The sequence below is a fragment of the Kitasatospora sp. NPDC005856 genome (assembly GCF_040629945.1).
Lineage (GTDB): Bacteria > Actinomycetota > Actinomycetes > Streptomycetales > Streptomycetaceae > Kitasatospora.
Genome location: NZ_JBEXWT010000076.1, coordinates 1 through 44060 on the forward strand (window position 1 = coordinate 1; position 44060 = coordinate 44060).

The window sequence follows — 44060 nt, forward strand, 5'->3', positions numbered from 1 at the left end:
CCCCGAGCAGCAGCAGGCCGCTGTCCGCGTCCCAGCGGATCACCTGCGGCCGGTTCTGTTCCTGGGGCAGCGCGGCCTCCTTGACCGGCGCCGGGTCGACGCCCGGCCGGTGGCGCCAGATGCCCTGCGAGGAGTACACGCCCAGGTAGAGGGTGCCGTCGTCGAGGACCACGGTGTCCTTGGCCTCGCCCGGGACGGGGAGCTTGCGGACGGTTCCGGCGGCCAGGTCGTGCAGGGCGATCGAGCCGTTGCCACCGACGTACACCCGCCCGGCGCGGGCCGCCACCGACATGCCCAGCTGGGCGGCGGCGGGCGCACCGGCCTCGACCAGGTCCCGGGTGGTGACGGCCCCCGTACCGAGGTCCAGCGTCCACACGGTGCCGCCCTCGGTGACCCCGGCCAGGGTGTCGCCGAGCCGGCCGAGGCCCCAGGAGTTGCCGTCCGGCACGGGCACCGCGAGCCGGTCGAGGGCGCCGGTGGCGAGGTCGTGGCGCCACAGCACGCCGTGCTCGGTGGAGGTGAACCAGAGGGTGTCCCCCCGCCGCTGGAAGTTGGTGACGCTCTTGGTGCCGGGGACGGCGAAGGAGCGCAGCACCCGGTGGCCGGCCGGGTCGAGGAGCGCCACGTGGGCGGGTGCGCCCTCGGTGGAGACGGCCAGCAGGTCGTCGCCGAGGACGGTGATCCGGCGGATGATCGTGTCGCCGCGCAGCTCGGGCGGGGTGATGTCGGTGACGGCGCGGGTGGCCCGCTCGACGGCGTACAGGCTCGCCCGGGTCGCTCCGCCGCCGCCCGCCAGGTTGCTGCCGACGCCGAGGTAGGCGTGGGTCGCGGTGGCGGCGACGGCGCGGCCCTGGGTGGCGTTCGGCGCCGGGGAGGCGATCTCGGTGACGGCGCCGGTGGCCGGGTCCCAGGCGTAGAGGCCGGGGCCGGCGGCCCGGCCCTTCTGCCGTCCGGTCGCGTAGACCGTTCCGTCGGGTGCGACGGCCACGTCCCGGACGTCGGCGCCGGGGACGTTGCCGAGCGCGGTGAGCGTGCCGTCGTAGCGGTACAGGTTGGCCGCGCCCGGGGCGTCGGTGACGCCGAGGTGGAGCACGCCGCCGCGGGCGGCCGAGCCCTGGACGAAGTTGCCGGTGGGCAGGTCGACGGTGGTGGTGACCCGGCCGGTCGGCAGGTGGTAGCCGATCACCCGGGCGGGGGCGAGGTTGCGCGAGCCGATCCACAGGGTGTCGCCGATCAGCGTCGCGCTCATCAGGGGGAAGTCGGCGTTCCCGGGGCCGAGTGCGGTCACGTCCGGCGCCCCGGCCGGGGCGCCGGTCGCGGCGGCCGTGGCGGTCGCGGCCGGGCCGAGCACCGAGAGCGCGGCCACCGCGCCGGTGCCGAGCAGGAGTTGGCGGCGGGAGGGTTCGACGGCGGGCATGGGGCTCCAGAGTCCGGTCACGGGCGGGGCAGGTCCGGGGCGCCGGCGGCGGCCAGCAGCTCCCGCGTGTACGGGTGGGCGGGGTCGGCGAACAGCTCGGCGGCGGGCGCCCGTTCGACCACCCGGCCGTGCCGCAGCACCAGCACGTCGTCGCACAGGTGGCGGACCAGCGCGAGGTCGTGCGAGATGAACACCAGTCCGACGCCGGTCCGTTCGCGCAGTTCGGCGAAGAGGTTGAGGATCTGCGCCTGGACCGAGACGTCCAGCGCGGAGGTCGGCTCGTCGGCGACCAGCACCTGCGGGCCGACGGCCAGGGCCCGCGCGATGGCGACCCGCTGGCGCTGGCCTCCGGAGAGGCGGTGCGGCCGGGCGTCGAGCACCGCCTCCGGCAGGCCGACCAGTTCGCAGAGCCCGCGTGGATCGCGGTCCCGCAGCCCGTGGGTCGTCAGCGGTTCGGCGAGCGCCTCGCGCACGGTCATCCGGGGGCTGAGCGAGGCGTACGGGTCCTGGAAGACCATCTGCACCCGGCGCCGCAGCTCGCGCTCCTCGACGCGGTCGGCCTCGGCCCAGGAGCGGCCGTCCACCCGGACCGTCCCGGCCTGCGGCCGCACCAGTCCGAGCAGGGCGCGGGCCAGGGTGGACTTGCCGGAGCCGGACTCGCCGATCACCCCGACCGCCCGGCCGGGCGCGGCGCTCAGGCTCACGCCCTCCAGGGCCGGGGGCCGGCGGCGGCCGTAGCGGACGGTGAGGTCCTCGGCGACCAGGACGGGCTCGGCGGCCCGCTCCACGCTCCGCTCCACGACCGGGATCTGACGTTCCGTCACCACGGCGCCGGAAACCGGAAGATGACAGGCGAAGCCGGACTCGCCGCTGCCCGACCACTGCGGCGCCGAGCTCGTGCAGCGCTCGACGGCGGCCGCGCAGCGCGGGGCGAAGGCACAGCCGGCCGGCGCCTCGCCGGCCGCCGGCGGGCGCCCCCCGATCACGGTGAGCGGTACGCCGGGCGGGCCGTCCAGCCGGGGCACCCCGGCCAGCAGCCCCGCGGTGTACCGGTGCCGGGGGCCGCCCAACAGGTCACGTGCCGGGGCCCGTTCGACGATCCTCCCGGCGTACATCACCTGGACGGTGTCACAGCTGCGGGCCACCACGCCGAGGTCGTGGGTGATCAGCAGGACGGCCGTGCCGGTCTCGTCGCGCAGCCGGACCAGCAGGTCCAGGATCTCCACCCGGGTGCTCGGGTCCAGCGCCGTGGTCGGCTCGTCGGCGATCAGCAGCTCCGGGCGGTTGGCCATCGCCATGGCGATCAGCACCCGCTGGCGCATGCCACCGGAGAACTCGTGCGGCCGGTCGCGGTAGCGGCGGGCGGGCCCGTCGATGCCGACCAGGTCGAGCAGTTCGAGCGCCCGGGCCCGGGCCTCGCGGCGGCTCGCGCCGTGCACCAGGGCGGCCTCGGCGAGCTGGCGGCCGACCGGCGTCCGGGGGTTGAGGTGGGCCAGCGGATCCTGGAAGACCATGCCGATCCGCCGGCCGCGCACCGCCCGTACGGCGGGTTCAGGCAGGGCGAGCAGGTCGGTCCCGTCGAACCGGACGGTGCCGCCGGTGGTGCGGCAGCCCGGCGGCAGCATCCGGTTGACGGCCAGCGCGGTGAGGGTCTTGCCCGAGCCGGACTCGCCGACCAGGCCGAGGATCTCGCCCGGCCGCACGGTGAAGTCCACCCCGCGCACCGCCTCGCCGCCGCCCACCGTGACGTGCAGGCCGCGCACCTCCAGCAGCGGCGGGCCCGGCGCCGCGGCGGTGGTCGTGGTCTCGACGGTGGTCGAGGGCGCGGCGGTTCCGGTGTTGGTCACCGCATCGGTCGTGGTCACCGCAGTCTCTCCCGGTTGAACGAGTCGGCGAGCAGGGTCAGGCCGAACACCAGCAGCCCAAGCAGGACGACCGGCGTCAGGGCGTAACCCGGGTGGAGGAAGAGGTACTTGGAGCCGGTGTTGATCATCGTGCCGAGCGAGGGCGCGGGCGGCTGGATGCCGAGACCGAGCACGCTCAGGCCGCCCTCGATCTTGACGGCGTGCGCCATCGCCACCGCCAGCAGCGCGGTGGTGGCGTCGACGACGTTCGGCAGCACGTGGCGGCGCAGGATCCGGCCGCGCGGCACGCCGAGCACCCGGGCGGCCACCACGTGGTCGCGGGCGAGCTGGGCGAGCAGCGCCGCCCGCGCCTGGCGCCCGAAGGAGGGCAGCGCGCCGAGCACGATGGTGGCCGCCACGCTGCCCGGCCCCGGGCGCACCAGCAGGGCGAGCGTGAGTCCGAGCAGCAGTCCGTGCAGGCCGAGCAGCAGGTCGAACAGCCGCTGGACGGCCTCGCCCAGCAGCCGGTTCAGCCCGCCGAGCAGGCCCAGCGCGGTGCCGAGCACGGCGGCCGCCGGTACCGCCAGCAGGCAGACCAGCAGGTCGGTGCGGATCCCGGCCAGCGCCCGGGCGAGCAGGTCGCGCCCGACCTCGTCGGTGCCCAGCAGGTGGGCCGCCGACGGGCCGGCCAGGGCGGCCGGGCCCTGCCGGTAGGGGTCCGCGGCCAGCGGGCCGAGCAGCCCCAGCAGCACCACCAGGAGGACGAGCAGCGCGCCGGTGCGCCCGCGCCGGGTGCGCAGCGCGGCCGGGAGCGGGGGCAGGACGGGCCGCGGGCGGCGCACGGGGGTGGTGGTCGCGGTCACCGGTCCTCACCGGTGCCGGCGCGGGCGATCCGCGGGTCGAGCCGGCCGACGAGCAGCTCCGAGGCGAGCTGGACGAGTACGGCGACGGCGACGGCGAGCATGATCAGGGTCTGGGCGACCGGGTAGTCCCGCTGGTTGACGGCGTCCAGCAGCAGCTGGCCGAGGCCGTGCCGGGCGAAGAGCTGCTCGGCCACCACCGCGCCGCCGAGCAACTCACCCAGGTGCAGGCCGAATTCGACGCAGAACGGCGCCAGGCTGTTGGGCAGCACATGGCGCGCCAGGACCCGCCGGGGCGAGGCCCCCTTGGCGACGGCGGTCAGCACGAACTCCTCCTGGCGGGTGCGGCGCAGCTCGGTGGCGAGCAGCCGGGCCAGCACCGCCGAGCCCGGCAGCGCGAGCGCCACGGCGGGCAGGGCGAGGTACTGGACGGCGAGGTCCGGCGCGGTGAACAGGTCCCGCTCGCCGCCGGCGGGCAGCAGGCGCAGCAGGACGGCGAAGACGAAGACGAACAGCACGGCGGTGACGTACACCGGCAGGGCCAGCAGGGCGGTGGCCACGGGGTCGAGCACCCGGGCCAGCCGGCCGCGCCGCTCGGAGGCCAGCGCGACGCCCAGGACCAGGCCGAGCACCAGCATCAGCAGGCCGGCGGCGAGGGCGAGCTGGACGGTGCTGCCGAGGCTCTGGCCGATCAGGCGGGTCACCGGCTCCCGGTAGTGGAAGGAGCTGCCGGGATCGCCGGTGAGCAGCCCGTGCAGCCAGCCCAGGTACTGGACGGGCATCGGCCGGTCGACGCCGAGGCTGTCGGCGAGCCGGTCGCGCTGCTCCTGGTCGGCCTCGGCGCCGAGCGCGGCGGACACCGGGTCGCCGGGGGCGAGGCGGAGCAGCAGGAAGACGGCGACGGAGGCGAGCCAGAGCGTGGCCAGCGCGCCGGCCGCCTTTCTGGTCCAGTAGGGCACGGGGGTACTCCAAGTGGGTGGAAAGCCGCCCCAGGACGGTGGGGGGCGCCCTGGGACGGCCGTCAGGCGGTGCGCCGGGTGTCGTCGAGCCGCAGGTAGCCGAGCGCGCTGGTGGCCACGCCGTGCACCGAGGAGGCGAAGGCGTAGGTCTCCCAGGCGTGCGCGAGGGTGATGTGGAAGGACTCGGCCAGCAGGTACTCGGACAGTTCGTGGTTGACGTCGGCCCTGGCCTGCTCGTCGGCGGCGGCGAAGGCGCGGGACTGGAGTTCGGCGTAGGCGGGGTCGGTGACGTGCGAGGTGTTCCGGCCGACCTGGAGCGGGCCGGAGACGGTGATCCCGCTCAGCGGGGAGACGCTGACCATGCCGTGGTTGGCGATGGACAGTCCCTCCAGCGTGCCCTGCTGGATCTTCGGCTGGAGCGCGGCGTTGTCCAGCAGCTGGACGTCGACGCCGAACCCGGCCTGCTCCAGGTCGTACTTGACCAGTTCCACGAGGGAGGCGAAGACCGGCGAGTTGGCGGCGGTGAGCGGCACCCGCGCGCCTTCGGCGCCGGCCTCCCGGAGCAGCCCGCGGGCCTTCTGCGGGTCGTGCGGGTAGCGGGTGACCTGGTCGGGGGTGACGCCGGGGGTGTTGGAGGGCCAGGGCAGGCTGCTCGCCTCGGCGTGGCCGCCGTACACCTGGGCGACGATGCGCTCGCGGTCCACCGCGTACTGCAGGGCCTGGCGCACCCGGCGGTCGTCGAAGGGCCTGCTGGTGACGTTCGCGCCGAGGAACGCCTGCTGGTAGGAGGACTTGGCGGACTGCACGGCGAAGGCCGGGTTCCCGCCCAGCACCTTGAGGTCGCGCCCGGGCACCGCGCCGATCAGGTGGGACTGCCCCGACTGGAGGGCGGACAGTGCGGCCTGGCTGCTGGTCACCGACCGGACGGTGATCCGCTCGAAGCGGGGCCGCCCGCTCTGCCAGTAGTGGTCGTGGCGGGCCAGGTCGAGCTGGTTGCCGCCCTTGAACGCCTGCCAGGTGAAGGGCCCGGTGCCGTTGACCTTCTCGGCTGCCCTGCCGTCGACGTAGCTGCGGGCGTCCACCACGGGGTTGAACGCGAGGGCGTCGAACAGGTTGCTGGTGGGCCTGGCCAGGGTGAGGGTGACCTCGTGCGGGGCGCTCGCCCTGATGTCGGCGAGCCGTTCCAGCAGCGGCTTGACCTGGGAGGACTTGGCGGCGCCGGTGAGCGAGAAGACGACGTCGTCGGGGCTGAGCGGCCGGCCGTCGTGGAAGGTGACGTCCTCGCGCAGCTTGAGCACCAGCCTGGTGCGGTCGGTGCTCCACTCCCAGGAGGTGGCGAGCCAGGGCACGGGCTGGAGGGTCTGGGGGTCGAGGTCGACCAGCCGGTCCAGCACCAGGTTGACGAACACCGGGGTGTCCGGGCCGCGGTGGAGCAGCTGGGTGGGGTCGGGGGCGGCGCCGTAGACGATCTGGAGGTCCGGCGCGGTGGTGGTCGCGGCGGGCGCGGCCCCGCCGGCGGCGTCCTCGGTGGCGGAGCGGCAGCCCGCCGCCAGCAGGACCGCTCCGGCGCTCAGGCCGAGGAAGCCTCTTCGGGGCAGGCCGCGGTGACGGGCTGCGTCGCTCATGGTGGTGCTACCTCTTCGGTTCTCGGGTTCTCGGGTTCTCGGGGATCGGGTGCTCGGGGATCGGGTGCTCGGGGATCGGTCAGGGGGGTCCGCGACGGGTCCGCGCTCAGTACCTGGTCACGACGACGCCGTCGCTCCAGGCCACCACCTCGGGGCCGCCGGTCGGGTAGGGGATGTTCTTGGCCGGGTTCCAGTTGGCCCGGTAGATGCCGGTCTTGAAGTACGGCGACTGGTTCTGGTGGTAGTTGTTGAGGCCGCTGTAGGCGCCGACCTGCGCGCCGTCCCGGAACACGGTGATGGAGCCGGGGGTGGTGTCGGTGGACCAGGTGATGTCGAAGGCCCACTGGTTCCAGTGGCCGAACTGCACGTCGCCGAGCGGGATCACCGCCTCCTGGACGGTGCTCGGGTCGGTCAGCCAGTGCACCTTGAGCCGCCAGCTGCCGTCCTTGACGGTCAGGGCGATCGGCGGCTTGGTGTCGCTGCCGTCCGCGAGCGGGTAGCCGTGCCACTGGGCGAGGATCGTCTCGGTGGAGGTCCGCACCCAGTCGGCGGGCAGGTAGTCGGCGAGGGCGAAGCGGTAGCCGCCCCAGCCGAGGGAGTTGACGGCGATCTCGGAGCGGTAGGAGACGCCGTCGTTCGGCACGCCGAAGCGGGCGGCCCGGCCGCTGCCTCCGGGGGGTGCGGGGGCCACGGTGATGCTGCCGTTGCCGTCGATGCGCTGGCGGGTCCAGGCGGAGACGGTGCCGGATTCGAAGTCGTCGGCGAAGACGTCGGTGCCGGACACCACGGCGGAAGCCACGGACGCGGCGGACGCGGCGGAAGCGGCGTTGGCCGGGGCAGCGGCGGTCACGGCCAGGGCGGCGGTGAGCACGGCCGCGGCGAGGCGGCCGGGGAGGCGGGACATGGTTCTGCTCCTTCTCGGGTTCGGGGCTGATCGATCGGCGGCCGCGGCCGGTTGACCGGTGACGGGGTCAACCGGCCCGGCGACAGGAGCCGGTCGGTCCGACCCAGGTCGGGCTGGACCAGGCCCACTGGTCGTTCAGCTGCCGGACCCGTACGTGGTAGAAGTCCCCGTCGCCGCCGGGGCGTTCGTCGGTCAGCTCGAACTCGGCGGTGGTCTCCCGGTCGGGCACGGCCCGGTCGAAGCGGTAGGCGCCGGAGACGAACCCGCCGGTGAAGCCGGTCCGCGCGCCCGCGAGGAGCTCGCCGACGGCGTGGGCGCTCTCGACGCCGTTCACGACGGCGACCAGCCGGGTGCGCGCGTCGCCCTCGACCCTCAGGGAGAAGCCCTGGGTGCTGTCGGTGGCGGTGTTGGGGTTGCCGTCGGTGACCGTCCGCAGCCGGACCTCGCCCGGCCCGGTGCGCTCCCACCGGGACGGCCGGTAGGTGTCCGGCTCGGCCTCGGCCGGCGCGACGGTCTCCGGGCCGCGCAACCGGGGCTGGACGTCCAGCAGCCGCCCGGCCTCGACCCGCAGCACGACGTCCCAGTGCACCGGTTCGCCGCGCCGGCCCCAGCCGACGGCGAAGCCCAGGGTGCCGGAGAAGGTGTCCGTGCCGTCGGCGCGGGCGAGGAGTTCGGGCCGGCTGACCCGGTGGACCGGCACGCCGTTGCGCAGCAGTTCGACGTGGTCGAGCGCGTCCCGGCCCTGGACCGTGACGTGGATCCGGCGCCGGTCGGCGGAGGCGGCCTCGGCGCCCATCGGGGCACCGTTGACGGAGGTGGCGAGCAGGATGCGGTCCCCGGTGATCGCGTAGGTGCGGCGCTGCTGGACGGCGTTCCAGATCCCGTCCCGGGTCAGTTCCGGGGCCCAGACCGCCACCCGGCCGTGCCCGTGGCTGCCGGGGAAGGCACTGTGGTGGTCGGTGGAGCCGATCAGCCCGAAGCGGTGGCCCAGGCGCAGGCCGTGGACGGCCGTGGCGGTGGCGGCGCGCGGGCCCATGGTGTGCAGGTAGGTGCGGGGCGCCTCGTCGGACTCGGCGCAGCCGTGCATCGAGACCATCTCCACCACCGGGGCGAACTCCTCGGTGTAGGAGGCCCAGTCGATGCCGCGGCGGGCCGGCCCGTAGCCGATGTGGTGCGGCAGCGCCCAGGTCCGCACGCCCTGGGCGGCGAGCACGCGCAGCCGGGCGCGCAGTTCGTCCAGGTCCGCCGCCCGGATGATCTCGCCGCGCGGGCCGTCGAAGTACACGCAGTGGTCGCCGTGGGCGAGGCTGTGCCACTCGAAGGACTGGAAGGTGACGAAGCGGCCGTCCTCGTGGGCGGCGGCGGTGACGTCCTGGACGTGGTCCCAGAGCCGGGCCAGCCGGGCGAAGCCCTCGGTGTGGTAGTCGACCAGGCTCGCCAGCTCGGGGGTGCGCTCGGGCAGGTCGGGCCACCAGCCGTGGCCGGTGACGCTGGCGAAGTCGAGCTGGAGCCGGGCGTTGGCGTAGGCGTCCTCGATGCTCCCGTGGCCGTAGCTGATGCCGCAGTGGTTGTGGAGGTCGCCGACGTACAGGCCCAGGCCGGCGTAGCCGGGCGCGTCGGTGGTGGGGGCGGTCATCGGGCGGGGCTTCCTCGGGTCGTGTTCGGCCGGATGTGATCGACCATGTTTGATTGACTCTGAGAAGAAGCTAGCCGTGATCTCCGGGGAGGGGTCAAGACCAGTTCGACCGGTGTCGCGCGATCGCCATCGGGCGAAACATCGCCTTCACATGAAGATCTGCTGGTGAAGCTGGCTACCTCGCCGGACGGCCGGGCAGTGACGACTCACCACACCCCTGCCGATACTTTTGATCGATCTGATAGAAACTTCCGCAACACCTCTCCCCCGAAGGACGGTTCCGTGCCGCACCCCGCCCTGCCCCCCGCGCCCGACCTCGGCGCCTCCCACCTCGTCCGCGCCCCCGAGCGCCCCGAACCCGGCTACTGGGCCGGCTGCCCGGGCGTCCGGTACGAGCCGGGCCTCGACCGCTTCCTGCTCACCTACCGCGAGCGCCGCCCGCGCGGCGCGGCGCACGGGCCCGACCGGGGCTGGCGCTGCGCCGTCGCCGAGAGCACCGACGGCATCGCCTTCCACGACCTGTGGTCCGTCCGGCGCGACGAACTGGGCTCCCCCTCGATGGAACGCCTCGCCCTGCTGCGCCGCGACGACGGCTACCTGCTCCACCTCAGCTACGTCGACCCCGCCGACAACCGCTGGCGCGTCGACGCCCTGCGCGCCGACACCCCCGAGTCCTTCGACCTCGGCACCCGCACCCCCGTCCTCACCGCCGCGACCACCGGCACCGAGGGCGTCAAGGACCCGTACCTGCTCGAAACCGACGCCGGCGTCCACCTGTTCGCCACCGTCTCCCGCGCCCGGCCGTTCACCCCCGAGGAGCGGGCCCGCGCCCACGCCGACGCCGACATCCACACCACCGGCCTCACCGTCCAGCCCACCGCGCTCGCGGTGTCCCCGGACGGGCTGCGCTTCACCACCCCGCCGGGCCGCGCCGCCGAGGCCCTGGACGTCGGCCCGGCCGGGGCCTGGGACGGCTACGAGTCCCGGATCACCACCGTCCTGCCCGACGGCCGGGGCGGCTGGCTCGCCCTCTACGACGGCTCGGCGGACGCCTCCGGCAACTACGAGGAGCGCTGCGGCCTGGCCGCCTCCGCCGACCTGCGCGGCTGGCACCGCCTCACCCCGGACGGCCCCTGGCTGGACGTCCGGTACGCCGACCTCGTCCCGGCCCGCGGCCGCTGGTACCTCTACTACGAGCAGACCCGCGCGGACGGCGCCCACGAGCTGCGGGTGGCCGTCCTGGACGAGTTCGCCGGCGTCCGCCCCGACGGCGGCCCGGCAGCTCCGGGCCGCGCCTGAGCCGAGGCCGGTGCCTGAGCCGGGGCCGATGCCGATGCCCGAGCCGGGGCCGGGGAAGCGGCCGATACGGCGGCCGCCCGGGGGCGCGTCAGGCGGCCAGCAGGGCCTCGGCGATGCCCCGGGCCCGCCAGGCGGCGTCCGGGGTGCCCTCGCGCAGGGCGGTGACGATGGCGCCGTCCATCAGGAGGACGAACTGCCGTGCCCGCTCGCCGGGTTCGGGGACGTCGGCGTCCCGCAGGAGCTGCTCGACCAGGTCGATGACGCGGGTCTTGTGCAGGGCCGCCATCCGGCAGGCCGGGCTGGCGGGGTCGGCGATCTCGGTCATCGTGTTGATCGCGACGCAGCCGCGGAAGTCCTGTGTGGCGAACCGCTCGGCCAACGCGTCGAAGAGGTGCAGCGGGTGGCCGCCGTGGGCCGCGACCCGCTCGGAGAGCCACGCCCGCCACCGGACGTCGCGGCCCTCCAGGACCGCGGTCACCAGCGCCTCCTTGCCGGCGAAGTGCCGGTAGAAGGAGGCCCGGCCCACACCGGACTCGGAGAGGATGCGCTCCACGCCGACCGCGCGGATCCCGTGGGCGTAGAAGAGGGTTTCGGCCGTGCTCAGCAGGCGCGCCCGTGCGTTGACTGCCATGCGGGCGATCCTATCCACATTCGAACAAAACGGAACCGATCAGTACGGTTTCACGGCCCGCCCCGCGCACGGCCGGCTCAGGCGCCCGCGGCGGCCGCCTCGGCGAGGGAGTCCAGCACCGGCCGGACCAGCGGGTGCCCGTCGGCGCCGGCCCGGACGGCGGCGAAGACCCGGCGGGTGGCGAGCTCGCTGTCCACCGGGCGCACCGCGACCTCGCCGAGGTCGACGCCGCGCAGCGCCGAGCGCGGCACCAGCGCCACCCCGAGGCCCGCCGAGGCGAGCGCCACCACGGCCCGGAAGTCGTCGGAGGAGTGCAGCAGCCGGGGCTGGAACCCGGCGTGCTCGCAGGCCAGCAGCACCACGTCGTGGCAGGGGTTGCCCGGGTACGGCCCGATCCACGGCTCGTCGGCGAGCGCGGCCACGGCCAGCGGGCCGGACTCATCGGCCAGCCGGTGGCCGAGCGGCAGGACGGCCTCGAAGGGCTCGGCGTACAGCGGCACCCTGGTCAGCCGGGCGTCGTCGGCGCGCGGGGCGCCCCGGTACTCGACGGCCACCGCGAGGTCGGCCCGGCCGTCCAGCACCATCGGCAGGCTGGCGTCGCCCTCGGCGTCCAGCACCTTGAGCCGCACCCCGGGCGCGCGCTCGGCGAGCAGGCCGACGGCGGGGGCGAGCACGGAGGCGATGGCGGTCGCGAAGGAGGCGACGGTGACCTCCCCGGAGACGCCCGCGCTGTACGCGGCGAGGTCGGCCTCGGCGCGCTCCAGCTGGGCGAGCACCACGTCGGCGTGGCCGAGCAGGATCTCCCCCGCGGCGGTCAGCCGCACGCCCCGGCCCTCCCGGGCGAGCAGGTCGTGGCCGGTCTCCTGCTCCAGGGCGGCCAGCTGCTGGGAGACCGCGGAGGGGGTCAGGTAGAGGGCGGCCGCCGCGGCGGTCACGGTGCGGTGGTCCGCCACGGCCCGCAGGGTCCGCAGCCGTCGTGCGTCGATCACGGATCAATTCTGCCAGCGTGGCGCGGCGTGCCGGACCGGCCGTCGGAGCGGCCGGAGCGACGGGGCCGCAGGGCGTGGCGGCGGCTCGGACGGAGCGGGCCCCGCCGGGGTACCACCGGTGACGTATTTCCGGACGAGATCGCTCCCGTCCGTTGACCGGACACCCCGGACGGCGTTTGGCTCGTGACCGAACCGGGCCGCGGGGGCCGTGGGCCCGGCACCGTCATCCGGGGAGGACGATCGATGACCACCGCACGCACCCGCCGCCGGGCGGCCCGTACCGCCGCCGTCCTGGTGGCCGCCGCCCTGGCCGCCGGCGCCGCGACGCCCGCCGCCGAGGCCCGGCCGCCCAAGGGCGACACCGCCCGGGTCAGCGAGGGCCCCAGGGGCGAGGCGCTGGACCGCGAGTCCTTCGCCCTCGGGCTGAGCGGCGACGGCCGCCTGGCGCTGTTCTCCACCGGGGCGGGCCATGTGCTTCCCGGCGGCAGCGGGGCGGGCGACATCTACGTCCGCGACCTGCGCAACGGCCACACCCAGCGGGCCAGCGTCGCCGACGACGGCTCCGCGCTGGACGACGGCTCCGGCGATGCGGCGATCAGCGGCGACGGCCGGTACGTGGCGTTCTCCAGCTACGCGACCAACGTGGTGCCCGGCCAGCCGAAGCACCGCACCGACGTCTTCGTCCGCGACCTCTGGACCGGCCGCACCGAACTGGTCACCGCCGCCGCCTCACCGAGCACCGACGACCAGACCGTCCGCAGCGCCTGGGACCCGGCGATCAGCTGGGACGGCCGCTACGTGGCCTACTCCTCCGACCGCACCGACCTCGCCCCCGGCGTGCACCGCGGCAAGTTCAACATCTTCCTCACCGACCGCTGGACCGGCACCACCCGGCTGGTCACCGTCGGCGCCGACGGCACCGAGGCCGACAACAGCTCCTACCGTCCGACGATCAGCGCGGACGGCACCGTCGTCGCCTTCAACTCCCGGGCCGGCAACCTGCTCCCGGCCGACCCGACCCCGCCCGCCACCGCCGAAGCCGCCGGGACCGCCGGGACCGCCGCGGCCGCCGGGACCCGCGCCTACCCCTCCTACGTGTGGGACGCCCGCACCGGCCGGACCGTCGGCGCCAGCCTCGACGAGGCAGGAGCGCTGCGCGGCAGCGGCACCGACGCGTCGATCAGCCCCTCCGGCCGCTACGCGGTCTACAGCCTCTTCCAGGACGGCGGACGGCCCGGCTCGCACGGCGCCCACAAGGACGTCTTCCTCCACGAACTGGCCACCGGCAAGATCACCAAGGTCAGCACCCCGCTGCCGGGCACCACCAACATCGACTCCTCCTACGACTCCGTGATGACCCTGGACGACCGCTGGGTGTACTTCGCCTCCGACGCCGCCGACCTGGTGCCCGGCGACACCAACGGGCAGAGCGACATCTTCCGCACCGACCTGTGGACCGGGCGCACCGAACGGGTCTCCCTCACCGAGGAGGGCGCCCAGAGCACCGCCGCCTCCTACCGCCCGCAGGTCGACGCCTTCGGCACCACGCTGCTCTTCAGCGCCGACGACGGGAACCTGGTACCGGGCGACACCAACACCGTCGCGGACGTCTTCCGGCGCCGCCTGTGACCCCCGGCTCCCTGCGGGATACGTCCGTTGACGTATTTCCCGCCGGGATCACCCCCGGCCGTTGACCACCGGCCCTCCCGACGGTTGGCTCGGCGCAGGCCCGCCGCCGGGAGGGAGCGCGGCCGGGCGATCCCAGGGGAGGACGCACCATGACCGCCGCACGCACCCGCAGACGCCTGGCCCGTACCGCCGCCGTCCTGGTGGCCGCCGCCCTGGCCGCCGGCGCCGCGACGCCCGCCGCCGAGGCCCGCCCGCCCAAGGGCGACACCGCCCGGGTCAGCGAAGGCGCCAAGGGCGAGCAGCTCGACGCCTACTCGACCCCGCTCGGGCTGAGCGAGGACGGCCGCTCCGCGCTGTTCACCTCCGCCGCGACCAACCTGCTGCCCGAGGCCGGCACCCCGAACCCGGACGAGATCTACGTGCGGAACCTGCGCAACGGCCACATCGAGAAGGTCAGCGGCGCCGACGACGGCTCCGCGCTCAACGCCCCCACCACCGACGCCTCGATCAGCGCCGACGGCCGCTACGTCGCCTTCAGCACCACCGCCACCAACGTCGTCCCCGGCCAACCGGCCCACCCCAGCGACGTCTTCGTCCGCGACCGCTGGACCGGCCGCACCGAACTGGTCACCGCCGCCGCCGTGCCGAGCACCGACGACCAGAGCGGCTACGGGGCCGTCAACCCCAGCATCAGCCGCGACGGCCGCTACGTCGCCTACGTCTCCAACCGCGGCGACCTCGCCACGGGCGTCCTGCGGCGCGGCAAGAACAACGTCTACATCACCGACCGCTGGACCCACACCAGCCGGCTGGTCACCGTCGGCGCGGACGGCGAGGCCGCGGACAACAACTCCTTCTTCCCGACGATCAGCGCGGACGGCGCCACGGTCGGCTTCACCTCCCGCGCCGGGAACCTGCTGCCGGAGCCCCCGACCGCCGACCCCGGCGCCAAGGCCGACCCCGGCACCGACGCCGACTCGTCCCAGCTGACCGGCCCCCACTACTACCGGTACTACGTCTGGAACGCCGCCACCGGCATCGTCGGCGCCAGCCTGGACGACACCGGCGAGCTGACCGGCGCCGCCTACGACGCCCGGATCAGCCCGGACGGCCGCTACGCGATCTACAGCCTCCCCGTGTTCATCGGCGGCTTCCCCGGCCCGGCCCACGGCATCCGGATGGACGTGTACGTCCACGAGCTGGTCACCGGCAAGGTCACCAAGGTCAACACCGACCTGCCGGGCACCACCACGAAGTGGTCCTCCTCCGCCGGCGTCATGACGTCCGACGACCGCTGGGTCTACTTCGACTCCAACGCCGAGAACCTCGTCCCCGGCGACACCAACGGCCTCAGCGACGTCTTCCGCCGCGACCTGCGGACGGGGCTGATCGAACGGGTCAGCCTCACCCGCGACGGCCGCCAGGCCACCGGCGCCTCCTCCTTCCGCCCGTTCGTGGACGCCACCGGCGACACGGTGATCTTCAGCGCCGACGACGGCGACCTGGTGCCGGGCGACACCAACCAGGTGCTGGACGTCTTCCTGCGCCGCGCCCGATGACCCGACCACCCGTCCGCATACGTCTGTTGACGTATTTTCGACCGACATCACCCGGGGCCGTTGACCCCCTCGCCCTCCCGACGATTGGCTCTGCGGAAAGCCCGTCGCCGGGAGGGAGCCCGGCCGGGCGATCGCTGGGGAGGAAGAACCTCATGACACGTACCACCCGGACGACCCGCAACCGGTGGCTGTCGGGCGGCGGCGGCGTCCTGGCCGCGGCCACCCTGCTCGCCGTCGCCGCCGCGCCGGCCCAGGCCGCCCCGGTGCCGCAGGGCACCACCCAGGTCAGCGTCGGCCTGAACGGCGCCGCGCCCGACGACTCGTCCTTCGGCGCGGGCGTCAGCGCGAACGGCCGCTACGCGCTGTTCACCTCCTGGGCCAGGAACCTGGTGTCCCAGCCCACGGCGAGCGCGCGCAACGCCTACGTGAAGGACCTGCGCAACGGCCGCACCGAGCTGGTCAGCCTGTCCGACTCTGGCGAGCCGGTGAACGGCTGGGTCGAGCAGGCCTCGATCAGCGGCACCGGCCGCTACGTCGCCTTCGAGACCGACGCCGACAACGTGGTGCCCGGCATGCAGGTCAAGGGCCGCAACGAGGTGTACGTCCGGGACCGCAAGACCGGCCGCACCGAGCTGGTCAGCGGCGGGCTCACCAGCACCGACCCCGACAGGTTCCACTACTCGTACGCGCCCTCGATCAGCGCCGACGGCCGGTACGTGGCCTTCGTGTCCTCCCGGACGGACCTGGACCCGACCGTCGTGGACCCCGAGCCCGAGCCCACCTCCGCGCCCTCGCTCACCCGGCCCTACACCTGGAAGCTCAACATCTACCTCACCGACCGCCGGACCCACACCACCCGGCTGATCTCCCACGACGTGAACGGCAGGCCGGGCGAGAGCACGTCCTTCCGCCCGACGATCAGCGCGGACGGCCGCACCATCGGCTTCGGTTCCCTCTCCGACCTGCTGCCGGCCGAGCAGACCCCCGGCCTCGCCGCCGCGACCGCGACCGCGACCGCGGCCGCCGCCTCCGCCGACGTGGAGCTCACCCCGAGTGCCGCCGAGGCCGCGCGCCGCAGCGTCCCGCAGAACGTGGCGCAGAATGCCGCGCAGAACGTGGCGCAGCCGGGCCTGGCCCGCCCGACCTCCGCCGTCTACTACACCTACGACGTGCGCTCCAGGACGCTCACGCCGGTGAGCGTGGGCCTGGACGGCCAGGTCGGCAACTCCAGCTTCGAGGCGACGATCAGCCCCGACGGGCGACGCGCGATCTACACCCTGACCGAGCCCGGCGGCTCCACCAGCGGCCACCGGTACCACACGGTGCTCTACGTCCGGGACCTGAAGAAGGGCACCGTGACGAAGGTCAGCGGCGGTCTGCCCGGCACCAGCTCGGTCGGCTCCTCCGACCACGGCTCGATCACCGCCGACAACCGCTGGCTCTACTTCGAGTCCGCCGCCGACAACCTGGTGGCGGGCCCGCAGCACCCGGGCTGGGACGTCTACCGCCAGGACCTGCGCACCGGCCGCACCGAGCGGGTCTCGACCGCGCCGGACGGCTCGCTCGGCAACGGCTGGTCGAACCAGCCGTTCGTGGCGGCCTCCGGCAGGGCCGTGGTGTTCGGGTCGACCAGCGGCAACCTGGTCGCCGGCACCAGCGGCCCGGCGGCGGAGGAGAAGTCCCAGGTCTTCGCCAAGCCCGCCGGAGTCCACCACCGCGACGACCTGGGTGACGACCAGGGCGACGACGACCAGGGCTGGAACGAGGAGGACTGATCGGTGCCCGCCCTCCGGGAACCACGACGGGGGCGGGACGTCGGCCGGGCCGGCGTCCCGCCCCCGGGGTGGGAGGGTGGGGCAGGTGGTCTTTGGTCCGCACGGCGGGGGCGAAACGATTCGCCTCCGCCGCACGGCAGTTGTGAGCCCGTGGGCCGGTCCGGTTCCGAGCGGTCCGGCCCACGGGCAGTCTCGGGAGCCGGGAGGGCTCAGCCCTCCAGCGCGGCGCGCGCGTCCACGAAGGCCGCGACGGCGCGCTCGACGTCCTCGGTGGAGTGCGCCGCGGACAGCTGCACCCGGATCCGGGCCTGGCCGTGCGGCACCACCGGGTAGGAGAAGCCGATCACGTACACGCCGCGCTCCAGCAGCAGCTCGGCGAGCCGGCCGGCCTTGGCCGCGTCGCCGATCATCACCGGGGCGATCGGGTGGTCGCCGGGCAGGATCTCGAACCCGGCCTCGGTCATCTTCGTGCGGAACAGCGCGGTGTTGGCCGCGAGCCGCTCGCGCAGCTCGTTGGACTCCTCGACCAGGTCGAGCACCTTGAGCGAGGCGGCCGCGATCACCGGGGCCAGCGAGTTGGAGAACAGGTACGGGCGGGAGCGCTGGCGCAGCAGGGCGACGATCTCCCGGCGGGCGGCGACGTAGCCGCCGGAGGCGCCGCCGAGCGCCTTGCCGAGGGTGCCGGTGATGATGTCCACGCGGTCCATCACGCCGTGCAGCTCGGGGGTGCCGCGGCCGCCCGGGCCGACGAAGCCGACGGCGTGCGAGTCGTCCACCATGACCATGGCGTCGTAGCGGTCGGCCAGGTCACAGATCTCGCGCAGCGGGGCGACGTAGCCGTCCATCGAGAACACGCCGTCGGTGACGATCAGTCGGCGGCGGGCGTCCTGGGTGTCCTGGAGCTGCTTCTCCAGGTCGGCCAGGTCACGGTTGGCGTAGCGGTGGCGGCGGGCCTTGCTGAGCCGGATGCCGTCGATGATGCTGGCGTGGTTCAGCGCGTCGGAGATGACGGCGTCGCGGTCGTCCAGCAGGGTCTCGAAGACACCGCCGTTGGCGTCGAAGCAGGAGGAGTAGAGGATCGTGTCCTCCTGGCCGAGGAAGGCCGAGAGGCGGTCCTCCAGCTCCTTGTGGACGTCCTGGGTGCCGCAGATGAAGCGGACCGAGGCCATCCCGTAGCCCCAGCGGTCCAGGGCGTCCTTGGCCGCGGCGAGCACCTCGGGGTGGTCGGCCAGGCCGAGGTAGTTGTTGGCGCAGAAGTTCAGCACCTCGCCCGGGCGGCCGCCGGCGGTCACGGTGACCGCGGCGCTCTGCGGGGAGCCGATCACCCGCTCGGGCTTGAACAGGCCGGCCTCACGGATCTCGTCGAGGGTGGTGGCGACATCGGCGCGCACGTTGTCGAACACGAGCAGACTCCTATCGGATCGGCGGGGTGGCTCAGGCGGTCCAGTCGAGGATGATCTTGCCGCAGTTGCCGGCGGCGGCGTCGTCGAAGGCGGCCTCGAAGTCGTCGGCGGCGTAGCGGCCGGTGATCACCGGGCTGAGGTCCAGGCCGCCCTCCAGCAGCACGGACATCGCGTACCAGGTCTCGAACATCTCGCGGCCGTAGATGCCCTTGATGGTGATCATCGAGGTGACGATCGAGGCCCAGTCCACCGGGAACTGCTCGGCGGGCAGGCCGAGCATGGCGATCTTCCCGCCGTGGGTCATGTTGGCGATCATCGACTGCATCGCCTCGGGGCGGCCGGACATCTCCAGGCCGACGTCGAAGCCCTCGCGCAGGCCGAGCTTCTGCTGGCCCTCCTCGATGGTGTGCTCGGAGACGTCGAGCGCCAGCGAGACGCCGACCTGGCGAGCCAGTTCGAGGCGGTACGGGGAGACGTCGGTGATCATCACGTTGCGGGCGCCGGCGTGCTTGGCGACGGCGGCGGCCATGATGCCGATCGGGCCGGCGCCGGTGACCAGCACGTCCTCACCGACCAGCGGGAAGGACAGCGCGGTGTGCACGGCGTTGCCGAACGGGTCGAAGATCGCGGCCACGTCCAGGTCGACCGGCACCCGGTGCACCCAGACGTTGGAGGCGGGCAGGGCCACGTACTCGGCGAAGGCGCCGTCGCGGTTGACGCCCAGGCCGACGGTGTTGCGGCACAGGTGGCGGCGGCCGGCCAGGCAGTTGCGGCACTTGCCGCAGACCAGGTGGCCCTCGCCGCTGACCAGGTCGCCGACCGCGATGTCCGCGACGCCGGCGCCGAGCTCGGCGACCTCGCCGACGAACTCGTGGCCGAGCACCAGCGGGGTCCTGATGGTCTGCTGGGCCCAGCCGTCCCACTTGCGGATGTGCAGGTCGGTGCCGCAGATGCCGGTCCGCAGGACCTTGATCAGCACCTCGCCGGGGCCGATCTCGGGCTTCGGGACATCGATCATCCAGAGGCCGGGCTCGGCCTGCTGCTTGACGAGTGCCTTCACGGCAACGGCTCCTGACGTGCGCGGGGACGGCCTTCGGGGGTCGGGCAGGCCGAGGGGGCCCGGTACGGCCGCTCCTGACGGACGCGCTCCGGGCAGGCAGAAATCTGCCTGGTCGGAGGGGGTGCGGTCCATCGAGGAATTCTTAAGGGCGGCCACAGCTGGGCTGAACGATCGTGCCCGAGCAGCGGCCGACGGCGGGTGCGGCGTGCCGGTGCTCACCCGTCCGGCCGAGCGCGGAGCGGCCGCCACGACACCAACCGACGGGCCGGCCGGGGTACTTGACAGCGCGGCGCCAGTCGGACGGGGGCACTCGGCTGACGGCGGGCCCGTTCGGACCAGCCGGGAGGCGACCCGCGCGCGGGCGGGCGGCGGCGGTGCTTACGGTGGCGCCGCTCCCATCGGCCCCGTGGAGCAGCGCTCCGGGGCCCTTCGCCCCAGAGAGGCGCCTCCCCACATGACCAGGATCCGCCGGCCCCGTCCGGGCACCCCCCGCTCCGTCCGGGCCGTCCCCCGTTCCGTACGGGCCGTCCCCCGTTCCGTACAGGTGGCCTCCGCCGCCCTCGCACTGACCGGCATGCTCGCCGGCCCCGCCTGCGCCGCGGACGCGGACCCCGCGCGGCGGGCCGGTCCGGCCGTCACCGCCGGACCGGCCGCGCTCGGCCTGTCCGTCACACCGGGCGCCGGCCCCACCGACGGCGTGGTGCCGCTCACCCCGGACGTCACGAGCCGCCTGGACGCCGCGATCAGGCAGCTGATGAACGAGGCCTCCATCCCGGGCGTGATCGTCGGCTACACCGCCCCCGGCGGCGGCTACCAGCGCACCTTCGGCGTCGCCGACCAGACCACCGGCGCACCGATGTCCCCCGACATGTACGTGCGCCTCGGCAGCGTGACCAAGACCTTCACCACCACCGCCGTCCTGCGGCTCGCGGACCAGGGCAGGCTGGACCTCGACGACCCGGTCTCCACGTACGTCCCGGACGTGCCCGGCGGCGACGGCATCACCCTGCGCCAGCTCGGCGAGATGCGCAGCGGCCTGTCCGACTACGCCCAGGACGCCGACTTCCGGCAGGCCGTCGTCGACGACCCGAACCGCCCCTACACCCCGGAGGAGCTGCTCGCGTACGCCTTCAGGCACCCGGCCGACTTCCCGCCGGGCACCCGGTTCGGGTACTCCAACACCAACACGATCCTGCTCGGCCTGGTGGTCGAGAAGGTCAGCGGCCGACCGGTGGGCGACTTCCTGAAGGCGCAGGTGTTCACCCCGGCCGGGCTGCACAGGACGGTCTTCCCGACCGACGCGACCTTCCCGGACCCGCACCCGCGCGGCTACACCCGCGACCCCCGCGACGGCTCGGTCGTGGACGCCACCGACTTCAACCCGTCCTGGGGGTGGGCGTCCGACGCCGCGATCTCGAACCTCGCCGATCTTCGGACCTGGTCGAAGGCGCTGGCCACCGGCGAGCCACTGCTCGAGCCCGCCACCCAGGCGGAGCGGCTGAAGGGGAAGCCCACCGGTGTCCCCGGGATCGACTACGGCTTCGGAGTGCTCGACGTCCACGGGTGGGTCGGCCATCCCGGCACGACTCCCGGGTACGGGAGCCTGGTTGTCTACCTGCCGAAGGCGCACGCCAGTCTGGTGATCCTGCTCAACACCGATGTCCCGTACCAGGATTCGGACCTCTCGACGCTGCTCGCGGAGGCCATCACGAAGATCGTCACGCCGAACGACGTCTACACGCTCCCGCCCCGACCGACCGGGTCGGCCCCGGCGTCCTCGCCGACCCTGGCGTCCTCGCCGTCCTCGCCGTCCTCGCCGACCTCGCCGTCCTCCGACGCGATCGGTTGAGCTGCCCGGCGGTCGGCCGCCAGCCGGGCGGAGCACTCGGCTGACCCGCACTCCCGTTCGGTCCAGTCGGACCGCGACCCGCGCGCGGCCGTCCGGCGGCGGTGCTTACGGTGGCGACGCTCCCCCGCGCCCCGTGGAGCAGCGCTCCGGCCCGGCCGAGCCGCACTCCGGGGCCCTTCGACACGGGGCCGTCCGCCCCAGAGAGGCCGCCTGCGCCGATGACCGACACCCGACGGCCCCGACCGGCCGTTCCCCGCTCCGTGAGCGTCCCCCACTCCGTACGGGTGGCCTCCGCGGCCCTCGCGCTGAGCGGCCTGCTCGCCGTCTCCGCCTGCTCCGGGGACGCCGAGCCCGTGCGGCAGGCCGGTCCGGCCGTCACCGCCGAACCGGCCGCGCTGAGCCCGACCGCCACGCCGACCGGCAGCCCCACCGGCGGCGTGGTGCCGCTCACCCCGGACGTCACGAGCCGCCTGGACGCAGCGATCAAGCAGGTGATGAGCGAGGTCTCCATCCCCGGGGTGATCGTCGGCTACACCGCCCCGGACGGCACCTACCAGCGCACCTTCGGCGTCGCCGACAAGAACGCGGGGACACCGATGTCGCCCGACCTGTACATGCGGATCGGCAGCGTCACCAAGACCTTCACCACCACCGGAATCCTGCGGCTGGTGGACCAGGGCAAGCTGGGCCTGGACGACCCGATCTCCAAGTACGTCCAGAACGTGCCCGGCGGCGACGGCATCAGCCTGCGCCAGCTCGGCGAGATGCGCAGCGGCCTGTTCAACTACACCCTGGACAGCGACTTCCAGCAGGCGTTCTTCAACGACCCGAACCGGCCCTTCACCCCGGAGCAGCTGCTCGGGTACGCGTTCAAGCACCCGGCGGACTTCGCGCCGGGCGCCCAGTTCGAGTACTCCAACACCAACCTGATCCTGCTCGGCCTGGTGGTCGAGAAGGTCGGCGGGCAGCCGCTCCACGACTTCCTACAGCAGCAGGTGTTCACCCCGGGCGGGCTCTCGAAGACCAGCCTGCCGGTCGACGCGGCCTTCCCCGACCCGCACGCCCACGGCTACACCAACCAGACGCTCAGCGGAGCCGTCGAGGACTCCACCACCTGGAACCCGTCCTGGGGCTGGGCCGCCGGCGCCGCCATCTCCCAGCTCGCGGACCTGCAGACCTGGGCGAAGGAGCTGGCCACCGGCGAGCCGCTGCTCAAGCCCGCCACCCAGGCACAGCGGCTGAAGTTCGTGACAGTCGGGAACACCCCCGACCTCGGCTACGGCTTCGGCATCTTCACCACCCACGGGTGGATCGGCCACAACGGCTCGCTGCCCGGCTACGAGAGCGTGGTGATCCACCTGCCGCAGGCCAACGCCAGCCTGGCCATCCTGCTGAACACCGACATCACCCACGACGGCTCGGAGCCCTCGACGTTCCTGGCCCGGGCGATCACCCAGATCGTCTCGCCGAACAACGTCTACACGCTGCCCACCCCGCCCGCTTCGGGCTCCCCGACTGCCTCGCCGTCCCCCACGGGCTCGCCGACTGCCTCCCCGACTGCCTCGCCGAGTCCGCTGGCCTCGCCCACGGGGACCACGCCGGCCTCGCCCCCCGCCACGCTGCACGTCTCCTGAACCGCGCCCGCGGGAGGCCCGACCGGTCCCGGTCGGGCCTCCCGCGCGTCACGTCCCGCCGGATCCGGTGCGCCGTCAGATCCCCAGCACCTTGCCGAGGTCGTACGAGACCGGCTCCTCCAGCTGCGCGTAGGTGCAGGTCTCCGGCGTACGGTCCGGCCGCCAGCGGCGGAACTGCGCGGTGTGCCGGAACCGGGTGCCCTCCATGTGGTCGTACGCGACCTCGACCACCCGCTCGGGGCGCAGCGCGATCCAGGAGAGGTCCTTGCCGCCGGTCCAGCGGCTGACCGCGCCGGGCAGCCGGCCCTCGGCGTGCGCGGCCTCGTCCGCCCAGCCGCCCCAGGGGTGCCGGGAGAGGTCCTCCATCCGCAACGGGGCCAGCTCCTCCACGAGTTCACGGCGGCGGGCCATCGAGAAGGCCGCGCAGACGCCGACGTGCTGGAGCCTGCCGTCGTCGTCGAAGATGCCGAGCAGCAGCGAGCCGACGACCGGGCCGCTCTTGTGCTCGCGGTAGCCGGCCACCACGCAGTCGGCGGTGCGCTCGTGCTTGATCTTGTACATGGTCCGCTCCCCCGGCCGGTACGGCTGGTCCAGCGGCTTGGCGACCACCCCGTCCAGCCCGGCGCCCTCGAACTCGGCGAACCAGGTCCCGGCGAGGTCGAGGTCGGTGGCGGCGGGGGCGGTGAACACCGGGTCGGCGGTGTCGGCGAGCGCGGCCTCCAGGGCCGGGCGGCGCACCGACAGCGGCTCCTCCAGCAGGCTCTCCTCCCCGAGGGCCAGCAGGTCGAAGGCGACGAAGGAGGCCGGGGTCCGCTCCGCGAGCAGCTTCACCCGGCTCGCGGCGGGGTGGATGCGCTCCAGCAGCTCCTCGAAGCGCAGCCGGCCGTCCCGGGCGATCACCACCTCGCCGTCCAGCACGCAGCGCGGCGGCAGCTCCCGCTCGAACGCCTCGACCAGCTCGGGGAAGTACCTGGTCAGCGGCTTGCCGGTGCGGCTGCCGAGCTCCACCTCGTCCCCGTCACGGAACACGATCGAGCGGAAGCCGTCCCACTTGGCCTCGTACTGCATCCCGGGCGGGATCCTGGCCACCGACTTGGCGAGCATCGGCGCCACCGGTGGCATCACGGGCAGGTCCATGCGTCCGATCCTCGCCCGGTTCACCTCGGGGCGCGCGCCGGGCGCCCGGCGCTTAGCGTGTGGGACATGGGCTCAGCCGTGGAACTGGAAGTCGCCGGGCGCACCGTCCGGCTGTCGCACCCGGACAAGGTGTACTACCCGGAGCGCGGCTTCACCAAGCTGGACGTCGCGCAGTACTACCTGGCCGTCGCCGACGGGGTGCTGCGCGGACTGCGCGACCGGCCGACCACCCTGCAGCGCTTCCCGGACGGGGTGGACGGCGAGTTCTTCTACCAGAAGCGCGCGCCCAAGGGCCTGCCGGAGTGGCTGCCCACCGCCCGGATCGAGTTCCCCTCCGGCCGCTCCGCCGACGAGATCTGCCCCACCGAGCCGGCCGCCGTGCTGTGGGCGGCCAACCTGGGCTGCCTCACCTTCCACCCCTGGCCGGTGCGGCGCTCCGACACCGGCCACGTGGACGAGCTGCGCATCGACCTCGACCCGCAGCCCGGCACCGACTTCCACGACGCCGTCCGCGCCGCCCACGAGCTGCGCGCCCTGCTGGAGGAGTACGGGCTGCGCGGCTGGCCCAAGTCCTCCGGCGGGCGCGGGCTGCACGTCTACGTGCCGCTGGTGCCCGAGTGGACCTTCACCGACGGGCGGCACGCGGTGATCGCCCTCGGCCGGGTGCTGGAGCAGCGGATGCCCGGGAAGGTCACCACCGCCTGGTGGAAGGAGGAGCGCGGCGAACGGATCTTCGTCGACTACAACCAGATGGCCCGCGACCGCACCATCGCCTCCGCCTACTCCCTGCGCGCCCGCCCGCGCGCCACCGCCTCCGCCCCGCTGCGCTGGGAGGAGCTGGACGACGCCGCCCCCGAGGACTTCGACCTGCGCACCGTCCCCGCCCGCTTCGCCGAACTCGGCGACCTGAACGCCGAGATGGAGCAGCACGCCTACCGGCTGGACGCCCTGCTGGAGCTCTACGACAAGCAACTCCACGACGAGGGTCTCGGCGAACTCCCCTACCCGCCCGACCACCCCAAGGCCGCCGGCGAGCCCACCCGGGTGCAACCGAGCCGGGCGAAGAAGAAGTAGCCGGCCGAGCGGCGCAAGCCGGCCCGCCGGTTCATTCGCCCCGCGCGCCCGCCGGGGCGAGGGCGGCGACGATGCGGACGGCCTCGGCGATCTGCCCGTCCGTGAGGTCACCCCGGGCGGTGAGGCGCAGCCGGGAGATGCCGTCCGGGACGGACGGCGGGCGGAAGCAGCCGACGGCGAGGCCCGCGCGGCGGCAGTCGGCGGCCCAGGCGACGGCGGCCTCGGGGCCCGGCGCGCGGACGGACACCACCGCGGCCTGCGGCTCGCAGGCCCGCAGTCCGGCGGCGGTGAGCTGCCGGGCCAGGGTGCGGGCCACCTCGCGGGCCCGCTCGGCGCGGGCCGGCTCGGCGCGCAGCAGCCGTAGGGCGGCGAGGGCGGCGCCGGCGGCGGCCGGGGCGAGACCGGTGTCGAAGATGAAGGTGCGGGCGGTCTCGGTGAGGTGGCGGATCACCCGGCGCGGACCGAGGACGACGCCGCCCTGCGAGCCGAGCGACTTGGAGAGGGTGGCGGTGGCCACGGTGTCCGGCTGCCCGGCGAGCCCGGCCGCCGCGAGCGCCCCGGTGCCGCCGGGGCCGAGCACGCCCAGCCCGTGCGCGTCGTCCACCAGCAGGGCGGCACCGTGCGCGCGGACGGCCTGGGACAGCGCGGGCAGCGGAGCCGCGTCGCCGTCCACCGAGAACACCGAGTCGGTGACCACCAGCGCCCGCGGCTGCGCCCGCCCGGCGAGCGCCTCGGCGACGGCCGCCGGGTCACCGTGCGGGGCCCGGTGGACGTCGGCGCGGGAGAGCCGGCAGCCGTCGATCAGCGAGGCGTGGTTGTAGGCGTCGGAGACGATCAGGGTGTCCGGGTCGGTGAGCGCGGTCAGCGCCGCGAGGTTGGCCGTGTACCCGGAGGAGAACACCAGCGCGGCCTCCACCCCGCAGAACTCGGCCAGCTCCTCCTCTAGTTCGGTGTGCAGCGCGGTCGTCCCGGTCACCAGCCGCGACCCCGTCGAGCCCCCGCCCCAGCGCAGCGCCGCGTCCGCCGCGGCCCGGACGACCACCGGATGCCTGGTCAGCCCCAGGTAGTCGTTGCCCGCGAGGTCCAGCACCGCGTCGTCCGCCGTCCGGCTGCGCAGCGTCCTCGTCAGCCCGGCCTCCGCCCGCATCGCGGCCGTCTCGTCGAGCCAGTCGAAGACGTGCGCGGGCGCGGGGACGGAGGCGGGGGCGGCGGGGCGCGGCTCGGCCGCGAGCGGATGATTCATGCTCGGCACTCTGGCACGTCGGCGGGTGTCGGGCAATGTGCGGATCGGCACAGTGCGAAATCACATTTCCCCCGGCATTAACCTCCCGTTCACGCTGATTCAACTGCTGGGATTCCCGATCCCCACTTGAGCAAAGGCTTTCCCGAGCTTCCCCGGGCGCCTATCGGCAGGTCACAAAGCGTTCGATTCTCTCCGTTCGATCTTCACTGGGGGGTGGCAAGTGACCGACCTCGAATTCGAGCGTCGCATGAATCCGTGGCTCTCCGGCGGCAAGGCCGTGGAGGGAGTTCCCGGCGTCAGCGGCGCGGCGAACTTCTCCGTGGACAAGCTCGACGCCGCGTACACCTCCGTCCGGGACGCGGGCGCCGCAGCGGGGCTGGACCCGACGTCGACCGCTTCGTCCCGCCGTCCCCGGGCGGTCCGCCCCGGCGCCGGTCCCGGGTCCGCCCCACTCGGCTTCGGCTCCCGCGCGACCGGGTGGGTCCTGAACTCCACGAACGCCCCCGGGGAAGCGACGGTCCGGCTCTACGTGCCCTGCGACGTCGAGGCCCCGAAGGGCGACAGCGACCAGCCCGCGCCGCGGTACTTCGGCGTCCTGGTCTCCGGGGACGTCGTCCACGGCGCCTCCCCCGCCAAGGCGCACCAGGCCTACGCCGACATCGCGCTCAAGGTCGGCCGGGCGGCCGTGACCGCGTAGGAGTGCCGAAATCCCGTGACCCTCCCCTCCTCCGCGCCCCGCGTCGCGCCCTGACCCGCCCCTTGCCGCCCCGGGCTTTGCCCGGGGTGGCGGCGAGCAGGCAAGATAGCCGGGTGACCCTCCTTGATCTGATGCCGAAGCCCGCCACCCCCGACGCGCTGTACGAGACGTTCGCAGCCTGGGCGGAGGAGCGGGGGATCACCCTGTACCCGGCACAGGAGGAGGCGTTGATCGAGCTGGTCTCGGGGAACAACGTGATCCTGGCGACGCCGACCGGGTCGGGCAAGAGCCTGGTGGCGGCCGGGGCGCACTTCGCGGCGCTGGCGGAGGGGCAGCGGACGTTCTACACCGCCCCGATCAAGGCGCTGGTGTCGGAGAAGTTCTTCGACCTGGTGAAGATGTTCGGCACCGAGCAGGTCGGCATGATGACCGGCGACGCGAGTGTGAACCCGACCGCGCCGATCATCTGCTGCACCGCCGAGGTGCTCGCCCAGATCGCGTTGCGCGACGGCACCCGGGCGGACATCGGCCAGGTCGTCATGGACGAGTTCCATTTCTACGCCGAGCCGGACCGCGGCTGGGCCTGGCAGATCCCGCTGCTGGAGCTGCCGCAGGCGCAGTTCCTGCTGATGTCCGCGACGCTCGGTGACGTCCGCCGCTTCGAGGAGGACCTGACCCGCCGCACGGGCCGTCCGACCACGGTGGTGCGCAACGCGACCCGCCCGGTGCCGCTGTTCTACGAGTACCGCCGCACCTCGATGCACGACACCCTGGAGGAGCTGCTGCAGACCGGCCAGGCGCCGGTCTACGTCGTGCACTTCACCCAGAAGGAGGCGGTGGAGCGGGCCCAGTCGCTGATGAGCATCAACATGTGCTCGAAGGCGGAGAAGGAGGCCATCGCCGACCTGATCGGCAACTTCCGCTTCACCACCAAGTTCGGCCGCAACCTGTCCCGTTTCGTCCGCCACGGCATCGGGGTGCACCACGCGGGCATGTTGCCGAAGTACCGCCGACTGGTCGAACGCCTCGCCCAGGCGGGCCTGTTGAAGGTCATCTGCGGCACCGACACCCTCGGCGTCGGCGTCAATGTGCCGATCCGCACGGTGCTGTTCACCGCGCTGTCCAAGTACGACGGGCAGCGCGTGCGCATCCTGCGCGCCCGGGAGTTCCACCAGATCGCCGGCCGGGCCGGCAGGGCGGGCTTCGACACCGTCGGCCAGGTGGTGGCGCAGGCGCCGGAGCACGTGATCGAGAACGACAAGGCGATCGCCAAGGCCGGGGACGACCCGAAGAAGAAGCGCAAGGTCGTCCGGAAGAAGGCCCCGGAGGGCTTCGTCGGCTGGACCGAGGAGACCTTCGACAAGCTGATCGCCGCCGACCCCGAGCCGCTGGTCTCCCGGTTCAAGGTGAGCCACGCGATGCTGCTGTCGGTGATCGGCCGCCCGGGCAACGCCTTCGAGGCGATGCGCAAGCTGCTGACCGACAACCACGAGGACCGGGCCGCGCAGCGCCGGCACATCCGCACCGCGATCGCCATCTACCGCTCGCTGCTGGAGGGCGGCGTGGTGGAGCGGCTGCCGGAGCCGGACTCCGAGGGCCGGATCGTCCGGCTCACCCTGGACCTCCAGGAGAACTTCGCGCTCAACCAGCCGCTGTCCACCTTCGCGCTGGCCGCCTTCGAGCTGCTCGACCCGACCTCGCCCTCGTACGCGATGGACGTGATCTCGGTCGTCGAGGCGACCCTCGACGACCCGCGCCAGATCCTCGCCGCACAGCAGAACAAGGCGCGCGGCGAGGCCGTCGGCGAGATGAAGCGGGACGGCATCGAGTACGAGGAGCGGATGGAGCGGCTCCAGGAGATCACCTACCCGAAGCCGCTGGAGGAGCTGCTCACCCACGCCTACGAGGTGTACCGCCGGGCGCACCCGTGGATCGGCGACCACCAGCTGCAGCCCAAGTCGGTGGTCCGCGACCTGTACGAGCGGGCGATGACCTTCTCGGACTACGTCGGGTTCTACGAGCTGGCCCGCACCGAGGGCATCGTGCTGCGCTACCTGGCCGGCGCGTTCAAGGCGCTGGAGCAGACCGTCCCCGAGGACGTGAAGACCGACGACCTCAAGGACGTCATCGCCTGGCTCGGCGAGCTGGTCCGTCAGGTCGACTCCAGCCTGCTGGACGAGTGGGAGCAGCTGGCCAACCCGACCGAGCCGCAGGCCGCCGAGGTGCGGCTGGACGACAAGCCGGCGCCGGTCACCGCCAACGCCCGCGCCTTCCGCGTCCTGGTGCGCAACGAGATGTTCCGCCGGGTCGAGCTGTGCGCGCTGGAGCACTACGAGGAGCTCGGCGAGCTGGACGGCGAGTACGGCTGGGACGCGGACCGCTGGGCGGACGCCATGGACGGGTACTGGGAGGAGTACGACGACCTCGGTACCGGCCCGAACGCGCGCGGCCCGAAGATGCTGATCATCGAGGAGGAGGACTCCGCCTGGCGGGTCCGGCAGATCTTCGACGACCCGGAGGGCGACCACGACTGGGGCATCAGCGCCGAGGTCGACCTGTACGGCTCGGACGAGGAGGGCCGGGCGGTCGTGCGGGTGACCTCGGTGGACCGGCTCGGCGGCTGAGCCGGGCCCCGGTCCGATCCGGTCCGGTCATGACGATGACGAATCCCCCCGGAGGCCACGGCTTCCGGGGGGATTCGTCGTCAGGCGCCGTCAGGCGTCGTCGGTCACGCCGTCGTCAGCCTGAGCCGGGCCGCCGTCACATCCAGGCGAACGGCGAGCCCGCCGCGTAGGAGAGCGCGCGGGTGGCCTCCTCCAGGTTCTGTTCGGTGCTGGGCGCCGTGCCGGTGGCCGTCTGGCCGGGCGCGGTCGGCGTCCCTTGGCCGCTCGGGGTGGTGCCCGTCGGGCGGCCGTCGCCCGACCGCGAGCTGGTGACCGTCACGTAGTGCCCGACCGCCTCGACCCGGGGCTCGCCGCCCGTCCGGGCGCCGCCGGGCTGCTGGGCGGGGGCGGTGCTGGTGTCGGCGAGGATGAAGGCGACCGCGCCGGGCTTGGCCCGCAGGGCGTCGGCGGCCCTGGCGGCGGAGGGCTGGTCGGGGAAGCGCAGCAGGGTGACGCTGCTGAGCACCGGGTGGTCCTGGCCGGTGAAGCTGACGGTCAGGTAGCTCTGGCAGCCGGTGTCCTTCAGCGGGTCCTGGATGCGTTCCTGGAGCACCTCGACGCAGTTCTCGCCCTGCCGGACGCCGTTGCGCCGCGCCTTGAACGCGCCGACCTCGACGGGCCGCTGGGCGGGGAAGAGGATGTCGACGTTGAGGGCCTCGGGGTCGGTGCGCGGCGGCGGGGCACCCACCACCCGCGGCGTCGCGGTCGCGTCCTTGCTGGACGGGCCGAGCCCGGGTATGTAGTCGCCGGGCATCGGGCGGGTGATGATCCACCCCCCGGCCGCGACCACCCCGACCACGACGATCCACCCGGCCGCTCGACGGGCCGTCAGCCGACGGCCCCGCCTGCGGTCCGTTCCCTCCGCGGCGTCAACACCCCCACCGACGTGCTGCCCTGCCTGGCCTTCCCGGCCCTCTCCCGGAGTCGGGGTGTGCTCCCCCTGCGTGGTCATGGCGCAGATTCTAAGCACCCCGGGGGTGGCGTGGATCACGGGGTCGGGGGTTGTGGATCATCGTCCTCCGGGAGCCGTCCGCCGCCCGCTCGCCGCCCCGGAGGACCGCCCCGCCCTACCCGTCGGTAACCTGAAGCTCGACCCCACGTCAAGCCCGTGATCAGCGGCGGAGTCGTGACCTTCGACACTGTGGCAATCGGCACATCCTCACACCGATCTTCTGGCAGGTTTGCTCTGGCGCCGCTCGATCACCACCAGGCAGGATCGGCCCCATGGATCTGCTCGATACCCTCACCGCCAAGGGCCTGCGCGGCGAAGTCCCGACCCGCGAGGAGGCCCTGGCCGTCCTCGCCACCACCGACGACGAGCTGCTCGACGTGGTCGCCGCGGCCGGCAAGGTGCGCCGCCGCTGGTTCGGCCGCCGGGTCAAGCTCAACTACCTGGTGAACTTGAAGAGCGGGCTCTGCCCGGAGGACTGCTCGTACTGCTCGCAGCGCCTCGGATCCAAGGCCGAGATCCTCAAGTACACCTGGCTCAAGCCCGACCAGGCCGCCGAGGCCGCCCGCGCCGGCGTGGCCGGCGGGGCGAAGCGGGTCTGCCTGGTCGCCAGCGGCCGCGGCCCGACGGACCGCGACATCGACCGGGTCACCGACACCATGGCCGCCATCAAGGACGCCGACCCCGAGGTCGAGATCTGCGTCTGCCTCGGCCTGCTCTCCGACAACCAGGCGGAGCGGCTCAAGGCCGCCGGCGCCGACGCGTACAACCACAACCTCAACACCTCCGAGGGCACGTACGGCGACATCACCACCACCCACACCTACGCGGACCGGGTGGACACCGTGCAGAAGGCGCACGGCGCGGGCCTGTCCGCCTGCTCCGGCCTGATCGCCGGCATGGGCGAGAGCGACGAGGACCTCGTCGACGTCGTCTTCGCCCTGCGCGAGCTGGGCTCGGACTCCGTCCCGGTCAACTTCCTGATCCCGTTCGAGGGCACCCCGCTCGCCAAGGAGTGGAACCTCACCCCGCAGCGCTGCCTGCGCATCCTGGCGATGGTCCGCTTCGTCAACCCGGACACCGAGGTGCGGATCGCCGGCGGGCGCGAGGTGCACCTGCGCTCGATGCAGCCGCTCGGCCTGCACATCGCCAACTCCATCTTCCTCGGCGACTACCTGACCAGCGAGGGCCAGGCCGGCCAGACCGACCTCGACATGATCAAGGACGCCGGCTTCGAGGTCGAGGGCGCCGGCGAGGCCACCCTGCCGCGCCACCGCGCGGACGTCGCCGAGGCCGCCCAGGCGGCCGGCGGCTGCGGCACCGCGGCCTCGGCCTCGGCCTCGGCCTGCGGCAGCGGCGGCGGCTGCGGCCCGTGCGGCGGGCACGCGCACGCCCCCGCGTCCTCGGACTCGTCGGCCTCGCCGGCCTCGCCGGTCTCGCCGGTCTCGCCGGCCGAGCAGTCCTCGCCGGTCGTGGAGTCCTCGCCGGTCGTGGAGTCCTCGGGCGACGAGCTCCGCAGCGACCTGGTGAAGGTCCGCCGCCGCGGCGCCGGCACCGAACTCGCGCCCAACGCCTGATACCCACCGGAGAACCGCCCATCATGCCCCAGCCGTCCACCGAAACGCTGCTCGCCCTCGACCGCGCCCACGTCTGGCACCCGTACGGGCCGATGCCCGGCACCGTCACCCCGTACGTGGTCGAGTCCGCCTCCGGGGTGCGGCTGCGCCTGGCCGAACCGGTCGCGGGCGGGCGGGAGGAGCTGGTGGACGGGATGTCGTCCTGGTGGGCGGCGATCCACGGCTACCGGCACCCGGTGCTGGACGAGGCGGTGCGCGAGCAGCTGGGGCGGATGAGCCACGTGATGTTCGGCGGGCTCACCCACGAGCCCGCCGTCCGGCTGGCCGCGCGGCTGGTGGAGATCACCCCGGAGCCGCTGCGGCACGTCTTCCTCGCCGACTCGGGCTCGGTGGCCGTCGAGGTGGCGATGAAGATGTGCCTCCAGTACTGGCAGTCCATCGGGCGGCCGGCCAAGCGCCGGCTGCTCACCTGGCGCGGCGGGTACCACGGGGACACCTTCCACCCGATGTCGGTGTGCGACCCGGACGGCGGGATGCACCACCTGTGGGGCGGGGTACTGCCCGGCCAGCTGTTCGCCCCGGAGCCGCCGGCCGGGTTCGACGCCCCGCTCGACCCGGCGTACGCCGCGCGGTTCGAGGAGCTGATGGCCCGGCACGCCGACGAGCTGGCCGCTGTCATCGTCGAGCCGGTGGTCCAGGGCGCGGGCGGGATGCGCTTCCACTCCCCCGCCTACCTGCGGATGCTGCGCGAACTGTGCGACCGGTACGGGGTGTTGCTGGTCTTCGACGAGATCGCCACCGGCTTCGGGCGCAGCGGTGCGCTGTTCGCCGCCGACCACGCGGGCGTCTCGCCGGACGTCATGTGCCTCGGCAAGGCGCTGACCGGCGGGTACCTGACGCTGGCCGCCACGCTGTGCACCTCCGAGGTCGCCGACGGGATCAGCCGCGGCGAGGTGCCGGTGCTCGCGCACGGGCCGACGTTCATGGGCAATCCGCTGGCCTGCGCGGCCGCCAACGCCTCGCTGGAGCTGCTGCTCGGGCAGGACTGGTCGGTGGAGGTCAAGCGGATCGAGACGGGGCTGGCCGAGGGCCTCGCGGCGGCCGCCGACGTCCCGGGCGTGCTGGACGTACGGGTCCAAGGGGCCATCGGCGTCGTGCAGTTGGACCATCCCGTGGACGTGGCGGCGGCCACCGAGGCGGCGGCGCGCGAAGGCGTGTGGCTGCGGCCGTTCCGGGACCTGATCTACACCATGCCCCCCTATGTGACGCAGGACGACGACGTGGCGCGGATCGCCGCCGCCGTGACCGCCGCGGCGGTGCGGGGATGAGCGCGCGCATCCTGTTCGTGACCGGCACCAACACGGACGTCGGCAAGACCGTGGCCACCGCGGCCGTCGCCTCGGCGGCGCTGCGGGCCGGGCTGAAGGTCGCGGTGCTCAAGCCGGGGCAGACGGGCGTCGCCCCGGACGAGCCCGGCGACGCCGCCGAGGTCCGGCGCCTGGCAGGCGAACTGACGGTCCGTGAGCTCGCGCGCTACCCCGAGCCGCTGGCCCCCGACACCGCGGCCCGGCGGGCCGGGATGCCGTACCTCTCCCCCGCCGAGGTGGTGTCCGAGGTCGCCGAACTGGCCTCCACCCACGACCTGGTGCTCGTGGAAGGCGCGGGCGGGCTGCTGGTCCGCTACGACGACCAGGGCCGCACGCTCGCCGACCAGGCCCGGGCCGTCCTCGACGCCGGGCTGCCGGCCGAGGTGCTGCTGATCGCCTCGGCCGGGCTGGGGACGCTCAACATCGTCTCCCTCACGGCGGAGGCCCTCGCGGCCCGCGGCCTCCCCCTCGCGGGGGTGCTGGTCGGCTCCTGGCCCGCCGAGCCCGGCCTCGCCGAGCGCTGCAACCTGGCCGACCTGCCCCGCTCCGCCGGCGCCCCGCTGCTCGGCGCCCTGCCGGAACGGGCGGGCGGCGCCGAGGACTTCGCCGCCCTCGCGCACGCCTCGCTGGCCCCTGAGCTGGGCGGCGGCTGGGACGTGGAGCACTTCGCGCACCGCCACCGGCCCGAATCGGCACCGCTTCGCTCGATGGGGTGATCCCGCCTTCCGCCCCTGTCGGAAGCCGGGACGGCTCAATACCGTTCCTTCCATGACAGACGGGCTCACCGCAGACGAGGCCCTGCGGGCCTTGGCCGCCCTGGAGGCGGCATGGAAGGACGACGACGAGGCGCTGTTCGCCCTGGCGGCGGGCGGCGTCGGTGAACGGCCGCTGCCGGCGCTGGTCGCCGCGTACGGCGAGCACGCCATGGACACCCTGATGGCGCTCGCCTTCGGTCTGCGCGCCACCATGAGCGACGAGGAGATCGCCGAGATCTCCGACGCCGTCAGCTCCAACATCGGCGCCCGGATGAGTGCCCTGCTCACCCAGACCCTCAAGGCCTGGGGCACCCTCGCCCCCGCGGACGACCTCTCGGTGACGAAGATCATCGCCCACACCGTGATCGACGCGATGCGGGCCGTCACCGAGGACCCCGGCAAGACCGAAGTGCTGCCCCTGCTGGCGACGTTCCGCAGCTACGCCCTCAACGAATCCTGATCGGTACGGATATGACGGCGGGGGCTTCGAGTCGGACTCGAAGCCCCCGCGCGGGACGTCGGGCCGGTCGACTTCCCGCGCAGCCGATCCATCGCCTACGCGGTTCGGCGGGGCGGCAGGATCCGGATGGCGTCGGCGTAGCCGTGCTCAGCGGCCCTCGGCGACCAGGAAGCGGCCGGAGCGCCAGTGCAGGCTGGCCGGGCCGCCGGTGGGCCAGTCGTGGTTCAGGTGGCGGCGGCCGCGGCCCAGGGCGCCGAGGTCGTGGGGGCGCAGGGTTCCGCTCCGCAGGCCGGTGGCCTCGTCGGCGGTCACCGGCATGATGGTCACGTACTGGGCGTCGTCCCCGCCCATCCAGTCGACGACCTCGGTGAAGATCCACACGAACCGCTGCGAACAGTCCCGGCAGCGCCGGAGGTTGACCGAGAAGCGCGAGCCGTCCACCACCTCCGCCTCGTGCTCGAAGCCCTCCCGCTGCCGCCCCCACACGGCCCGCTCGTCCTCCCCGTAGCACTTCGCGCAGCCGAACTCCGCCATCGGGCTTCCCATCGGTCGACTCCCTGTTCCGCGACGTCCCGGTCGCGGCCCATGATGCCCCCAGGGCCTGGGGCAACGGCCGGACCGTCACCCGACCGGGGAACAATTCACGGGCCGTTACCGCACCGTTCGCGCCCTGGGCTGACCGCCGGCACGCCGGTTGACGAGAGAGTGGCGCGTACATGCCCCAGGCCTCTCGGACCGCTGCGGCCGCACAGGCCCGTACACGCCCGTACACGCCCGTACACGCCCGGCCGGGCGTACCCGTCCGATGTCGGGCGATGCCTGCCGACCGCGCCCGCACCGCTGGGGTTCACTGATCGCCTGACGTGGCCGCGTGCGGCCGTTCGGATGCGAGGAGGCCTGCGGATGGGTAGGGCTGGGCTGGGTCGGGACGATCTCCGAGCGCTGCTGGTGGCGCCCGCGACGGCGTCCGAGCGGATCGGGCTGGAGATCGAGTGCGGCGTCGTCGACCCGCGGACCGGGCTCGCCGCCCCCTACCGGGGCAGGAACGGGATGCGGGCCGTCCTGGACGGCGTGCTCGCGGAGTGGGACGGCAAGGCCCTGTTCGACGCGGGGGAACCGGCCGGAGTCGAGCTGGCCGGCGGGGGCCTGATCGGGCTCGAACACGGCGGCCAGCTGGAGTACTCGGCGCCCCCGGCGGCCGATCTGGCCACCGCGGTGGACGACGTGCGACTCACCCTCGTCCGGCTGGCGGAACTGCTCCGGCGCTTCGATCTGGCGCTCCTGCCGGGCGCTTACCTGCCGTTCGACCGGATCGAGACCGTCCCCTGGGTGCCGCTGAGCCGCGGGCCGCTCATGCGCGGCCACTTCGCCGCCCTCGGCGAGCCGGGCAGCGGCGGGGCGCGGATCCTGTCGATGTCGACGTGCACGCAGGTGCACCTCGACCACCTCTCCGAGGAGGACTTCACCCAGAAGGTCCGGATGCAGGCGGCCGCGTCACCGGTGGTCGCCGCGCTGCTCGTCAACTCCCCGCTGTCCGGAGGCCGGCTCGACGGGCTGCTCTCGCACCGGTCGCAGGACTGGCTGCTGACGGATCCGCGGCGCTGCGGCCTCGTTCGACCGGCCCTGCGCGACGACGTGTCGATCGACGACGTCGTCGACTGGGCTCTGCGCATCCCCATGATCTACTACCAGGACGGCGCGGGAGAGCTTCGGCCCGCGCCCGACCGGCCGTTCGCCTCGCTCCTCCGGCACGGGTTCGCCGACGGCACCCGGCCACTGTTCAACCACTGGGCCGCCCATCTGACACAGATCTGGACGCACGTCAGGATCCGCCGCACCCTCGAGCTGCGCGCGGCCGACGGCCCCTCGTACGAGAACTTCCAGGTCGTACCCGCGCTGTGGACGGGGCTCAGCTACCACGCCCCGTCCCGGGCCGCGGCCTGGGAGTTGCTGCGGCACTACAGCGCGGCGCAGCTGCGGGAGACGACGGCCAGGCTCCCGTACGAGGGACTGCGCACCGTGCTCGGCGGCGACCGCGTGCGCGAAGTCGCGGGCGAGCTCGTCCGGTTGGCCCGGGAAGGACTGCGGGCGCGGGTCGCCGCCGGCCTGGAGCGCCCCGAGGTGCCGGCCTACCTCGATCCCCTGGACGAGGTGCTGCACACCGGGAAGACCTTCGCCGAGCAGTGCGCCGAGCGCTGGGAGACGGACCTGCGACGCGATCCGCGCCGCTATGTCGCGCTCCACCGCGTCTGACCGCCTCCGACCGCGTCCGACCGCGTCCGACCGCGTCCGACCGCTTCGGACCGAGCAGCCCGATCACACGTCCTTGATCGTTCGTACCGGAGCACACCACCCGGTACGAACGGCTCGGTGCCGGGGGAAGGCTTCGAACCTTCACGCCCCCTGGGGGACACCCGACCACGAAGGGTCGGGCGCGTCTGCCACTTCCGCCACCCCGGCCTGCCGAACTCCGACGGAAACAACGCTAACAGCCACCCGGTGGCGCGTGAAGAACGCGTCGGAGATCAATTTACGATGGCCGGAAACCGCCCTTCGCGAATTCCGATCAAAAGCTTCCGGATTCCTTTTGTGAATTCGATCTCCACACCACGGACGCCGCTCTCCTCCCCCTCACGTCCGCCCTTGTCGCCACTGGAATCCCGCCGTACTCTCGGCCCAGTTGGTCCCATTGCCGACGGGGGGACTCCCGTGCCCGATCAACGCTCGGTATTCCTGAGTTATCCACCGGCCTCCAGCATCTGGCACCTGCCGATGGGAATCGCCTTCCTCACCGCGATCCTCGAAGAGCGCGGCCACCACGTCGTCCAGCACTACGGCTACGTCGAAGCCGTCGAGCACGTCCTGCGGCGGCACGGCGGTGCTCCGGTCGAGGAGGCCCTGCGCGTCGTCCGCGACCCCGACGCCTCGATCCTGCGGCGCCACGACGCCCGCCGGCTGTTCGAGGAGGTCTCGGCGCGCACGTCCTCGACGTTCGAGGACTTCGGCGTCGAGCGCAACAACGTGAAGTGCGACTCCCGGCACTTCAAGGGCGATGTCGCCGAACTGCGGTGGGTGCTGGAACACCGGGAGGAACACCTCTTCCACGAGTACTTCGCCGGGACGGAGCTGGCCCGCATCCGCGCCGCCGGCGCGGACGTGGTCGGCATCAGCGTCGCCGACGAGCGGCAGCTGGTGAGCGCCTGCGTGCTCGCCAGCCTCGTCCGCGAACAGCTCCCGCACGTGCGGCTGTTCATGGGCGGGAACTACTGGGCCCGCACCATGGACGCCTACCACGACCCTGCGTTCGTCGGCCTGTTCGACCACTGGGACGCCATCGTCTACGCCGAGGGCTTCCGGCCCGTGGTCGATCTGGTCGAAGGGGCCGAGCCGGCCACCGTGCCGGGCGTGGTGTGGCGCGACGGCGACACCGTGCGGGTCAACCCGCGCACCCCCGCCCCCGTCGACTACGAGTCGCTGCCCACCCCGGTGTTCGACCGCTCCATCCGGCAGTGGAGTCCGGATTTCGTGCCGCCCCTCTACACGATGTCCAACTGCCCGATGCGCTGCGGCTTCTGCTCGATAGCGGCCGGCAGCGACAGTTTCCTGCACAAACCGCGGGTGATGTCCGAACGGCGCGTCGCCGAGCACATCGCCGCACTCGGTGTCGAACGCGTCGACTTCGTCGACGAATACCTCACCATCCCCAGGCAGCTCAGAATCGGACGGGAACTCGCCCGCATCGGACACCGCGCCACCTGGCAGTGCTATCTGACCGCGAGCGATCAATTGCTGAAACCGGAGAGCTGCCAGGCGCTGGCCGCCGCCGGATGCAGCGCCGTGCAACTCGGGCTGGAATCCCTCGATCCGGACACCCTGCGCCAGGAAGCGAAACCCTGGAACCACCCGGCGAATTACGGCCGCATTCTCCGCAACCTCCACGACGCCGGAATCCAGGTCCACGTCTTCATCATCGTCGGCGTGCCCGGTGAGCCGATCAACCGCTCCCTGCGCTGGCTGCCGTTCCTGGAGGAGCACGGCGAGCACATCCTGACCATCAAGTCCGGCCGCTACCGGCTCACCCGGCGGGCCCCGGACGAGCGCGCCGCCTCCCTCCACCAGTTGTCCGGGCTCCAGGTGACGGGCGAGGACCAGAAGCTGCTCAACCTCAACCGCGACCAGTTCCGGTACACCACGGGCGGGCTCAGCCGCAAGCGCGTCGAAGCCGTGCGCGACCTCCTCGAAGAGGCCTGCCGCCGGCACTGGGCCTACCAGGTCACCTCAGACATCCCCTGGTGGACCAATCGAGGCCGGTTCACCCTGGCGCAGCTGCGCGCCGACGCCGAGATCCTCCGGACGCACCGTCCCGCCGAACCCTCCATCCCCGCCGGGCACCTCAAGCGCGGGCTCTCCAAGGTCACCAGCGCGCTCCACGACGAACTCGGCCTTCGCGCCGCGCCCGCCACCTTCGAGGACGCGCGCGACATCGCCGCCCGACTGGACGCCACCGAGGCGGCCAGGGCCGGCGCGGGGCACGGATAGCGCCGGCTCGCCCGGTACCCCGGCAACGCCCGCACGCCCCCGATCAGACCTCCAGCAGGACGGCGGGCAGCGCGGCCTCCCGCACCAGGGCGCGCGGCAGGGAGAGGCCGAAGTGGCGGCCGAGAACCTCCAGACAGGTGCGGTGGAGGTCCTCGGCCGCCCGGTCGTGGTCGGGCAGGCCGACGGCGGCCAGCTCGGCCGTCAGGGCGGCGACGGTGGCCGGCTCCCCCTCGACGCCGTCCGGGCCCCAACTGCCGTCCAGGTGGAGGTTGAGGAAGCAGGTGCTCCGGCCGTCCCGGTAGCCGTGGAAGAACGGCGGCACCGGCTTGCCGTTCTCCTCCTCGAACTCCAGGTGGTAGATCTCCGCGCCGCCGCGCGAGGCGGACGGCGGGACGCTCAGCTCACCCTGCCAGTAGCCGTACGCCACCACGAAGGCGAGGTCGCCGGTGCGTCCGTGGTGCAGCGCGATGTCCTCGACGTCGCCGGCGAAGTCGAGCTCGTACTCCTCGACCAGGCCCTCGGCGGTGAGTTCGCCGAGCGGCCGGGCGGTGCACCCCGGGAGCCCCTCGGTGATCCGGGCCACCAGTTCCTCCGGCCCCACGCCCCGGGCCAGCACCACGCTGTAGCCGCCGTAGGCGATCGACTGGGGTGCGGCGAGCCATGCGATTCCATCCGTCATGGCGGTCATCCTGCCGCACGGCGCTGACAACCGGCCGGTGCGGCCTGTCCGCTCACCCCCGGGGAGCGGGTGCCGGCCGCCTCCCGATCTGCAGCAGTGCCGGTGCCGGTGCCGGGCGGTCCATCGCCGCGTACGGGCAGTGCACCGCGTTCTCGTCGCCGGCCGCCCAGCCGCGCACCCACGGGGCCAGCCGCTCGTTGTCGATCCGCAGGGTGCCGTCCGGCAGCAGCCGACCGATCGCGTTGGCGGGGTCGGCGAGCGCCACCGTGCACTTGGCGACGGTGCCGTCGGCCCGGATCACCAGGGAGTTCGGCCGGGCGGCGTAGCAGACCGGCAGCTCGTCGGGGTCCGGCGCGGCCGGGAGTCCGTCGTACGCCACGGCGGTCAGCTCGTCCAGGACCTGCGGGCGCAGCTCCTGTTCGAGGATCTCCATCGTCCGGTCGTTCGGCCCACCCATCCGCTCGACCGGCTTGAGGTGGAGCGTGAACCGCTCGTCCCGCAGGAAGGTGTCGCGCAGCCGGGCGAGGAACCCGGGCATGAGCGGCAGGTTGGCGGGTGTGAGGTGGACCCGAAGCAGCACGCCGACGGGCAGTGCGCTGTCCCGGATCGCCAGCAGGTTCCGCCAGATCCGGTCGAACGAGCCGCGGCCGTCCGCGCGGAGCCTGGTGGTGTCGTGGGCCTCGGCCGGGCCGTCCAGGGAGACCTGGTACCGGTCGACGCCGAGGGCCGCCAGCGTCCGGGCGGTCCCGGTGTCGAGCAGGTAGCCGTTGGTGGTCATGTTGGCCCGGTAGTGGAGGCCGGGCCGGGCGGCGGCCGAGTCGGCCAGGTGGGCGGAGAGTTCCTCGACGATCGGGCGTGCGAGCAGTGGCTCCCCGCCGAACCAGGAGATGTCCAGGCGCCGCAGGTCTGCCGCGCGCCGGTCGATCAGCCGCTTGATGCCTCCGACCACCGCTTCGCTCATCCGCCCGACGGTGAAGTCCTCGTAGCAGTAGGTGCAGCGGAAGTTGCACTGCTCGGTAGGGAGAACGATCAGGTGCAGGGCCTGGTCGGTCAGGGACGCCGCGAGCTGCGCCCGGAACGCCGGGGAGGTGCTCCCGCCGGTACCGGGCGCGGTGAGGGTCTGCGTCATGGGTGCGGTTCTCCGTCGGACGGGTCGGTCCGACTACACCGGAGTACCGCAGTGCGCCACCAGGTTGGGGCAGACGTTGGTGACGTGGCTGCGCACTTGGGGATCGAAGGGCACCTCGCCCCCGGTGCTCACGAAGCTCGCCAGCTGGGGCGAGGAGACGACGATGCGGCCCTGCTCGTCCAGCTTGACGTCGACGCCGCTCGGGCTGTTCTGCGGACCGTTCTGCGGAGCACTCATGGCGACTCTCCTTGTGGGGTGGGGCGCGAGGGTCGGGTCCCCTCGCCGCCCCGAGAACTCTTCCGCACACCACCGGCCGTTGCCACTCCTGACGGCCACCCGGAGGACGTGTCGGGCCGGGACGTGCAGCCGGGAATTCCGTTCGACAAACCGAACGAGCGGGCCCGGCAGGCGAACCAGCCGGCTCAGTGCCCGGGCACCAGCGGGGGGCTCGGCGGGGGCGGCCCGTCCGCCGGGTCGGCGAGGTGCAGCCGCTGCTCCGCGCGGTACTGCAGCAGGAGCACCGAGCGCACCGGCTCCCCGCTCACCGCGGTGTACGAGTGCGGCAGCGAGGCGTCGAAGCCGACGTAGTCCCCCGGGCCGAGTTCGACCTCACGGCGGCCCGCCCGCACCCGCAGCCGGCCGGACTGCACGACGGTGTGCTCGGTACCGCCGTGGCCCGCGGAGATCTGGGTGCCGTCGATGCGGACCTGCTGGTCGTAGATCTCGAACACCACGTCCCCGGCCTCGATCCGGCGCAGCGGTCGCAGGTCCACGCCCCGCCCGCTGAGCACCTCGGCCTCGGCCGCCCGCACCACCGTCACCTCGTCGGCGGGCCGGGCCTCGACCAGGTCGGAGATCGGCACGCCGAGCACCCGGGAGAGCCCGAGCACCGTCTCCAGGGTGGGGTTGCCGGCCCCGGACTCCAGCTGGGAGAGCGTCGCCTTGCCGACCCCGGCCTGCCGGGACAGCTCCGACAGCGACAGTCCGCGCTCGGCCCGCACCCGCTTCAGGTTGGCGGCGAGGACGCCCCGGACGGATTCCTCGGCGTCGTTCACGCTGAACCTCTTTTCTCCCGGCAATGTTCGATATACCGTACGGGACGCACACCGACGGACGGGGCAGCGTAGCGAAGCACGCGCTTCCCTCACCCTCACCAGGAGACCGCGTGACCGAGCCCGCCGACACCATCAAGTACCGGAAGAACGGCCTGACCCGCGGGGTCTCGGAGGAACTCGCCGAGAGCATGAAGCAGGGCTGGGCCGACACCGAGCGCACCGCCCTGGAGCCGGTCCCGCAGGCCGCGCACACCGCCCGCCGCCGCGCGGAGCTGTCCGCCGCCTTCCCCGGCGAGCTGCTGGTCGTCCCGGCCGGCAACCCCAAGGTCCGGGCCAACGACACCGACTACCCGTTCCGCCCCTCCTCCGACTACGCCTACCTGACCGGCGACCAGTCCGCGGACGGCGTCCTGGTGCTCGCCCCGACCGGGGAGAGCGGCCACGAGGCCGTGCTCTACCTGCGCGACCGCTCCCGCATCGACAACGGGGAGTTCTGGCTGGACAACCACGGCGAGCTGTGGGACGGCCGCCGCAACAGCCTGACCGAGAGCGAGCGGCTGTACGGGCTGCCCTGCCGGGACGTGCGCGCCGTCCGCGCGGATCTGCGCGCCGCCACCGGCCCGGCGCGGGTGCTGCGCCGCCACGACGCGGGCGTGGAGGAGGCCCTCGGGGACCGGGCGGTCGCCGAGCGGGACGAGGAGTTCGAGGTCTTCCTGTCCGGACTGCGCCTGGTCAAGGACGAGTGGGAGATCGCCGAACTGCGCTTCGCCTGCGAGGCGACCGCCCGCGGCTTCGAGGACGTGGTGCGCGTCCTCGGCACCGACTCCGAGACCGCCGAGCGGCTGATCGAGGGCACCTTCTTCGTCCGCGCCCGGGTCGAGGGCAACGACGTGGGCTACAGCACCATCGCGGCGGCCGGCCCGCACGCCACCACCCTGCACTGGGTGCGCAACAGCGGCCACGCCCGCCCCGGCGACCTGCTGCTGCTCGACGCCGGCGTGGAGACCAACCACCTCTACACCGCCGACGTCACCCGCACCCTCCCGGTCAGCGGCCGCTTCACCGACCTCCAGCGCAAGGTCTACGACGCCGTGTACGCGGCCCAGGAGGCCGGCATCGCGGCGGTGAAGCCGGGCGGGCGGTTCCGCGACTTCCATCACGCCGCCCAGCGCGAGCTCGCCGAACACCTCACCTCCTGGGGCCTGTTCGGCGACCTGAGCGCGGACAAGGTGTACGAGCTGGGCCTGCACCGCCGCTTCACCCTGGCCGGCACCGGCCACATGCTGGGCATCGACGTCCACGACTGCGCCCACTCCCGCACCGAGGAGCACGTCGACGGACCGCTCGAGCCGGGCATGGTGCTCACCGTCGAGCCGGGCATCTACTTCCAGGAGAACGACCTGACGGTGCCCGAGGAACTCCGCGGCATCGGGGTGCGGATCGAGGACGACATCCTCGTCACCGAGGACGGCAACGAGAACCTCTCCGCCGGCCTCCCGCGCCGCTCCGACGAGGTCGAGGCCTGGCTGGCCCGCCTGCGCGGCTGACGGCGACCGACGCCGGACGTGGGGGGGGCGGGGGGGGGGCGGGGGGGGCGCCCCCCCCCCCCCGCGCCCCCCCCCGCCCCCGGGCCCGGGCACGCGCCCCCCCCCCCCCCCCCCCC

The 44060-nt window shown here is 73.6% G+C and carries 35 protein-coding genes and 1 tRNA gene; 16 read left to right on the forward strand and 20 right to left on the reverse strand.

Annotated features, from left to right (window positions below):
- The 7 genes from ABZ449_RS32245 to ABZ449_RS32275 all read right to left on the reverse strand — a co-directional run.
- Positions 1-1417 (reverse strand): hypothetical protein (locus tag ABZ449_RS32245; protein ID WP_360353241.1); only part of this gene is annotated, 1417 nt, incomplete at its 3' end.
- 17 nt (positions 1418-1434) lie between these two features.
- Entirely contained in the window at positions 1435-3282 is a 1848-nt protein-coding gene (locus ABZ449_RS32250) for an ABC transporter ATP-binding protein (RefSeq protein ID WP_360353243.1), read from the reverse strand.
- Positions 3279-4124, reverse strand: a complete 846-nt coding sequence (locus ABZ449_RS32255; RefSeq protein ID WP_360353245.1) for an ABC transporter permease subunit — start codon at positions 4122-4124, stop codon at positions 3279-3281. Before ABZ449_RS32255 ends, ABZ449_RS32250 begins: the two co-directional genes overlap by 4 nt.
- Entirely contained in the window at positions 4121-5080 is a 960-nt protein-coding gene (locus ABZ449_RS32260) for an ABC transporter permease (RefSeq protein WP_360353247.1), read from the reverse strand. Before ABZ449_RS32260 ends, ABZ449_RS32255 begins: the two co-directional genes overlap by 4 nt.
- 62 nt (positions 5081-5142) lie before the next feature.
- Positions 5143-6705, reverse strand: coding sequence for an ABC transporter substrate-binding protein (locus ABZ449_RS32265; RefSeq protein WP_360353248.1), 1563 nt, complete (start codon positions 6703-6705; stop codon positions 5143-5145).
- Positions 6706-6811: 106 nt separating this feature from the next.
- Positions 6812-7609 carry a heparin lyase I family protein gene (locus ABZ449_RS32270; protein ID WP_360353250.1) on the reverse strand — a complete coding sequence of 266 codons (798 nt, stop codon included), beginning with the start codon at positions 7607-7609 and terminating at the stop codon, positions 6812-6814.
- Between the two features lie 67 nt (positions 7610-7676).
- On the reverse strand, positions 7677-9245 hold the full coding sequence (locus tag ABZ449_RS32275) for a DUF3604 domain-containing protein (protein ID WP_360353251.1): 1569 nt from the start codon (positions 9243-9245) through the stop codon (positions 7677-7679).
- Between the two features lie 282 nt (positions 9246-9527).
- Between ABZ449_RS32275 and ABZ449_RS32280 the strand changes: the two genes are divergently transcribed.
- The gene (locus tag ABZ449_RS32280; protein WP_360353253.1) at positions 9528-10544 is read left to right on the forward strand and encodes a hypothetical protein; all 1017 of its coding nucleotides are present in this window, start codon (positions 9528-9530) and stop codon (positions 10542-10544) included.
- An 88-nt stretch (positions 10545-10632) separates the two neighbouring features.
- On the opposite strand, the gene ABZ449_RS32285 is transcribed toward ABZ449_RS32280, so the two are convergent.
- Positions 10633-11175: a helix-turn-helix domain-containing protein gene (locus ABZ449_RS32285; RefSeq protein ID WP_360353254.1), complete on the reverse strand. Its 543-nt coding sequence runs from the start codon at positions 11173-11175 to the stop codon at positions 10633-10635.
- Positions 11176-11252: 77 nt separating this feature from the next.
- Positions 11253-12164, reverse strand: a complete 912-nt coding sequence (locus ABZ449_RS32290; protein WP_360353256.1) for a LysR family transcriptional regulator — start codon at positions 12162-12164, stop codon at positions 11253-11255.
- Positions 12165-12407: 243 nt separating this feature from the next.
- Here ABZ449_RS32290 and ABZ449_RS32295 point away from each other — a divergent pair, with 243 nt between their 5' ends.
- From ABZ449_RS32295 to ABZ449_RS32305, 3 genes are all read left to right on the forward strand, one after another.
- A complete protein-coding gene (locus ABZ449_RS32295; RefSeq protein WP_360353258.1) occupies positions 12408-13793 on the forward strand; it encodes a hypothetical protein in 1386 nt (461 codons plus the stop codon).
- Positions 13794-13942: 149 nt separating this feature from the next.
- Positions 13943-15352, forward strand: a complete 1410-nt coding sequence (locus ABZ449_RS32300) for a hypothetical protein (RefSeq protein WP_360353260.1) — start codon at positions 13943-13945, stop codon at positions 15350-15352.
- Positions 15353-15504: 152 nt separating this feature from the next.
- The gene (locus tag ABZ449_RS32305; protein ID WP_360353262.1) at positions 15505-17127 is read left to right on the forward strand and encodes a hypothetical protein; all 1623 of its coding nucleotides are present in this window, start codon (positions 15505-15507) and stop codon (positions 17125-17127) included.
- Between the two features lie 209 nt (positions 17128-17336).
- Here the strand turns inward: ABZ449_RS32305 and ABZ449_RS32310 are convergent, their stop codons facing one another.
- Positions 17337-18530, reverse strand: coding sequence for a glycine C-acetyltransferase (locus tag ABZ449_RS32310; protein ID WP_360353263.1), 1194 nt, complete (start codon positions 18528-18530; stop codon positions 17337-17339).
- Positions 18531-18561: 31 nt separating this feature from the next.
- Positions 18562-19590: an L-threonine 3-dehydrogenase gene (gene tdh, locus ABZ449_RS32315; protein ID WP_360353265.1), complete on the reverse strand. Its 1029-nt coding sequence runs from the start codon at positions 19588-19590 to the stop codon at positions 18562-18564.
- A 454-nt stretch (positions 19591-20044) separates the two neighbouring features.
- Here tdh and ABZ449_RS32320 point away from each other — a divergent pair, with 454 nt between their 5' ends.
- Complete coding sequence (locus tag ABZ449_RS32320; protein WP_360353267.1) at positions 20045-21439, forward strand: serine hydrolase domain-containing protein; 1395 nt, start codon at positions 20045-20047, stop codon at positions 21437-21439.
- 260 nt (positions 21440-21699) lie between these two features.
- A complete protein-coding gene (locus ABZ449_RS32325; RefSeq protein WP_360353269.1) occupies positions 21700-23073 on the forward strand; it encodes a serine hydrolase in 1374 nt (457 codons plus the stop codon).
- A gap of 75 nt (positions 23074-23148) precedes the next feature.
- On the opposite strand, the gene ABZ449_RS32330 is transcribed toward ABZ449_RS32325, so the two are convergent.
- Entirely contained in the window at positions 23149-24210 is a 1062-nt protein-coding gene (locus ABZ449_RS32330) for an ATP-dependent DNA ligase (protein WP_360353271.1), read from the reverse strand.
- Positions 24211-24276: 66 nt separating this feature from the next.
- Here ABZ449_RS32330 and ligD point away from each other — a divergent pair, with 66 nt between their 5' ends.
- Positions 24277-25284: a non-homologous end-joining DNA ligase gene (gene ligD / locus ABZ449_RS32335; protein WP_360353273.1), complete on the forward strand. Its 1008-nt coding sequence runs from the start codon at positions 24277-24279 to the stop codon at positions 25282-25284.
- Between the two features lie 31 nt (positions 25285-25315).
- Here ligD and ABZ449_RS32340 read toward each other — a convergent pair whose 3' ends face one another.
- Positions 25316-26431, reverse strand: a complete 1116-nt coding sequence (locus ABZ449_RS32340; RefSeq protein ID WP_360353302.1) for an 8-amino-7-oxononanoate synthase — start codon at positions 26429-26431, stop codon at positions 25316-25318.
- 316 nt (positions 26432-26747) lie between these two features.
- On the opposite strand from ABZ449_RS32340, the gene ABZ449_RS32345 reads away from it, so the two are divergent.
- Together ABZ449_RS32345 and ABZ449_RS32350 are read left to right on the forward strand one after the other, a co-directional pair.
- On the forward strand, positions 26748-27224 hold the full coding sequence (locus ABZ449_RS32345; protein WP_360353274.1) for a hypothetical protein: 477 nt from the start codon (positions 26748-26750) through the stop codon (positions 27222-27224).
- A gap of 113 nt (positions 27225-27337) precedes the next feature.
- A complete protein-coding gene (locus ABZ449_RS32350; protein ID WP_360353276.1) occupies positions 27338-29848 on the forward strand; it encodes a DUF3516 domain-containing protein in 2511 nt (836 codons plus the stop codon).
- Positions 29849-29984: 136 nt separating this feature from the next.
- Here the strand turns inward: ABZ449_RS32350 and ABZ449_RS32355 are convergent, their stop codons facing one another.
- Positions 29985-30839 carry a hypothetical protein gene (locus ABZ449_RS32355; protein WP_360353278.1) on the reverse strand — a complete coding sequence of 285 codons (855 nt, stop codon included), beginning with the start codon at positions 30837-30839 and terminating at the stop codon, positions 29985-29987.
- Between the two features lie 272 nt (positions 30840-31111).
- Between ABZ449_RS32355 and bioB the strand changes: the two genes are divergently transcribed.
- From bioB to ABZ449_RS32375, 4 genes are read left to right on the forward strand one after another with little or no spacing between them, the layout of a single operon-like run.
- Positions 31112-32413, forward strand: coding sequence for a biotin synthase BioB (gene bioB, locus ABZ449_RS32360; protein WP_360353279.1), 1302 nt, complete (start codon positions 31112-31114; stop codon positions 32411-32413).
- A 23-nt stretch (positions 32414-32436) separates the two neighbouring features.
- A complete protein-coding gene (locus ABZ449_RS32365) occupies positions 32437-33741 on the forward strand; it encodes an adenosylmethionine--8-amino-7-oxononanoate transaminase (RefSeq protein ID WP_360353281.1) in 1305 nt (434 codons plus the stop codon).
- Complete coding sequence (gene bioD / locus ABZ449_RS32370; protein WP_360353283.1) at positions 33738-34496, forward strand: dethiobiotin synthase; 759 nt, start codon at positions 33738-33740, stop codon at positions 34494-34496. Before ABZ449_RS32365 ends, bioD begins: the two co-directional genes overlap by 4 nt.
- A 52-nt stretch (positions 34497-34548) precedes the next feature.
- Entirely contained in the window at positions 34549-34995 is a 447-nt protein-coding gene (locus ABZ449_RS32375) for a hypothetical protein (protein ID WP_360353285.1), read from the forward strand.
- Positions 34996-35142: 147 nt separating this feature from the next.
- Here the strand turns inward: ABZ449_RS32375 and ABZ449_RS32380 are convergent, their stop codons facing one another.
- Positions 35143-35541: a hypothetical protein gene (locus tag ABZ449_RS32380; RefSeq protein ID WP_360353287.1), complete on the reverse strand. Its 399-nt coding sequence runs from the start codon at positions 35539-35541 to the stop codon at positions 35143-35145.
- 357 nt (positions 35542-35898) lie between these two features.
- Here ABZ449_RS32380 and ABZ449_RS32385 point away from each other — a divergent pair, with 357 nt between their 5' ends.
- Positions 35899-37248, forward strand: a complete 1350-nt coding sequence (locus ABZ449_RS32385; protein ID WP_360353289.1) for a glutamate-cysteine ligase family protein — start codon at positions 35899-35901, stop codon at positions 37246-37248.
- A 118-nt stretch (positions 37249-37366) separates the two neighbouring features.
- On the opposite strand, the gene ABZ449_RS32390 is transcribed toward ABZ449_RS32385, so the two are convergent.
- Positions 37367-37455 (reverse strand) — tRNA-OTHER (locus ABZ449_RS32390).
- 312 nt (positions 37456-37767) lie between these two features.
- Between ABZ449_RS32390 and ABZ449_RS32395 the strand changes: the two genes are divergently transcribed.
- Positions 37768-39534 (forward strand): radical SAM protein, encoded by a 1767-nt coding sequence (locus ABZ449_RS32395; RefSeq protein WP_360353291.1) that lies wholly within the window; start codon positions 37768-37770, stop codon positions 39532-39534.
- A 43-nt stretch (positions 39535-39577) separates the two neighbouring features.
- On the opposite strand, the gene ABZ449_RS32400 is transcribed toward ABZ449_RS32395, so the two are convergent.
- The 4 genes from ABZ449_RS32400 to ABZ449_RS32415 form a co-directional block, all read right to left on the reverse strand.
- Positions 39578-40213, reverse strand: a complete 636-nt coding sequence (locus ABZ449_RS32400; RefSeq protein WP_360353293.1) for a hypothetical protein — start codon at positions 40211-40213, stop codon at positions 39578-39580.
- 52 nt (positions 40214-40265) lie between these two features.
- Positions 40266-41342 (reverse strand): radical SAM protein, encoded by a 1077-nt coding sequence (locus ABZ449_RS32405; protein WP_360353295.1) that lies wholly within the window; start codon positions 41340-41342, stop codon positions 40266-40268.
- A 33-nt stretch (positions 41343-41375) separates the two neighbouring features.
- A complete protein-coding gene (locus tag ABZ449_RS32410; protein WP_360353297.1) occupies positions 41376-41579 on the reverse strand; it encodes a hypothetical protein in 204 nt (67 codons plus the stop codon).
- A 185-nt stretch (positions 41580-41764) separates the two neighbouring features.
- Positions 41765-42397 (reverse strand): XRE family transcriptional regulator, encoded by a 633-nt coding sequence (locus ABZ449_RS32415; RefSeq protein WP_360353299.1) that lies wholly within the window; start codon positions 42395-42397, stop codon positions 41765-41767.
- 110 nt (positions 42398-42507) lie between these two features.
- Here ABZ449_RS32415 and ABZ449_RS32420 point away from each other — a divergent pair, with 110 nt between their 5' ends.
- Positions 42508-43944: an aminopeptidase P family protein gene (locus tag ABZ449_RS32420; RefSeq protein WP_360353300.1), complete on the forward strand. Its 1437-nt coding sequence runs from the start codon at positions 42508-42510 to the stop codon at positions 43942-43944.
- Positions 43945-44060 lie beyond the last annotated feature (116 nt).

Excerpts from the sequence above, each read along its gene's own strand:
- ABZ449_RS32355 (WP_360353278.1), bottom strand. The coding sequence starts at position 30,839 with ATGACCACGCAGGGGGAGCACACCCCGACTCCGGGAGAGGGCCGGGAA.
- ligD (WP_360353273.1), top strand. The coding sequence starts at position 24,277 with ATGGGCTCAGCCGTGGAACTGGAAGTCGCCGGGCGCACCGTCCGGCTG.
- ABZ449_RS32400 (WP_360353293.1), bottom strand. The coding sequence starts at position 40,213 with ATGACGGATGGAATCGCATGGCTCGCCGCACCCCAGTCGATCGCCTAC.
- ABZ449_RS32300 (WP_360353260.1), top strand. The coding sequence starts at position 13,943 with ATGACCGCCGCACGCACCCGCAGACGCCTGGCCCGTACCGCCGCCGTC.
- ABZ449_RS32270 (WP_360353250.1), bottom strand. The coding sequence starts at position 7,609 with ATGTCCCGCCTCCCCGGCCGCCTCGCCGCGGCCGTGCTCACCGCCGCC.
- ABZ449_RS32275 (WP_360353251.1), bottom strand. The coding sequence starts at position 9,245 with ATGACCGCCCCCACCACCGACGCGCCCGGCTACGCCGGCCTGGGCCTG.
- ABZ449_RS32395 (WP_360353291.1), top strand. The coding sequence starts at position 37,768 with ATGGGAATCGCCTTCCTCACCGCGATCCTCGAAGAGCGCGGCCACCAC.
- ABZ449_RS32305 (WP_360353262.1), top strand. The coding sequence starts at position 15,505 with ATGACACGTACCACCCGGACGACCCGCAACCGGTGGCTGTCGGGCGGC.
- ABZ449_RS32265 (WP_360353248.1), bottom strand. The coding sequence starts at position 6,705 with ATGAGCGACGCAGCCCGTCACCGCGGCCTGCCCCGAAGAGGCTTCCTC.
- bioB (WP_360353279.1), top strand. The coding sequence starts at position 31,112 with ATGGATCTGCTCGATACCCTCACCGCCAAGGGCCTGCGCGGCGAAGTC.
- ABZ449_RS32385 (WP_360353289.1), top strand. The coding sequence starts at position 35,899 with ATGGGTAGGGCTGGGCTGGGTCGGGACGATCTCCGAGCGCTGCTGGTG.
- bioD (WP_360353283.1), top strand. The coding sequence starts at position 33,738 with ATGAGCGCGCGCATCCTGTTCGTGACCGGCACCAACACGGACGTCGGC.
- ABZ449_RS32330 (WP_360353271.1), bottom strand. The coding sequence starts at position 24,210 with ATGGACCTGCCCGTGATGCCACCGGTGGCGCCGATGCTCGCCAAGTCG.
- ABZ449_RS32405 (WP_360353295.1), bottom strand. The coding sequence starts at position 41,342 with ATGACGCAGACCCTCACCGCGCCCGGTACCGGCGGGAGCACCTCCCCG.
- ABZ449_RS32380 (WP_360353287.1), bottom strand. The coding sequence starts at position 35,541 with ATGGGAAGCCCGATGGCGGAGTTCGGCTGCGCGAAGTGCTACGGGGAG.
- ABZ449_RS32365 (WP_360353281.1), top strand. The coding sequence starts at position 32,437 with ATGCCCCAGCCGTCCACCGAAACGCTGCTCGCCCTCGACCGCGCCCAC.
- ABZ449_RS32295 (WP_360353258.1), top strand. The coding sequence starts at position 12,408 with ATGACCACCGCACGCACCCGCCGCCGGGCGGCCCGTACCGCCGCCGTC.
- ABZ449_RS32375 (WP_360353285.1), top strand. The coding sequence starts at position 34,549 with ATGACAGACGGGCTCACCGCAGACGAGGCCCTGCGGGCCTTGGCCGCC.
- ABZ449_RS32410 (WP_360353297.1), bottom strand. The coding sequence starts at position 41,579 with ATGAGTGCTCCGCAGAACGGTCCGCAGAACAGCCCGAGCGGCGTCGAC.
- ABZ449_RS32340 (WP_360353302.1), bottom strand. The coding sequence starts at position 26,431 with ATGCGGGCGGAGGCCGGGCTGACGAGGACGCTGCGCAGCCGGACGGCG.
- ABZ449_RS32285 (WP_360353254.1), bottom strand. The coding sequence starts at position 11,175 with ATGGCAGTCAACGCACGGGCGCGCCTGCTGAGCACGGCCGAAACCCTC.
- ABZ449_RS32320 (WP_360353267.1), top strand. The coding sequence starts at position 20,045 with ATGACCAGGATCCGCCGGCCCCGTCCGGGCACCCCCCGCTCCGTCCGG.